58 protein-coding genes and 4 pseudogenes (2 of these 62 running past the window's edge) are annotated in these 56,362 nt (G+C 55.3%); 43 read left to right on the top strand and 19 right to left on the bottom strand.

Translation table 11 applies throughout. The annotated features are described in order from the left end of the window. From G7090_RS13960 to G7090_RS13865, 21 genes and pseudogenes are all read left to right on the top strand, one after another. A protein-coding gene (locus tag G7090_RS13960) for a phage portal protein (protein ID WP_166182810.1) crosses the window boundary here: on the top strand, window positions 1-1,020 show its 3' portion. Its footprint begins 255 nt before the window's first position; only the last 1,020 of its 1,275 coding nucleotides appear in the window; its start codon lies off the left edge, out of view; the stop codon is at window positions 1,018-1,020. Window positions 1,021-1,037: 17 nt separating this feature from the next. Beyond that, window positions 1,038-1,715 carry an HK97 family phage prohead protease gene (locus G7090_RS13955; RefSeq protein ID WP_166182809.1) on the top strand — a complete coding sequence of 226 codons (678 nt, stop codon included), beginning with the start codon at window positions 1,038-1,040 and terminating at the stop codon, window positions 1,713-1,715. A 2-nt stretch (window positions 1,716-1,717) separates the two neighbouring features. After that, entirely contained in the window at window positions 1,718-2,875 is a 1,158-nt protein-coding gene (locus G7090_RS13950) for a phage major capsid protein (RefSeq protein WP_057059277.1), read from the top strand. A gap of 34 nt (window positions 2,876-2,909) precedes the next feature. Continuing rightward, window positions 2,910-3,236, top strand: a complete 327-nt coding sequence (locus tag G7090_RS13945; protein ID WP_156654771.1) for a head-tail connector protein — start codon at window positions 2,910-2,912, stop codon at window positions 3,234-3,236. Next, window positions 3,236-3,574: a phage head closure protein gene (locus G7090_RS13940; protein WP_150320643.1), complete on the top strand. Its 339-nt coding sequence runs from the start codon at window positions 3,236-3,238 to the stop codon at window positions 3,572-3,574. Before G7090_RS13945 ends, G7090_RS13940 begins: the two co-directional genes overlap by 1 nt. Then, window positions 3,571-4,020, top strand: a complete 450-nt coding sequence (locus tag G7090_RS13935) for an HK97-gp10 family putative phage morphogenesis protein (protein ID WP_166182808.1) — start codon at window positions 3,571-3,573, stop codon at window positions 4,018-4,020. The genes G7090_RS13940 and G7090_RS13935 overlap by 4 nt, the downstream gene beginning before the upstream one ends. Continuing rightward, window positions 4,017-4,364, top strand: a complete 348-nt coding sequence (locus G7090_RS13930) for a DUF3168 domain-containing protein (RefSeq protein WP_117309020.1) — start codon at window positions 4,017-4,019, stop codon at window positions 4,362-4,364. The genes G7090_RS13935 and G7090_RS13930 overlap by 4 nt, the downstream gene beginning before the upstream one ends. A 59-nt stretch (window positions 4,365-4,423) precedes the next feature. Further along, window positions 4,424-4,843, top strand: a pseudogene (locus tag G7090_RS13925) (phage tail tube protein); the annotation flags it as partial. 32 nt (window positions 4,844-4,875) lie between these two features. Further along, a complete protein-coding gene (locus G7090_RS13920; protein WP_166182806.1) occupies window positions 4,876-5,259 on the top strand; it encodes a phage tail assembly chaperone in 384 nt (127 codons plus the stop codon). 8 nt (window positions 5,260-5,267) lie between these two features. Next, entirely contained in the window at window positions 5,268-5,546 is a 279-nt protein-coding gene (locus G7090_RS13915; protein ID WP_166182805.1) for a DUF4035 domain-containing protein, read from the top strand. A gap of 51 nt (window positions 5,547-5,597) precedes the next feature. Continuing rightward, window positions 5,598-5,897, top strand: coding sequence for a hypothetical protein (locus G7090_RS13910; RefSeq protein ID WP_166182804.1), 300 nt, complete (start codon window positions 5,598-5,600; stop codon window positions 5,895-5,897). 53 nt (window positions 5,898-5,950) lie between these two features. Next, window positions 5,951-7,078 (top strand): annotated as a pseudogene (locus tag G7090_RS23955) (tape measure protein); the annotation flags it as partial. 84 nt (window positions 7,079-7,162) lie between these two features. Then, window positions 7,163-9,418, top strand: a complete 2,256-nt coding sequence (locus G7090_RS13905; RefSeq protein ID WP_371811840.1) for a phage tail tape measure protein — start codon at window positions 7,163-7,165, stop codon at window positions 9,416-9,418. Then, on the top strand, window positions 9,418-9,885 hold the full coding sequence (locus G7090_RS13900; protein ID WP_166182802.1) for a hypothetical protein: 468 nt from the start codon (window positions 9,418-9,420) through the stop codon (window positions 9,883-9,885). The genes G7090_RS13905 and G7090_RS13900 overlap by 1 nt, the downstream gene beginning before the upstream one ends. Next, window positions 9,882-10,370 (top strand): DUF1833 family protein, encoded by a 489-nt coding sequence (locus G7090_RS13895; RefSeq protein ID WP_166182801.1) that lies wholly within the window; start codon window positions 9,882-9,884, stop codon window positions 10,368-10,370. The genes G7090_RS13900 and G7090_RS13895 overlap by 4 nt, the downstream gene beginning before the upstream one ends. A gap of 9 nt (window positions 10,371-10,379) precedes the next feature. Further along, on the top strand, window positions 10,380-10,760 hold the full coding sequence (locus G7090_RS13890) for a CHAP domain-containing protein (protein ID WP_166182800.1): 381 nt from the start codon (window positions 10,380-10,382) through the stop codon (window positions 10,758-10,760). Next, window positions 10,757-13,852, top strand: a complete 3,096-nt coding sequence (locus tag G7090_RS13885; protein WP_166182799.1) for a host specificity factor TipJ family phage tail protein — start codon at window positions 10,757-10,759, stop codon at window positions 13,850-13,852. The genes G7090_RS13890 and G7090_RS13885 overlap by 4 nt, the downstream gene beginning before the upstream one ends. A gap of 62 nt (window positions 13,853-13,914) precedes the next feature. Then, a complete protein-coding gene (locus G7090_RS13880) occupies window positions 13,915-16,029 on the top strand; it encodes a tail fiber domain-containing protein (RefSeq protein WP_166182798.1) in 2,115 nt (704 codons plus the stop codon). Then, window positions 16,026-16,310: a hypothetical protein gene (locus G7090_RS13875; RefSeq protein ID WP_166182797.1), complete on the top strand. Its 285-nt coding sequence runs from the start codon at window positions 16,026-16,028 to the stop codon at window positions 16,308-16,310. Before G7090_RS13880 ends, G7090_RS13875 begins: the two co-directional genes overlap by 4 nt. Before the next feature lie 102 nt (window positions 16,311-16,412). Further along, complete coding sequence (locus tag G7090_RS13870) at window positions 16,413-16,652, top strand: hypothetical protein (protein WP_166182796.1); 240 nt, start codon at window positions 16,413-16,415, stop codon at window positions 16,650-16,652. Beyond that, complete coding sequence (locus G7090_RS13865) at window positions 16,652-16,966, top strand: hypothetical protein (protein ID WP_166182795.1); 315 nt, start codon at window positions 16,652-16,654, stop codon at window positions 16,964-16,966. The genes G7090_RS13870 and G7090_RS13865 overlap by 1 nt, the downstream gene beginning before the upstream one ends. Window positions 16,967-17,892: 926 nt before the next feature. Here G7090_RS13865 and G7090_RS13860 read toward each other — a convergent pair. The 5 genes and pseudogenes from G7090_RS13860 to G7090_RS13845 form a co-directional block, all read right to left on the bottom strand. Continuing rightward, window positions 17,893-18,711 (bottom strand): DUF3037 domain-containing protein, encoded by an 819-nt coding sequence (locus tag G7090_RS13860; protein WP_166182794.1) that lies wholly within the window; start codon window positions 18,709-18,711, stop codon window positions 17,893-17,895. After that, complete coding sequence (locus tag G7090_RS13855) at window positions 18,708-19,448, bottom strand: HipA family kinase (protein WP_166182793.1); 741 nt, start codon at window positions 19,446-19,448, stop codon at window positions 18,708-18,710. The genes G7090_RS13860 and G7090_RS13855 overlap by 4 nt, the downstream gene beginning before the upstream one ends. A 100-nt stretch (window positions 19,449-19,548) precedes the next feature. Then, window positions 19,549-19,788 (bottom strand): DinI family protein, encoded by a 240-nt coding sequence (locus G7090_RS13850; RefSeq protein ID WP_166182792.1) that lies wholly within the window; start codon window positions 19,786-19,788, stop codon window positions 19,549-19,551. A 261-nt stretch (window positions 19,789-20,049) separates the two neighbouring features. After that, a pseudogene (locus tag G7090_RS23790) lies at window positions 20,050-20,145 on the bottom strand (hypothetical protein); the annotation flags it as partial. Then, window positions 20,142-20,708 carry a hydrolase gene (locus G7090_RS13845; RefSeq protein WP_166182791.1) on the bottom strand — a complete coding sequence of 189 codons (567 nt, stop codon included), beginning with the start codon at window positions 20,706-20,708 and terminating at the stop codon, window positions 20,142-20,144. The pseudogene G7090_RS23790 and the gene G7090_RS13845, both read right to left, overlap by 4 nt. A 240-nt stretch (window positions 20,709-20,948) precedes the next feature. Here G7090_RS13845 and aspS point away from each other — a divergent pair, with 240 nt between their 5' ends. The 6 genes from aspS to ruvB all read left to right on the top strand — a co-directional run bounded on the left by aspS (window position 20,949) and on the right by ruvB (window position 26,203). Further along, window positions 20,949-22,721 carry an aspartate--tRNA ligase gene (gene aspS / locus G7090_RS13840; protein ID WP_166182790.1) on the top strand — a complete coding sequence of 591 codons (1,773 nt, stop codon included), beginning with the start codon at window positions 20,949-20,951 and terminating at the stop codon, window positions 22,719-22,721. A gap of 1 nt (window position 22,722) precedes the next feature. After that, window positions 22,723-23,166 (top strand): dihydroneopterin triphosphate diphosphatase, encoded by a 444-nt coding sequence (nudB, locus tag G7090_RS13835; protein ID WP_106993331.1) that lies wholly within the window; start codon window positions 22,723-22,725, stop codon window positions 23,164-23,166. 27 nt (window positions 23,167-23,193) lie between these two features. Then, window positions 23,194-23,934 (top strand): YebC/PmpR family DNA-binding transcriptional regulator, encoded by a 741-nt coding sequence (locus G7090_RS13830; RefSeq protein ID WP_106993330.1) that lies wholly within the window; start codon window positions 23,194-23,196, stop codon window positions 23,932-23,934. A gap of 34 nt (window positions 23,935-23,968) precedes the next feature. Then, window positions 23,969-24,490, top strand: coding sequence for a crossover junction endodeoxyribonuclease RuvC (gene ruvC, locus G7090_RS13825; protein ID WP_106993329.1), 522 nt, complete (start codon window positions 23,969-23,971; stop codon window positions 24,488-24,490). A gap of 82 nt (window positions 24,491-24,572) precedes the next feature. Then, window positions 24,573-25,184 (top strand): Holliday junction branch migration protein RuvA, encoded by a 612-nt coding sequence (gene ruvA, locus G7090_RS13820; RefSeq protein WP_106993328.1) that lies wholly within the window; start codon window positions 24,573-24,575, stop codon window positions 25,182-25,184. Window positions 25,185-25,192: 8 nt separating this feature from the next. Beyond that, window positions 25,193-26,203, top strand: coding sequence for a Holliday junction branch migration DNA helicase RuvB (gene ruvB / locus G7090_RS13815; RefSeq protein WP_166182789.1), 1,011 nt, complete (start codon window positions 25,193-25,195; stop codon window positions 26,201-26,203). A gap of 41 nt (window positions 26,204-26,244) precedes the next feature. Here the strand turns inward: ruvB and znuB are convergent, their stop codons facing one another. Continuing rightward, complete coding sequence (gene znuB, locus G7090_RS13810; protein WP_106993326.1) at window positions 26,245-27,030, bottom strand: zinc ABC transporter permease subunit ZnuB; 786 nt, start codon at window positions 27,028-27,030, stop codon at window positions 26,245-26,247. Continuing rightward, window positions 27,027-27,782, bottom strand: a complete 756-nt coding sequence (znuC, locus tag G7090_RS13805; RefSeq protein ID WP_166182788.1) for a zinc ABC transporter ATP-binding protein ZnuC — start codon at window positions 27,780-27,782, stop codon at window positions 27,027-27,029. The genes znuB and znuC overlap by 4 nt, the downstream gene beginning before the upstream one ends. A gap of 78 nt (window positions 27,783-27,860) precedes the next feature. On the opposite strand from znuC, the gene znuA reads away from it, so the two are divergent. The 3 genes from znuA to lpxM all read left to right on the top strand — a co-directional run bounded on the left by znuA (window position 27,861) and on the right by lpxM (window position 31,231). After that, a complete protein-coding gene (gene znuA, locus G7090_RS13800; RefSeq protein WP_166182787.1) occupies window positions 27,861-28,805 on the top strand; it encodes a zinc ABC transporter substrate-binding protein ZnuA in 945 nt (314 codons plus the stop codon). Window positions 28,806-28,820: 15 nt separating this feature from the next. Further along, a complete protein-coding gene (gene mepM / locus G7090_RS13795; protein ID WP_166182786.1) occupies window positions 28,821-30,143 on the top strand; it encodes a murein DD-endopeptidase MepM in 1,323 nt (440 codons plus the stop codon). Between the two features lie 116 nt (window positions 30,144-30,259). Continuing rightward, entirely contained in the window at window positions 30,260-31,231 is a 972-nt protein-coding gene (lpxM, locus tag G7090_RS13790; protein WP_166182785.1) for a lauroyl-Kdo(2)-lipid IV(A) myristoyltransferase, read from the top strand. 92 nt (window positions 31,232-31,323) lie between these two features. On the opposite strand, the gene pyk is transcribed toward lpxM, so the two are convergent. Then, on the bottom strand, window positions 31,324-32,766 hold the full coding sequence (gene pyk, locus G7090_RS13785; protein WP_106993322.1) for a pyruvate kinase: 1,443 nt from the start codon (window positions 32,764-32,766) through the stop codon (window positions 31,324-31,326). 123 nt (window positions 32,767-32,889) lie between these two features. Continuing rightward, window positions 32,890-33,795 (bottom strand): MurR/RpiR family transcriptional regulator, encoded by a 906-nt coding sequence (locus G7090_RS13780; protein WP_106993321.1) that lies wholly within the window; start codon window positions 33,793-33,795, stop codon window positions 32,890-32,892. A 322-nt stretch (window positions 33,796-34,117) separates the two neighbouring features. Between G7090_RS13780 and zwf the strand changes: the two genes are divergently transcribed. The 3 genes from zwf (at window position 34,118) to G7090_RS13765 (ending at window position 38,319) form a co-directional block, all read left to right on the top strand. Beyond that, the gene (gene zwf / locus G7090_RS13775; protein WP_106993320.1) at window positions 34,118-35,593 is read left to right on the top strand and encodes a glucose-6-phosphate dehydrogenase; all 1,476 of its coding nucleotides are present in this window, start codon (window positions 34,118-34,120) and stop codon (window positions 35,591-35,593) included. 233 nt (window positions 35,594-35,826) lie between these two features. Further along, complete coding sequence (gene edd / locus G7090_RS13770; protein WP_166182784.1) at window positions 35,827-37,638, top strand: phosphogluconate dehydratase; 1,812 nt, start codon at window positions 35,827-35,829, stop codon at window positions 37,636-37,638. Window positions 37,639-37,677: 39 nt separating this feature from the next. Continuing rightward, on the top strand, window positions 37,678-38,319 hold the full coding sequence (locus tag G7090_RS13765) for a bifunctional 4-hydroxy-2-oxoglutarate aldolase/2-dehydro-3-deoxy-phosphogluconate aldolase (protein ID WP_106993318.1): 642 nt from the start codon (window positions 37,678-37,680) through the stop codon (window positions 38,317-38,319). A 78-nt stretch (window positions 38,320-38,397) separates the two neighbouring features. On the opposite strand, the gene purT is transcribed toward G7090_RS13765, so the two are convergent. Further along, window positions 38,398-39,576, bottom strand: a complete 1,179-nt coding sequence (gene purT, locus G7090_RS13760; protein ID WP_106993317.1) for a formate-dependent phosphoribosylglycinamide formyltransferase — start codon at window positions 39,574-39,576, stop codon at window positions 38,398-38,400. Window positions 39,577-39,724: 148 nt separating this feature from the next. Between purT and yebF the strand changes: the two genes are divergently transcribed. The 3 genes from yebF (at window position 39,725) to ptrB (ending at window position 42,988) form a co-directional block, all read left to right on the top strand. Then, window positions 39,725-40,078 (top strand): protein YebF, encoded by a 354-nt coding sequence (yebF, locus tag G7090_RS13755; protein ID WP_166185346.1) that lies wholly within the window; start codon window positions 39,725-39,727, stop codon window positions 40,076-40,078. An 87-nt stretch (window positions 40,079-40,165) separates the two neighbouring features. Continuing rightward, window positions 40,166-40,816, top strand: coding sequence for a tellurite resistance TerB family protein (locus G7090_RS13750; RefSeq protein WP_166182783.1), 651 nt, complete (start codon window positions 40,166-40,168; stop codon window positions 40,814-40,816). A 90-nt stretch (window positions 40,817-40,906) separates the two neighbouring features. Next, window positions 40,907-42,988, top strand: a complete 2,082-nt coding sequence (gene ptrB, locus G7090_RS13745) for an oligopeptidase B (protein ID WP_166182782.1) — start codon at window positions 40,907-40,909, stop codon at window positions 42,986-42,988. Here ptrB and exoX read toward each other — a convergent pair. The 3 genes from exoX to G7090_RS13730 form a co-directional block, all read right to left on the bottom strand. Beyond that, the gene (exoX, locus tag G7090_RS13740; RefSeq protein ID WP_106993313.1) at window positions 42,970-43,632 is read right to left on the bottom strand and encodes an exodeoxyribonuclease X; all 663 of its coding nucleotides are present in this window, start codon (window positions 43,630-43,632) and stop codon (window positions 42,970-42,972) included. The two genes, ptrB and exoX, sit on opposite strands and share 19 nt — an antisense overlap. A gap of 24 nt (window positions 43,633-43,656) precedes the next feature. Continuing rightward, entirely contained in the window at window positions 43,657-44,313 is a 657-nt protein-coding gene (locus tag G7090_RS13735) for a carbon-nitrogen hydrolase family protein (protein WP_166182781.1), read from the bottom strand. A gap of 107 nt (window positions 44,314-44,420) precedes the next feature. Beyond that, entirely contained in the window at window positions 44,421-44,651 is a 231-nt protein-coding gene (locus G7090_RS13730; RefSeq protein ID WP_032611906.1) for a DNA polymerase III subunit theta, read from the bottom strand. Window positions 44,652-44,787: 136 nt separating this feature from the next. On the opposite strand from G7090_RS13730, the gene yobA reads away from it, so the two are divergent. The 3 genes and pseudogenes from yobA to G7090_RS13715 all read left to right on the top strand — a co-directional run bounded on the left by yobA (window position 44,788) and on the right by G7090_RS13715 (window position 46,377). Further along, window positions 44,788-45,162, top strand: a complete 375-nt coding sequence (yobA, locus tag G7090_RS13725) for a CopC domain-containing protein YobA (protein ID WP_166182780.1) — start codon at window positions 44,788-44,790, stop codon at window positions 45,160-45,162. After that, a pseudogene (gene copD, locus G7090_RS13720) lies at window positions 45,163-46,024 on the top strand (copper homeostasis membrane protein CopD). It abuts the gene before it with no gap. A 14-nt stretch (window positions 46,025-46,038) separates the two neighbouring features. Beyond that, on the top strand, window positions 46,039-46,377 hold the full coding sequence (locus tag G7090_RS13715) for a YebY family protein (protein WP_166182779.1): 339 nt from the start codon (window positions 46,039-46,041) through the stop codon (window positions 46,375-46,377). 399 nt (window positions 46,378-46,776) lie between these two features. Here G7090_RS13715 and G7090_RS13710 read toward each other — a convergent pair whose 3' ends face one another. Further along, window positions 46,777-47,724 carry a VirK/YbjX family protein gene (locus G7090_RS13710; RefSeq protein ID WP_166182778.1) on the bottom strand — a complete coding sequence of 316 codons (948 nt, stop codon included), beginning with the start codon at window positions 47,722-47,724 and terminating at the stop codon, window positions 46,777-46,779. 177 nt (window positions 47,725-47,901) lie between these two features. On the opposite strand from G7090_RS13710, the gene pphA reads away from it, so the two are divergent. Continuing rightward, window positions 47,902-48,546 (top strand): protein-serine/threonine phosphatase, encoded by a 645-nt coding sequence (pphA, locus tag G7090_RS13705; RefSeq protein ID WP_166182777.1) that lies wholly within the window; start codon window positions 47,902-47,904, stop codon window positions 48,544-48,546. Here pphA and G7090_RS13700 read toward each other — a convergent pair whose 3' ends face one another. The 5 genes from G7090_RS13700 to yebS form a co-directional block, all read right to left on the bottom strand. Continuing rightward, window positions 48,547-48,738: a YebW family protein gene (locus G7090_RS13700; protein WP_106993306.1), complete on the bottom strand. Its 192-nt coding sequence runs from the start codon at window positions 48,736-48,738 to the stop codon at window positions 48,547-48,549. It abuts the gene before it with no gap. Window positions 48,739-48,842: 104 nt separating this feature from the next. Continuing rightward, window positions 48,843-49,082: a YebV family protein gene (locus tag G7090_RS13695; protein WP_106993305.1), complete on the bottom strand. Its 240-nt coding sequence runs from the start codon at window positions 49,080-49,082 to the stop codon at window positions 48,843-48,845. 104 nt (window positions 49,083-49,186) lie between these two features. Next, window positions 49,187-50,629 carry a 16S rRNA (cytosine(1407)-C(5))-methyltransferase RsmF gene (gene rsmF / locus G7090_RS13690; protein ID WP_166182776.1) on the bottom strand — a complete coding sequence of 481 codons (1,443 nt, stop codon included), beginning with the start codon at window positions 50,627-50,629 and terminating at the stop codon, window positions 49,187-49,189. A 75-nt stretch (window positions 50,630-50,704) separates the two neighbouring features. Beyond that, window positions 50,705-53,338, bottom strand: a complete 2,634-nt coding sequence (locus G7090_RS13685; protein WP_106993303.1) for a PqiB family protein — start codon at window positions 53,336-53,338, stop codon at window positions 50,705-50,707. Continuing rightward, window positions 53,307-54,590 carry a membrane integrity lipid transport subunit YebS gene (yebS, locus tag G7090_RS13680; RefSeq protein WP_166182775.1) on the bottom strand — a complete coding sequence of 428 codons (1,284 nt, stop codon included), beginning with the start codon at window positions 54,588-54,590 and terminating at the stop codon, window positions 53,307-53,309. Before yebS ends, G7090_RS13685 begins: the two co-directional genes overlap by 32 nt. Window positions 54,591-54,721: 131 nt before the next feature. Between yebS and G7090_RS13675 the strand changes: the two genes are divergently transcribed. The 3 genes from G7090_RS13675 to prc all read left to right on the top strand — a co-directional run. Further along, a complete protein-coding gene (locus tag G7090_RS13675) occupies window positions 54,722-55,219 on the top strand; it encodes a GAF domain-containing protein (RefSeq protein WP_106993301.1) in 498 nt (165 codons plus the stop codon). Between the two features lie 97 nt (window positions 55,220-55,316). Continuing rightward, window positions 55,317-56,003 (top strand): RNA chaperone ProQ, encoded by a 687-nt coding sequence (gene proQ, locus G7090_RS13670; RefSeq protein WP_106993300.1) that lies wholly within the window; start codon window positions 55,317-55,319, stop codon window positions 56,001-56,003. A 19-nt stretch (window positions 56,004-56,022) separates the two neighbouring features. Further along, window positions 56,023-56,362, top strand: the 5' end (the start) of a protein-coding gene (gene prc, locus G7090_RS13665; protein WP_106993299.1) for a carboxy terminal-processing peptidase. 1,709 nt of this gene lie beyond the right edge of the window; the window shows 340 of its 2,049 coding nt (coding positions 1-340); the start codon lies at window positions 56,023-56,025; its stop codon lies off the right edge, out of view.

The following is a 56,362-nucleotide window of genomic DNA, read 5'->3' as shown; positions in this document are numbered from 1 at the left end:
CAGAGCGACAACCGAAAAAAAGTCGGCTTGAACAACCCGCTGGCTCGCCTGTTGCGCTATTCGCCCAATCAGTACATGACCGCCCAGGAGTTCAGGGAGGCCATGACAATGCAGCTTTGTTTCTACGGGAACGCCTATGCGCTGGTTGATCGTAACAGCGCTGGCGACGTGATCAGCCTGATACCGCTTCAGTCCGCCAATATGGATGTGAAGATGGTCGGTAAAAACGTGGTTTATCGCTATCAGCGCGATAGCGAGTACGCCAACTTTTCACAGAAAGACATTTTTCACCTTAAAGGCTTCGGATTTACGGGGCTGGTCGGCCTCTCACCTATCGCGTTTGCCTGTAAATCGGCAGGCGTGGCGGTGGCGATGGAAGATCAGCAGCGAGATTTCTTTGCGAACGGTGCCAAATCACCCCAAATCCTCTCTACTGGCGAAAAGGTGCTAACTGAGCAGCAGCGTTCGCAGGTTGAAGAGAACTTCAAAGAGATCGCTGGCGGCCCGGTAAAAAAACGCCTCTGGATTCTGGAAGCGGGCTTTTCTACTTCGGCAATTGGCGTGACACCTCAGGATGCCGAAATGATGGCGTCCCGAAAATTCCAGGTTAGCGAACTGGCCCGATTTTTTGGCGTACCGCCTCACCTTGTTGGCGACGTTGAGAAGTCAACGAGCTGGGGATCGGGCATCGAGCAGCAGAATCTCGGCTTCCTGCAGTACACCCTGCAGCCCTATATCTCGCGCTGGGAAAACAGCATTCAGAGATGGCTGATCCCGGCGAAGGACGTTGGCCGCATTCATGCTGAGCACAATCTTGATGGTCTGTTGAGAGGTGATTCTGCCTCCCGCGCTGCATTCATGAAGGCGATGGGAGAGGCAGGGCTTCGCACGATCAACGAGATGCGGCGAACGGATAACCTCCCGCCGCTGCCTGGCGGCGATGTGGCAATGCGGCAGTCGCAATACGTGCCGATCACCGATTTAGGAACCAACAAAGAGCCCCGCAATGACGGGGCTTAATTTTTATGGGGGCCACGATGCCTGAGATCGTAAAAACGCTGTCTTTCGACGAGACAGAAATCAAGTTCACCGGTGACGGGAAGCAGGGCATTTTCGAAGGATACGCATCTGTTTTCAATAACACCGACTCTGACGGCGACATCATCCTGCCCGGCGCTTTCAAAAACGCGCTCACCAACCAGACCCGAAAAGTGGCGATGTTCTTCAACCACAAAACATGGGAATTGCCGGTTGGAAAGTGGGACAGCCTCGCCGAGGACGATAAAGGCCTCTATGTGCGCGGCCAACTGACGCCAGGGCACAGTGGCGCTACTGACCTTAAGGCGGCAATGCAGCACGGTACGGTTGAGGGGATGTCGGTTGGGTTTTCGGTTGCTAAAGATGATTACACCATCATTCCCACTGGTCGCATTTTTAAGAATATCCAGGCCCTGCGTGAAATCAGCGTCTGCACCTTCCCGGCCAACGAACAGGCTGGCATTGCAGCCATGAAAAGTGTCGATGGCATTGAAACGATCCGTGACGTGGAGAACTGGCTGAGGGATTCAGTCGGTCTCACCAAATCACAGGCAGTTGGGTTAATAGCCCGGTTTAAGTCAGCGATTCGGAGCGAGTCCGAGGGCGACGGAAACGAAGCACAAATCAACGCTCTGCTTGAGAGCATCAAATCCTTCCCTTCTAATTTAGGAAAATAATTATGTCTGAACTCGCTCAAATTCAAAAAGCCATCGAAGAGTCCCAGCTGAAAATGACTCAGCTTTTCGATGCCCAGAAAGCAGAAATCGAAAGCACCGGCGTGGTGTCCAAACAGCTGCAGTCCGATCTGGCGAAAGTACAGGAAGAGCTGAGCAAATCCGGTACCCGCCTTTTCGATCTGGAACAGAAACTGGCTTCCGGTGCCGAAAACCCAGGTGAGAAGAAATCCTTCTCTGAGCGTGCAGCTGAAGAGCTGCAGAAGTCCTGGAACGGCAGCAAAGGCAGCTTCGATGCGAAGACCTTCAATAAATCCCTGGGCAGTACTGCGGCATCTGCTGGCAGCCTGATCCAGCCGATGCAGGTTCCGGGCATTATCATGCCGGGTCTGCGCCGCCTGACCATTCGTGACCTGCTGGCACAGGGTCGTATTTCCAGTAACTCACTGGAGTACGTGCGCGAAGAGGTGTTTACCAATAGCGCCGATGTGGTCGCTGAAAAGGCGCTTAAGCCTGAATCGGATATCACCTTCAGCAAGCAGACCGCCAACGTCAAAACCATCGCCCACTGGGTGCAGGCTTCGCGCCAGGTTATGGACGACGCCCCGATGCTGCAGTCCTACGTCAATGACCGCCTGATGTACGGTCTGGCGCTGAAGGAAGAAGGTCAGTTGCTGAACGGCGACGGCAGCGGGGATAACCTGGAAGGTCTGAACAAAGTGGCCACCGCCTACGACACATCGCTGAATGTCACCGGTGATACCCGCGCGGACATCATCGCTCACGCTATTTATCAGGTGACCGAGTCCGAGTTCAGCGCCTCCGGCATTGTCCTTAACCCGCGCGACTGGCACAACATCGCGCTGCTGAAAGACAACGAAGGTCGTTATCTCTTCGGTGGCCCACAGGCATTCACCAGCAATATCATGTGGGGCCTGCCGGTCGTTCCGACTAAGGCGCAGGCAGCCGGCACCTTCACCGTCGGCGGTTTCGACATGGCGTCTCAGGTCTGGGATCGCATGGATGCCACCGTGGAAGTCAGCCGTGAAGACCGCGACAACTTCGTGAAAAACATGCTGACCATCCTGTGTGAAGAACGCCTGGCGCTGGCTCACTATCGCCCGACAGCAATCATCAAGGGTACTTTCTCTTCTGGCTCATGATGGGGGAGGGCGGGGTAACCCGCCCTTTTAACGTATGGCGATAGATGTTCTGCAGGTTATCGGCCTCAACCTGTTTAAGCAGCAGATAGAGTTTGAAGAAGATGACCGGGACGAGCTGATCACGCTTTACGCCCAGGCAGCCTTTGACTACTGCTATCGATGGTGTGACGAGCCAGCATGGAAGGCGCCAGGTGATATTCCGGCAGCGGTTAAGGGAGCTGTGCTTCTGGTATTTGCTGACATGTTCGAACACCGGACCGCACAAAGCGAGGTTCAGCTTTACGAAAATGCTGCTGCTGAGCGAATGATGTTTATTCATCGCAACTGGCGCGGCAAAGCGGAACCTGAGGAGGGCTCCTGATGGAACCTGGACGATTCAGGCACAGGGTTAAAATCCTGAACTTCACAACCTCCCGGGATTCATCTGGGCAGCCAGTGGAGTCATGGAGTGGTGGCGATCCGGTTCCGGCAGAGGTGAAAGGGATCAGCGGCAGAGAGCAAATGTCAGGTGGCGCGGAGATGGCACAGGCAACGATTCGCATCTGGATGCGGTTCAGGCCTGAGGTACATGCTTCCTCCCGCGTAGAGGTGCTCAGCGGCCCATACAAAGGCCAATTACTGAATATTATCGGTCCACCTGTCGCCAACCCGAACGGTACTCGCCTGGAAATTCTGTGTAAAACAGGAGCTGAAAAGTGATCGGAACGAGCCTTGATTTTTCCGGACTGGCCGACATCGCAAAAGACCTTGAGGCGCTCAGTCGCGCTGAAAATAACAAGGTTCTGCGCGATGCCACGCGCGCCGGGGCCGAAGTACTCAAAGAAGAGGTGATCGCCCGCGCACCGGTACGTACCGGTAAGTTGAAAAAAAATGTGGTAGTGGTGACACAGAAAAGTCGACGCCGCGGCGAAATCTCTTCTGGCGTGCATATCCGTGGCGTTAACCCTCGCACCGGCAACAGCGATAACACCATGAAGGCGAATAACCCGAAAAACGCCTTTTACTGGCGCTTTGTAGAGCTGGGTACCGCGAACATGCCTGCGCATCCGTTTGTGAGACCCGCTTACGATACTCGCGAGGAAGAGGCCGCCAGCGTCGCCATTGCCAGGATGAATCAGGCTATTGATGAGGTATTGAGCAAGTGAATGAAGATAATATCTACGCCTTGCTTTCTCCCCTGGCAGAAGGTCGGGTATATCCCTATGTTGCGCCATTAGGTAGTGACGGGAAACCGTCGGTCTCTCCACCCTGGATTATCTTTTCCATCGTCGATGATGTTTCCGCTGACGTGCTGTGTGGCCAGGCAGAGAGCAGGGTTTCCGTTCAGGTCGATGTGTATTCCACTTCGATCGCTGAATCACGCTCTCTGAGAGATTTGGCGCTCGCTTCGCTTAAGCCGTTAAACCCTACAGAGGTGGTAAAAATCCCCGGATACGAACCAGATTATCGGCTCTACCGCGCCACCCTGGATTTTAAAGTTACCCCCTGATAAATCATTCACCAAACGAACCCGCTTAATGGCGGGTTTTCTTTTTCCAGGAGACAGCTATGTCTGCACTTTACGAAAAATCGCAGCTGACGAAGATCCTTATTTCCTCTGCGCCAGCCACCAAAGAAACGATGGACTCCGCAACCTTCCTCGATCTGAGTTGCACCATCAAAGAAATTCAGTTCACAGGCGGTCAGAAGCAGGATATTGACGTAACAACTCTTTGCTCTACCGAGCAGGAGAACATTAACGGTCTGCCTTCGCCGTCAGAAATCTCTCTTTCCGGTAACTTCTATAAGAATCCGGCGCAGGACGCCTTGCGCGATGCGTATGACAACGATACGACCTACGCTTTCCAGGTCATTTTCCCGTCCGGCAGGGGCTTTAAGTTCCTGGCTGAAATCCGCCAGCACACATGGTCTTCCGGTACCAACGGCGTAGTTGCGGCAACATTCTCCCTGCGCCTGAAGGGTAAGCCTGAAAACATCGAATCTGGTTCCTGAGGGGTTGCATGAAAAATATTAAAAACCTCGCCCTGGCAAAGATGTCGGGCTTTCGTCATAAGACGGTCGCCGTTCCTGAGTGGGAAGGCGTCAAAGTGGTTCTCCGTGAGCCGTCTGGTGAAGCCTGGCTGCGCTGGCAGGAAGTGGTGAAAGCGGGTGCTGATGATGAAAATGTGTCGGTATCTGAAAAGGCGCACCGTAACCTTTGCGCTGACGTGGTTCTCTTCATTGACGTCCTGTGCGACACCGATAAGCAACCGGTCTTCAGCGTCGACGAAGAAGAGCAGGTCCGCGAAATTTACGGCCCCGTGCATTCGCGCCTGCTTAAACAGGCCCTTGACCTGATCAGCAACGCGGAAGAAGCGCGGGAAAAGTCTCAACCCCTGGCGTAAAGTTCCTGATGTCGCTTGCGCTCCGCATGGGGCGCACGCTCTCAGAGCTTAGGCAGAGCATGACAGCAAGCGAGCTTCTGATGTGGATTGAGTTCGACAGGCAAAGCCCTGTTGGAGATGTTCGTGGTGATATTCAGGCCGCACAGATAGTCTCTGCCGTTTACGGTTCTCAGGGGGTAAAGGTGCCTCTGGAAGATGCAATCCTGCGCTGGGATGGTGGCGAGCAATCAGCACCTGAAGACCCCTTTGCTGGTCTTGAAGAGGCGCTTACTGCCGCGACTCAGTGACAAATCAACCATAAAAGAATAGGATCGGTTTTTTTATAATTGGTAAAGCAAATGAAAAAATTAGTTCTATTTATATTATGTTTTTGTCTTATCCCTATATCAAACGCGACTCAAACATTAGCGCCATTAGAATCAAGCGAACTGCAGAGTTATACTTCTACGGTTTGTGCTGAACATGCTAACCCTGAGCTTTGTAGTAAAGCGTTTTATAAATTCATGGGTTACATAAAAACAAACGATGACTACTTCTATTTCTGTAAGAAACAAAAAGAGATGGGCATGTCGATTAATAAAGAATCCTGCAATAAGTCGCAAGCCCTGAGAGAATTTTTAGATAACCCGGAAAGTTAATATCACAACAAAAAGCCTGCTTAGCGGGCTTTTTTTTCGCCTGGAGAAAATTGATGGCAACATTACGTGAGTTGATAATCAAAATTTCCGCTAACTCGCAATCATTCCAGACGGAAATATCCCGCGCATCGCGCATGGGTCAGGACTATTACCGCACCATGCAAAATGGCGGGCGACAGTCCGCAGCCGCAGCGCGCGAAAGCGAAAGAGCATTATCCGACCTTACTGATGGATTTGCATCAGCAGGAAGGGCCGCCGCCGCAGCTACGGCAGCTTTTGCAACTGGTAAACTTGTTCAGATTGCCGATGAGTGGAATTCTGTAAACGCGCGCCTTAAGCAGGCATCATCTTCTGCTGAGGATTTTGCAGTCACTCAGCGCCAGTTAATGGAAATTAGCCAGCGAACCGGCACGGCATTTTCCGATAACGCAAACCTTTTTTCACGCGCAGCAGCTTCAATGCGCGAATACGGGTATAGCTCTGATGAAGTTCTGAAAATTACCGAGGCTGTTTCAACTGGCCTTAAACTTTCAGGAGCAAACACCCAGGAAGCAAGTTCTGTTATCACACAATTCAGCCAGGCGCTGGCGCAAGGCGTTCTTCGAGGAGAGGAGTTTAACGCCGTTAACGAAGCAGGCGATCGCGTGATACGCGCACTTGCCGCAGGAATGGGAGTGGCTCGCAAAGACCTGAAGAGCATGGCTGATCAGGGGCAACTAACTATTGATAAGGTTGTTCCTGCACTTATGAGCCAGCTGGGCTCATTGCAGGGTGAATTTGCCAACATGCCGCAAACAGTTTCAGGTTCACTGCAAAAAGTTACCAACTCATTCATGGCCTGGGTTGGCGGTGTCAACCAGGCCACTGGTGCGACAGATGCGCTGTCTGGCGGATTAGATAGCGTCGCGCAAACGCTAGACTCTTTTACCTCCTCAGCGGTAAGTAGTGCTTTGAGTGATGTTGCTGACAATATGTCCACGATCACAACTGCTGCCGGTGCGCTTGTTGGAATTGGGCTGGCAAGATATCTCAGCGGAGTCGTAACGAGTGCTACGAGTGCAACAGGCGCACTGGTTTCTGCTGCCAAATCAGAAGTTGCTCTTGCAGTTGCACAGGATAAAGCTGCTCAGTCTGCTGTTGCCGCCTCAAGAGCTGAAGTTTATCGGGCTCAACAAGCTGTTCAGCGTTCCCGCAGTGCAGACATTCTGGCTGCTCAACAAGAGAAAGTTGCTGCAGCAGAAGCAAAAGTCACTGCAACTCAGACCATGCTGACCACCGCACTTGCAAGTGGAACTGCCACAGAAAAAGTCAGAGCCAGAACAGCTCTTGAACGTGCGCAGGCGGGTCTGGTGGCAGCTAAAAACGCTGATGCTCAGGCTGTTGCTGAAAGGCGCTTGGCTGCAGCCGAGGCAGCCAGAGATCGGAACCTTGCTAATCGAGTTTCCACGCAAAGCAATCTCAACAGTGTTACATCTGTGGGTACCCGCCTTTTAAGCGGTGCTATTGGACTCATTGGCGGCGTGCCTGGCTTGGTGATGCTTGGAGCTGGTGCCTGGTATGCGATGTATCAAAATCAGGAGCAAGCCCGTCGATCTGCACAGGAATATGCCAGTCAAATTGATGAAATCAGAGAAAAGACTTCTCGCATGTCTTTGTCTGAAACAGACGACAACAGAGGAAGAACTGTTGGTGCCTTGGTAGAGCAAAATCGCCTAGTTGGTGAGCAAGCCAAAAAGGTTGGTGAGCTGAAAATTCAAATCGACGGTTTGAATGCATCTCGCGGAAAGCCCGGCATAACCAGCGAAAACGATGCAAATATCCTGAGAGCCGTAGCGATAGTTACGGATCAGCTTGCCGTTGAAGAGGGAAAATTAAATGACATGCGAGATAAGTCTCGCGGCATTCAGCAGACTCTCGAAGAAATAGAGCGGCGCCGTAACGATTTAATACGCGAACAAGCCTGGCGTCAGAATGCAGTTTATCAGTCGCTGATCATGATGAATGGTCAGCATACTGAATTTAATAAAATTCTCGGTTTAGGCAACCAACTTCTCATGGCCCGTCAGGGGCTGGCTAACGTTCCGCTAAGACTGCCTCAGGCCGATCTCGATAAAAAGCAAACCGATGCACTTGAAAAGAGCCGTAGGGATTTGGAGTTATCACGCCTTAAGGGTGAAGAAAAGGAGCGCTTACGGCTCAGTTATGCCGCCGACGATCTGGGATTAACCAGTGACCCACAATTCCAGACAGGCCGTCAGGAGTTGATTAATAACGGTCTGCTGGAATGGCGAAATAATGAGGCCAACAAACCCCAGAAAAAGACGCCAAAATCTGATGAGCAAAAGACATCGGAGAAACTTGAGGAGTCTTACAAGCGCCTCATCAGCCAGCAGCAGGAACAGCTCGCGCTTGCTGGCCAGAGTACGGAGCTCGCTAAAACCAAATATCAGGTAACCCAGGGTGAACTGGGGGCTTTGTCTGAAACTCAGAAGACAGAGCTTCTGCGCAACTCCGCCGCGCTTGATCATCTTAATGCTGTTGAACGCCTTAAATCCCTGAATCAAGAACTGCTGAAGCCCGAGGAGGCGCTTCTAAAGACCACTCGCGAGCGCATTAAATTGTTACGCGAAGCAGCACCTGCGACAGAACAATATCGCGAAACGATGGAGCGCATATCGAAAGCTTCGGTTCAGGACGCCCCGAAATTTGGCGGTATCGATTCATCCGTCGGCGGTGCCAGCGGCGAACTTGTTCGAGTCGCTGATGCGCAAAAAGAACTGGAAAAGTGGTACGAAACACAGCTTGAAATGCAGAAGGAGTTGCTCGATCAGAAGGAGATTAACGAGCAAACCTATGCGGATCGTGTTGCTGAAATCAACAAGACGAATGCTTCGCAATTAGAGGATATCCAGGCGGGATATACATCTGCCAGTCTGGCCATGTTCTCTGATCTTGCAGGGCAGTCGGCGCAGCTGCTGCAGGGTATCGGACAGGAAGGTAGTCTTGCCTATAAGACACTGTTTATTGCCAGTAAGGCGGCAGCAATGGCGCAGGCAGTGATCAACACTGAACTTGCAGCAACCAAGGCTATGGCGGAAGGCGGGCTCATTATGGGGATCCCTGCGGCCACAGCAATCCGCGCCGTTGGTTATGCGTCAGTGGCGTTGATAGCAGGTCAGTCACTCGCTGGCATGGCTCATGATGGGATTGACCGGGTGCCGGAAACTGGAACCTGGTTGCTGCAAAAGGGAGAGCGCGTGGTAACCGCCAGCACCTCAGCCAAGCTCGATGCGACCCTGGAGAGGGTGCAGCAGTCCCGGCAGGCCTATGCCGGCGGCACCTTCCATATCCAAAATTCATTCACCGGCAAACCAGATGACGCAACACTGATGGCTATCGACCAGCGAAACCGGCAATTAGCAGCTTCGATCCGTAAAGAAATGGCCGCCCAGGTTATCAAACCAGACGGGGACTTTGGTCGGGCGCTGAAGTCCATTTACCCGAACCGGAGACGAGGATAATGGCAGATATTGTCTACCCACATGATTACCTGCCAATGCCGCTGCAGGATGGATATGGCTTCAAACCTGTCAGCCCCCTACAGCGAACTGAAACAACATCCGGCCGCGCCCGACAGCGCCGCAAGTACACATCAACACCAACCATCGCAACCGTGAACTGGATTTTCACTAAGCACAACCAGGCTCAGCTATTTGAGGCCTGGTTTCGGGATGCGCTTACGGATGGTGCTGCATGGTTTTTGATGAGGCTGCAAACACCGCTCGGCTGCCAGCAGTCCTATAAATGTAGGTTCACTGATATATACGAGGGACCGACGCTTGTTTCTCCAAAATACTGGAGATACAGCGCGCAGCTTGAATTGTGGGAGCGACCAATACTGCCGCCTGGTTGGGGTTTATTTCCTGAGCTGGTGGCGGGGTCGGATATTATCGATCTGGCACTGAATAAGGAGTGGCCCGAAGCATGACCAGTGCGGTTCTCAACCGGCTTTACGCATCCGGCGGTGATGAAGTCATTCTGGATACGCTGCAGATCACCGTTGGTGGTCAGAGTTACTGGCTAACCCGCGGCTGGGAAGACATTACAGTCACGCTTGAAACGGGTGACAAAGCGACGTTTACCGGCTCAGCAATCGACGTGGCGCTGCCGGCGCGCAATTCCGACGGCACGCAGGATCTAAAATTCGCGATCAGCAATATCGACGGCGTGGTATCGACCGCAATTCGCAACGCACTGGACAATCTTTCCACTGCCTCATTAACTTTCCGCCGGTACGTCTCCACCGATCTGTCAGCACCCGCAGCTCCCCCGTTCACCCTCGCGATTAAAGAGGGTTCCTGGACAGCAACGGAGGTGCAGATCACCGCCGGCTATATGAACATCCTCGATACGTCGTGGCCACGTTATCGATACACACTGACAGACTTCCCGGGTCTTCGTTACCTCCAGTAGGAAATCATCATGTTTAATCCTGACAAGTACCGTTCTGTCGAGTGGCAGAAGGGCGGACGCGCTTACCCCTCACTCGACTGCTTTGGCATAGTTAACGAAATTCGGCGTGATCTGGCACTGGCTCCATGGCCTGAGTTCGCCGGGATTACAAAAGATGATAACGGTCTCGACCGGGAGGCGCGCGGGCTGATGGCTGATCTGCAGCGTTGCGCGCCTGCGCCTGGCGCGGGCATTGCCTGCTATTCCGGCTCAGTGGTGACACATGTCGCCATCGTGGTGGAGATCGACGGCGTGCTCCATGCCGCCGAGTGTAATCCCCGCACTAACGTGACTTTCCTGCCGCTGGCGCGGTTCGCGCGTCGGTTTATTCGCGTGGAGTATTATCAGTGACGATCCGTATCTATCCGTCCCGGCTGCCCGGCGAACCGCTGGAAACCCACCATCATGAACCCCTGACACTCAACTCCTGGTTTGCACAGAACGTTGAGGGATGGACGCCTGATCGGCAGCACCCGGTTGCGGTTGAAATCGACGGCGTCCCGGTGCCGCCGACAGAGTGGGCTCTGTATGCCATTCGCCCCGACAGCGATGTAAGGATGTATCCGGTGCCCTACGGTACCGGTGCGGAAATCGCGCTATGGGCAGCTGTTGCTGTTGCGGTTGCCTCGGCGGCGTACTCGATTTACATGATGAGCACCATGCAGACGGGGGCAGCCAGTCAGCCCGGCAGCGGTGACCAGCTTGAGCTCAACCCGGCGAAAGCCAACATGGCAAAACTCGGCGACCCGGTACGGGAAATCTTCGGACGGTACCGCGTCTGGCCGGACTATGTTACGCAGCCGGTTAGCCGATTCGTTGGTGAGACCAGCTTCGTTACCAGCATGTTTGTCGCTGTTGGCGTCGGAAATGTATCATTGCCTAAATCCGATATGAGAATAGGCAATACGCCGTTCTCTGCATTCGGAGATGATGTCAGTTACACCATCTACCCACCCGGCGCGGACGTTTCTTCCGACAGCAGGACAGAGAACTGGTACAACTCCGGCGAAGTTGGCAATACCACATCAGGTACCGCTGGCCTGGATCTGGGCTCGAGCGGACCACAAACTGTCGGTATTAGCGCGGACGCGGTACTGGTCAGTGGCAACACCGTTACGCTCATATCAACGGGTAGCAGCGATGAAGATTCGGACGTACCGGAATCATGGGCTGCAGGCACAATTATTACTATTGAGGCTCCTGCCTCATGGAGCGTCTCGAACTCGGGCGGTTACAACGTCATTTACGGTGAAATGGACGAGCTGTCCCCGGTGGTGGGCATGCCAGTTAATCTTGGCTTCAACAATACTGATTATGATCTCGTGATAGCAAGTTACACCCCAGGGGTTGCTGCTGTTCCAGGCGTTGGCGGATCGGCGGCAAGTGTTCTGGCCAGCGCGGCCCCTTCGGTTTACGATTACTCCACAGCGCCGGTGACGTTCAATATTACGTGGCAAGGAACAACGTGGCCGGTGTCGCTGCTGACAAATTATGTGACCATGAGCGGGCTGGTTTCAACAATAACGTCTCAGCTGACAGGCTCCGGGTTGATCGCGCGCGACAACTCGGGTCGAATCGAAATTACTGAATCTTCCAGTCCCTTCTCAGGCGATACAATTACCCACAGCACCCTGCCGCAATCTGCGTTTGGGGATGCGCCTGTCAGCACGCCGGGCGTTAAATCATCTGGCGGCACGCCTGAAATTCGCGCCCATATTACACTGGCCTACAGCAGTGCGACCGGCAAGCCTTTTACAGGGATCCCGGCGGGCACGCAGCGAATCTCGATTGGTTATGCCGACAATAAATACCGTATTACTGACGTGGACAGCCAGACCATTACTGTCGAGCGCGTGTTAATTTCGCAGGTACAGCAGGGAACTCCACCTTCGACAGTTGAGGTGGTGACCGTTGACAGTACATGGCCCGGATTTACTGACCGAACCTTGCTGGATGCCAGCATTACCGGTGTCAATGATGATTACGACTGGGTGGGCCCGTTTCTGGTTTGCCCTGATGGTGAAACTACCAACCGGTTTGAGGTGAATCTCAATTTTCAGAACGGGCTGGTTAAGTACAGCGATAAAGGGAACAAGAAGAACAAGACCGTTGAGATCATTATCCAGTATCGGGACGCGTCGACTGCTGGTGAATGGACTGAACAGGTGCTGAGCTGGAAGAGGAAAACCGAGAATCAGATAGGGTTCACCCGGGCATTCGCCGTTCCTGCAGGGCAGTATGAAGTCCGAATGAGGAGAAAGGATCCTGTAGCCGGCGGCAGCACGCGTGATCAGGTCTTCTGGCAGGCGCTTCGCTCCCGACTATCATCCCGCCCACGTCGCTATGAAGGAGTCACGACGATGGCGTTGACGGTTCGGACCGGCAACCGCCTGGCTGCGCAGTCTGATCGGCGAATAAACGTCACACCTACCCGGCTTTATGATGGTCATGCCTCGCGCACGATTAGCGGTGCGCTATACCACGTGCTGGAATCCCTCGGCTTTAAGCCTGAACAGATTGACCATACAGCGATCGATGCGCTGGAGCAGAACTACTGGACGCCCCGCGGTGAGACGTTCGACTGGGCAACCGATGACAGTAAATCAGCATTGGAAGTGCTGAAGATCATCGCCGGGGCGGGGATGGGCTACTTTTTGCTGTCAGATGGCCTGGTGTCCGCCGGGCGTGAAGGGGTGAAAAACTGGACAGGTATGATCACCCCTCAGGAGACCACTGAAGAACTTCAGACCGCATTTAAGGCACCGAGTCAGGATGATTATGACGGGGTCGATGTCACCTACATCAATGGCACGACGTGGGCAGAAGAAACCGTTCAGTGCCGGCTGCCCGGGAACCCGACCCCCGCTAAGGTTGAGGATTACAAGCTGGAGGGGGTGGTGGATAAGGACCGGGCGTACCGAATCGGTATGCGTCGTCTGCTGGGTTATCTCCTGCAGCGCCTGCAGCATACGACCAGCACTGAGATGGATGCGCTTTGCTACCAGTTTATGGACCGCATCATCCTGACTGATGACATCCCCGGTAGCCAGACGCTGAGCTGCCTGATCACAGACATGAGCTGGGACAGGAATGTAATCACGTTGACGCTCAGTGAGCCGCCTGACTGGAGCTTTGCCAACCCCAGAGTGGTGATCCGCCACCAGGGGGGGCAGGCATCAGCACTTCTGGTACCGACCCGGATTGACGATTACACGCTGAGCATTCCATACAGCGCTGCGCTGGCGCCAGATGAATGGGAAATGGGCAGTCCGTATATTGAGCCGCCGCGTCTGATGTTCTGCTCATCTTCGCGCGTGGGATATGACGCACTGGTGGGGGAGATAACTCCCGGTAGCGACGGAACCAGCAGCGTAACAGCCATTCAGTACCATCCCGGAAAATATCAGTACGACGACGCGAAATATCCCGGCGACGTTGCTTAACACATCCATTCCCCAAATACTTTGAACCCGCTTCGGCGGGTTTTTTTATGCCCGGAGCGAGCATGACTAAATACGCAACGATGAATCCGCTGGGATCGACCAGCCCGTATGATTTATTCGATAACGCGCAGAACTTCGATATTGCTTTCAACAGCATTACCGCTGCAATGTGGCTGGACCGCTTTGGTAAGTCACGTCATACATGGTATGGGCTGGAGGCCATGGCGAAGGCAGCCATTGCCGCTTTCGGCTATATCACCATGGATTCTTTCCAGACCGGGGCCACACTGACGCTGCCTAACCAGGTTCTGCGCGATACCAGCACCGGTGAATACTATCGCTGGGATGGCACATTCCCGAAAGTAATTCCTGCCGGGTCGACGCCCGCTGCCAGTGGAGGTATTAGCATTGGGGCGTGGCTGAGCGTAGGCGATGCGGTGCTGAGAGGGCAAATATCCGACCCTGATGGCGCTGAAAAATATCCAGAATTGCAGATGGCACGCTGGCGTGATCAGGGGGATATTCGCGGCTGGGGGGCGAAGAGTGGAGGTGTCATTGATAGCGCCGCCGAGATAGCGGCAGCCATATCGTGGGCAGTTTCTACGGGTAACGACCTGACAGCATCTGGTGTTTTCCGCTGTTCTTCGGGGATTACCTTGCCTACGGGCCGCTACAGCCTTAACTTCACCGGCGCGAAGATTATCTTTGACGCCGGGGTTTCTGTGGCGGTAACAGTCGGTACAGCAGGCTCAGACCCATATCGCGGAACGATAAGGGGGCTTCAGATTGAAAAAACCAATTATGAAGGCTCTGATATTGGGGTATTACTGCTTAACTGTGTCGAAGCCGGAATTGAAAACCCTGTAGTAACCAACTTCTCAAAAGCCATTGCCTGCATCCCTGGCGCATCCAGCCGGGTATCCTATAGCACTATCCTTAACCCGACCCTGACGAATCACGAATATGGCTTCTATGCTAAACCCCCGGCCAGTTCCTATGTGAATGAAAATACCGTCATCGGTGGGCGTTTTGCTTCAAACGTAAACGGCCGACTGGTTGACCAGATTTATCTGGACAACTCTACTGGCCAGGGCGTCCAGCACAACCGTTTCATTGGCGTATCCATCGAAGGCTTTAACGGAGCTGGCGCATGCGGACGAACAGCGATTAACGTGGTCAACGATGCCAACCAGAATATCTTCTCGTTCTGCCGAACCGAGAAGTACGGCACTGGCTGGAGCAGTGGTTATTCTGTCACGTTCGGGGCAAACACAAGTGGTAACTTCCTGGAAGACCCACGTATTGATGTCACTATCTCTGACGCGTCCGGGCTGAACCAGTGGGATACTCGCCTGGGTGGGATAAAACGTGTTGGCCATTCGACTGCCGTATCAGCTAGTCCGATGCTGAAACTCATTCGCCAGCAGCCGTTAAATAACCCGGACACGAAGTTTGCTATTGATGTAGAGGATACTTACTCGGCATCAGGTGATGCGGGGTTCATTAAATACACATCCAAGCGAGGGTCCGGTAATGTCATTGAGATAACCACTTTCTATGGTGACGTGCTAAAGGTTAAGGGCGATGGCGAATTCGTAACCGCAATTAAGACTCCTTATGTTGAGACAACCTCAACCACCGATCCTAACTATTTCAACAGCAAGATTGTTACTGTCGGAGCGAAGACGCTGACGCCAGCAACAGCAGCAACCGGGCTGCTGGTATACAGCAATACGTCATCCAATACGGGAGGTGTCGGAGCAGAATTCATTACCAGTAATGTAGCCGGCCGACAGCATATCTCTTTCTCAAACCCGAATGGAGTGGTGGGCTCTATCTCCACTAACGCGAACTCCACCGCGTACAATACCTCTTCCGATGGCAGCCTCAAGTATGGAATTGAAGATGCTGCGGATCCCGGTGACATTATTGATGCCATTAAGGTTCGTCAGTTTTACTGGAAATCTGATGATAGCTATCAGGCTTATGGCGTCATTGCACAGGAGCTTTATGAAGCATTCCCGGACGCAGTAACAACCGGTGGTGACGATCCAGACGCTAAATGGTCGGTGGATTATTCGAAGCCTGTGCCGCTTCTGATTAAAGAGATGCAGCAAATGCGCAAAAGAGAGCAGTTGATGAATCAAAGGATTAAAGCCCTGGAGGAAAAATTATGAAAATTGAACTGACGGCAGAGCAATTGGCGACTATTGATGAAGCACTGCAACAACTGCCATATAACATTGCAAAGCCTCTAATCGACCACATCAACTTACAGAAAATTGCAGGGTCAGGGTGGCCTGTTAGAACTGGTTATGTAAACACACCATTTAAAATTACATCTGACCCATGCCTTATGACACCGGTAGTAGAGTATGTGCCTCCTATCGTTACTACAGGTCGTTATTCTTTTGAGGGTAATCCGTCAGATAAATACAGCACTACGCAGCTTTGTTAACCACCCTTTAACTCCTGGCGTCGGTATTGATAGACGTCGCCGCATTGATCTGCACTCACTTTAAAACTACTGTATATAAAAACAGTAAAAGGAGTGCAGATCATGCCCCGCAAATCAGACATTCACAGCGCATTTGTCGCTGTCATACAGCAAAACCCTAAAGGCTACCAATGGTTACGCACGGATGACTTCATTCGTGAGTTGCGCGCGAGAAACTGGCATTTCAGCCGAGCCGATGTCAACGAGTGGATAGAGCGCTATCAGCCGGACTTCACGGATAAGACAACTGACGGAACCGACAATCACTACTGGATCCTGCGCAACATGGGGATGATTCACTGATGGGCTTCGTATCTCCGGCAACCGGTTATGTCGAGCAGCGCCTGTCCCCGGCCAGCATCTGCACCACGAACGAAAGCCGCATCCTGGAAACGTCAACCGGGTTTGCAGTTATCGAGCCGGTCACCAGGCTGGTGCAAGGTCAGGTGCTGCTGATCCTCAGCGGCGGGCAGACTCAATTTGCACGGTTTATGGGGAAAGCGTTAATTACTGAGGATGGCGAAGTAATCGACGGCGAAGCTGCGGAAGAAGTCGAGGTCATGGGAAGGGTGACGTTCTTCATCAACAGCACGGACGCTGATGAAAGCCCTGTGTAAATGCAGCCTATAAAAAAGCCCGCACGGGAGCGGGCACAAATCCCTTAGTTTTGTTATCAACCCCGCGCTCATGACGCAGGTCGTTAACGTATCGGCAGCATGAGCCATAACTTTAGGTAGGGGGTATTAGCGCTTCGTTTAAAATCATCTACCTTTAATGAAGGTGAATCCCCCTGTGCGGTGGGGCAATCCAGTTGCTGTTCGTGTAAATATGCTTGCGGCTCGTATAACTGGTAACGAGTCACCGGGAGGCACCCGGCACCTTAAGCTGTTTGTTTGTGCTGATTTCATTTGCCTGCCTAATCAGCAGGCTTTTTTTTACAGCCCTGATGGAGGCTCAGATGGCAAGTTTTGCGTTTTTAGCCGTTTGGATTGTGGTGATCTTGTCAGGTCTTATCAATCTTTTGAGAACGTTATTAAATATCTGGTGCGGTCCGGAGCAATATTAAATCGTCCCGGATGACGCGTGGCCCTACCATAAACTGCTAGCGCTGCTGGCTCATTGCACTTGGTCATATTTGTTAGTCAGTGCTTTTAAGCCTGGCTACGAAAACATTAAGAAATGTTAATCATTGCACCTTTAGTTATAAAGAAACTGCGTATGATGTCAGTTCAGCAAACGGCGTGAGGCGTGGTACCCGTTATGAAATTCATCTGTCCTGCATGTAAAAGCAACCGGTTCTTTTTCACTTCCTTCAATCCCGTGTTAAACCTGCCACACGGTGCGGTATGTTCCGTATGTGGTACACGGCTGACTACGCGCTCCATCTCTCCAACTCCACGCAAAAGGCGCTGGCCTAAACGGGTGGTATAGATGCGCGAGGTCGTGAACACGGTGTCGTACTTCACCGGGCATGCACAGGCCGAGGACTGCTCCCCAGTAATTTGAGGGAGGAAAGAGAAACCCGGCGCGGTGGCCGGGTCGACTAGATGGATGCTTTCGCAAACTCGATGATAGATTTTTCATCGTTGTGACTAAAGTGAGCGAGGTTATTGCGATCAAATGTTCGCCTAATCTCATCCATTGCCTTTACTTCTGACGTGTTGGGATTTTTATGACCGTCAATAGTAAAAAGAACGTTAGCTAGATTTAGTAACTGCTCATCAGCCGCTCTCTTAACTTTTGATACCCATGAGTCACAGTGCTCCATCATCTTACCGGGCTCCTGTTGTACAAACGCCAAGGGTTTGATAGCACAAAGTACTTCATCCTCTTGCTTAGCAACAAACGGCATTGAAAATCTAATCAAGTCTCCGCCAAATGTTTCCTTGCGGAAAATATTCTGCAGTTCTGCATAAGAATTCAAACGCCCTTTTAGCTCTCTGGTAAGGATCTCTTCTCTACGTTCTTTGTTGTAATCTGTATGGTTAACAAATTTTGCATACAAGCGCTGTAACTCTTGCTCGGGGCTTTCAGCAAGAACGACACGTGTTGAACTGAAGTGGAAAATTGACTCCCGTCTCGCAGTCAAATAGCTGAAAAAATTTGCTACGTCATCGGCTGTTTTAACGTGTTTCGTCTGCTCTTGAGCAAAGGCCAGCTCCCTAGCAACAGCATCTTTGGCCAATGGGAAGATGGTGTCGTCTTTGAAGAAAGATGTAACCCTGGCATCATTGCTTTGAGTTAGTCGAAAGAGAAGTATGTGTTTTTGTGGCGCACAGACGACTACGCCTATGTTTGCAAACTCTTCAGTTTCAGCAAACGGCGCATATCTTACAATGCTGTATAGACATGGCGTAGTCATGTGATTTTACTCCAAAATAAATCCGTATCGTTACGGTTCAATAGCTTTTCAATCCGACCAAAACACTCTTCACGCTCATCTTGAGTCTCAGGCAGCCATTCATCAGGGATGCATTCCACACATAAAGGTAGGATTCCTTTAGTACGGGTAAGTTCATCTTCAGACTGGGGTCTGTCTACAATGTCGAACAACCACTTGCGATGACGCGGTGCATACACATGATAGTCAAAGGCATCATCGGTATCATTTTGGTCAAAGGCAAGATTGTGATCAATCAGGTAAAATCTATTGTTACGGTAATCGAAAATAATATTAACGTTACCACCTTGAGGTGATAGGGTTCGATCTGAGTTATTTATCCATCTATCAAAGAGATAGATTTTCTTCTGTTCCTGCTCGGCAACATTAGTATGAGCCTGGGTAAAAGTTATAGGTGCCACGCCTGGGATAAATTTTGTTGCGAATGCGTACCCCTCATTTAAGGCATTTCGCCATTGAGGCACATACTGGGTTAATGCTCTGTCTACGTATGCCATGCCAAAATCAGGTAATGAAAGCCCCAATTCCAGGCCAATGTGAGCTGAAACCCATTCTGCAATAAGCTGCACCCGAGGAACGCTAGGCATGCCCTTTACAACATAAAGCTCGCCATCGTCACATTTACAGAGGAACGGCTCAGTTGCACAGTCAGGTATCCGTCTAATAATTTCAGTAACGCGCAATGGTTCGATGGACATGGAATTGACGAATATCCTTTTCTTTTGGCATTTTGATGACGGATATTAGTCGAAAACCTCTATCGTGATAACCTGGAGTTTTATCAGGGTTTTCGAGGTTTTATTCTTCAACAAGCCACATATCCGCCTCTTCAAACATTTCTTCAAGCATACGATTCAGCTTTTCCCGATCACTTTTGCTGGCATCGCTGTTTAAGCCGTTCGCCTGCATCGGCTTAACCTTCACCTCTGCAGCGGGAAAGATCCGGTGCACCCGCTTTGTTAGCTCATTTAGAATTATTTCTCTGGCACCTGTTAATCCTTCTACATTCCGTTTGTCGTACACCAACTCAACGAACATAACTCCTCCAAAACAACAATAATTTACTAAACAATTTATACTGTTTATCCATACAGTGTCAACGGTGGGGAGCGCGGCTTTTTGAGGGGGGTTTTTGGGGCAGGGATGGGGCATAAATGCCAGTTTTGGGGCATGGTTGGGACATTTTAGCTCATACGAACTTTACCGAATTTCATATGATAGCTGTTTATAATGCATTGATTAAGCTAAAGAAAACACATGCTCTTGGGCGTTCTTTAGTGATTTGAAAAATTACCGCGTCACGCAGTTAAAGTGGCGAGCGTACTCCTCAAGACCGGTAATGCCCAGTCGCACCCATTTCGGGTGCGACCATTGGGGTAACCCCAGATAGATCATAGTGCGTTGATAATCTCTTCAGTGCTGCGCACCCGGGAAATGCGCGGGAAAATATGTGTCATACTGGCCTGGTGCTGCTCGGTGGTGGCCGTGCTGCAGGCATCTTCGGCGATCACCAGATTAAAACCCAGCTCCCAGGCGTTGCGCGCGGTGGACTCTACGCCAATGTTGGTGGCGATCCCGCACAGAATTATAGTGTCGATCCCGCGACGGCGCAGCTGTAACTCCAGATCGGTGCCGTAGAAGGCGCCCCACTGGCGTTTGGTCACTTCAATATCGCTGTCCTGCTTGCCGAGTGACAGCGGATAGTCCCACCAGTTGTCCGGCAGGGCGTGAGCCGCGCCCTGGGCATCGACAGGCTGCTTCAGCGCCTCGGCAAAGTCAGCGGACCAGCCTACGCGGACCATCACTACCGGGGAACCGTTGGCGCGGCATTTTTCTGCCAGACGGGCGCTGCGGCTGACCACCTCCTGTGCCGTATGCGGGCCACCGGCAAAGGGCAGGATCCCTTCCTGTAAATCAATGACTACCAGGGCGGTTTTAGCGGCGTCGAATGTCAACATGGTTTTTCCTGTTAAATAGTTAGCGTGGTGAATACCTTACGCTGCTATGGCGTGTTCCGGGCCTGATATTTTTGTTAATTTTTGTGAGAATATGCAAGATGCGAGCAGCAATCGCGCGTCTGGCGCGCTTCTCTCTTATCGTCTGGCGGAATTTCCAGTATAATAGCCGCCTTTTTTCATCCAGTTTGAAATACAAAAAGCTGCGACCTTGTAGCCTGCGGCTAAGTTAAGGGATATCTCATGCGTACAGAATATTGCGGGCAGCTGCGTCAGTCCCACGTCGGACAGCAGGTGACCCTGTGTGGTTGGGTTAACCGTCGTCGTGATCTTGGCAGCCTTATCTTTATCGATATGCGCGACCGCGAAGGCATCGTGCAGGTATTTTTCGATCCAGATCGTGCCGACGCGTTAAAGCTGGCCTCTGAGCTGCGTAATGAGTTCTGCATCCAGGTGACCGGCACCGTGCGTGCGCGTGACGACAAGAACATCAATAGCGACATGGCGACCGGCGAAATTGAAGTGCTGGCGACCGATCTGACCATTATCAACCGTTCAGAATCACTGCCGCTGGATTTCAACCACGTCAATACCGAAGAAGCGCGTCTGAAATTCCGCTACCTCGACCTGCGTCGCCCTGAAATGGCCGATCGCCTGAAAACCCGTGCTAAAATCACCAGCCTGGTGCGCCGCTTTATGGACGATCACGGTTTCCTCGATATCGAAACCCCGATGCTGACCAAAGCGACCCCGGAAGGCGCGCGTGACTACCTCGTGCCATCCCGTGTACATAAAGGCAAATTCTACGCGCTGCCACAGTCTCCTCAGCTGTTCAAACAGCTGCTGATGATGTCCGGCTTCGACCGTTACTATCAGATCGTTAAATGCTTCCGCGACGAAGATCTGCGTGCTGACCGTCAGCCTGAATTTACCCAGATCGACGTCGAGACCTCCTTCATGACCGCCGAGCAGGTGCGTGAAGTGATGGAAGCGCTGGTACGCAGCCTGTGGCTGGACGTGAAGGGTGTGGATCTGGGCGACTTCCCGATCATGACCTTCGCCGAAGCCGAGCGTCGCTACGGTTCCGACAAACCAGACCTGCGTAACCCGATGGAGCTGGTGGACGTTGCCGACCTGGTGAAAGAGGTTGAGTTCGCGGTCTTCTCCGGCCCGGCTAACGATGCGAAAGGCCGCGTGGCTGCCCTGCGTGTACCGGGTGGCGCGAGCTTAAGCCGTAAGCAGATTGACGACTACGGCAACTTCATCAAGATTTATGGCGCGAAAGGCCTGGCTTACATCAAAGTCACCGAGCGCGCGAAAGGCATCGAAGGCATCACCAGCCCGGTGGCCAAATTCCTCAATGCTGAGATCGTTGAATCCATTCTGGCGCGTACTGAAGCCCAGGACGGTGACATGATCTTCTTCGGCGCGGACAACAAGAAAGTGGTGGCCGACTCCATGGGCGCGCTGCGTCTGAAGCTGGGTAAAGATCTGAACCTGACCGACGAAGCCAAATGGGCGCCGCTGTGGGTTATCGACTTCCCAATGTTTGAAGACGACGGCGAAGGCGGCCTGACCGCAATGCACCACCCGTTCACCTCGGCAAAAGAGATGAGCGCGGCAGAGCTGAAAGCGGCACCGGAAGATGCGGTGGCGAACGCCTACGACATGGTTATCAACGGCTACGAAGTGGGCGGCGGTTCCGTGCGTATTCACAGCATGGAAATGCAGCAGACGGTGTTCGGTATTCTGGGTATCAATGAACAGGAACAGCGCGAGAAGTTCGGCTTCCTGCTGGATGCCCTGAAGTACGGTACCCCACCGCATGCAGGTCTGGCCTTTGGTCTGGATCGCCTGACCATGCTGCTGACCGGCACCGACAACATCCGTGACGTTATCGCCTTCCCGAAAACCACCGCCGCTGCCTGTCTGATGACCGAAGCGCCAAGCTTTGCTAACCCAACCTCCCTGAGCGAGCTGGGTATCGAAGTGGTGAAAAAGGAAGAGAAAAACTGATATGACATATAAGCTTCCCGTTTCTGTCTTAGTTGTCATTTATGCCCAGGACACGAAGCGGGTGCTGATGTTGCAGCGGCGCGACGATCCCGCGTTCTGGCAGTCGGTTACCGGCAGCCTGGAAGAGGGTGAAACCGCGCTGCAGGCCGCCGCGCGCGAAGTAAAGGAAGAGGTCACCATTGATGTTGCTCGCGAGCAACTGACCCTGAAGGACTGTCAGCGCACGGTGGATTTTGAAATTTTTAGCCATTTACGTCATCGCTACGCGCCGGGGACTGAACGCAATACGGAATCCTGGTTCTGCCTTGCGCTTCCTCACGAGCGGGAGATCGTGTTCACCGAACACCTGACCTACCGCTGGGTTAACGCGGCCGAGGCCGCAACCTTAACCAAGTCGTGGAGCAACCGGCAGGCGATTGAAGAATTTGTAATTAACGCCGCCTGAGAGGGCGCGCTTTTTGGAGAACTTTTTATGGCAGGTCATAGTAAGTGGGCCAACACCAAACACCGCAAAGCGGCACAGGATGCCAAACGCGGTAAGATCTTTACCAAAATCATTCGTGAGCTGGTGACGGCTGCCCGTCTGGGCGGCGGCGATGCGGCCTCCAACCCACGTCTGCGTGCGGCGATCGATAAAGCGCTGAGCAACAACATGACGCGTGACACCCTGAACCGTGCTATCGCCCGTGGCGTAGGCGGCGACGATGACGCGAACATGGAAACCATCATTTATGAAGGTTACGGCCCAGGCGGCACCGCGGTGATGATCGAGTGCCTGTCCGACAACCGTAACCGTACCGTTGCCGAAGTGCGTCACGCCTTCACCAAAACCGGTGGCAACCTGGGTACCGACGGTTCCGTAGCCTACCTGTTCAGCAAAAAAGGCGTGATCTCCTTCGAGAAAGGCGACGAAGACGCGATCATGGAAGCGGCGCTGGAAGCGGGTGCTGAAGACGTGGTGACCTATGACGACGGCGCGATTGATGTCTATACCGCATGGGAAGAGATGGGCGCGGTGCGTGATGCTCTGGAAGCAGCAGGCCTGAAAGCCGACGCGGCTGAAGTCACCATGATCCCGTCCACCAAAGCGGACATGGATGCGGAAACCGCACCGAAACTGCTGCGTCTGATCGACATGCTCGAAGATTGCGACGATGTGCAGGAAGTTTACCACAACGGTGAAATCTCCGACGAGGTTGCGGCGACGCTGTAATGGCTGAGCTCAAACCGACAACCGGAGAGGCGTGATGGCAATTATCCTCGGCATTGACCCGGGCTCACGCATCACCGGTTATGGCGTTATTCGCCAGGTCGGGCGTCAGTTGACCTACCTGGGCAGCGGCTGTATCCGTACCAAAGTAGAGGATCTGCCGTCACGCCTGAAGCTTATCTACGCAGGCGTGACGGAGATCATCACCCAGTTCCAGCCGGACTTTTTCGCCATCGAACAGGTGTTTATGGCGAAGAATGCCGACTCGGCGCTGAAGCTCGGTCAGGCCCGCGGCGTGGCGATTGTCGCGGCGATGAATCAGGATCTGCCGGTATTCGAATACGCCGCGCGACAGGTTAAGCAAACCGTGGTGGGAAATGGCGGGGCAGATAAAAGCCAGGTGCAGCACATGGTGCGTACCTTGCTGAAGTTGCCGGCCAATCCGCAGGCGGATGCCGCCGATGCGCTGGCCATCGCGATAACCCACTGCCACGTTACCCAGAACGCGATGCAAATAAGCGAATCGCGGCTCAATCTGGCGCGGGGTCGATTACGCTAAATGAAAAATCAGGCTGGATGTTTATCCAGCCTTTTTTTATGATGGCAGCGGTAAATTTTAGTTCTTAACGCAGGAGCGTCACGTGATAGGCAGACTCAGAGGCATCATCCTCGAAAAACAACCCCCGATAGTGCTGCTTGAGACCGGAGGCGTGGGCTATGAAGTGCATATGCCGATGACCTGTTTCTACGAACTGCCGGAAGTGGGACAAGAAGCGATCATTTTTACCCACTTTATCGTTCGTGAAGATGCTCAGCTGCTGTTTGGCTTTAATAACAAACAGGAACGAACGCTGTTTAAAGAGCTGATTAAGACCAACGGCGTCGGTCCAAAACTGGCGCTGGCGATCCTCTCCGGGATGTCGGCGCAGCAGTTCGTGAATGCCGTTGAGCGTGAAGAGCTGGCGGCGTTGGTGAAACTCCCTGGCATCGGCAAGAAAACGGCCGAGCGCCTGATTGTCGAGATGAAAGACCGCTTTAAAGGCCTGCACGGCGATCTGTTTACGCCAGCAGCCGATCTGGTCCTGACTTCCCCTGCCGGTCCGACTGACGATGATGCGGAGCAGGAAGCGGTTGCCGCGCTGGTGGCGCTGGGCTATAAACCTCAGGAAGCGAGCCGGATGGTCAGCAAAATTGCGAAACCGGACGCCACCAGTGAAACCCTGATTCGTGAAGCGCTGCGCGCCGCATTGTGAGGTAAAGGATGATTGAAGCAGACCGTCTGGTCTCGGCAGGCAACGTTCAGGCAGAAGATCTGGTGGACCGTGCGATCCGCCCGAAGCTGCTGGATGAGTATATTGGCCAGCCGCAGGTGCGCTCGCAGATGGAGATCTTTATCCAGGCAGCAAAACTTCGCGGTGACGCCCTCGATCACCTGCTGATTTTCGGCCCACCAGGGCTGGGGAAAACCACCCTCGCCAATATTGTCGCCAATGAGATGGGCGTCAATCTGCGCACCACTTCTGGCCCGGTGCTGGAAAAGGCCGGCGATCTGGCGGCGATGCTGACCAACCTCGAACCCCACGATGTGCTGTTTATCGATGAGATCCACCGTCTTTCACCGGTGGTGGAAGAGGTGCTCTATCCGGCGATGGAAGACTACCAGCTGGATATCATGATTGGCGAAGGCCCGGCCGCGCGCTCGATTAAGATCGATCTGCCGCCGTTTACCCTGATTGGCGCGACCACCCGCGCGGGCTCGTTAACCTCGCCGCTGCGCGATCGTTTTGGCATCGTCCAGCGTCTGGAGTTTTATCAGGTGCCCGATCTCCAGCACATCGTCAGCCGTAGCGCGCGCTATATGGGGCTGGAGATGAGCGAGGAGGGGGCCTTTGAAGTGGCGAAGCGTTCTCGCGGTACGCCGCGTATCGCCAACCGTCTCCTGCGCAGGGTGCGCGATTTTGCCGAAGTGAAGCACGACGGCACTATTTCGCTGGATATCGCCGCCCAGGCGCTGGATATGTTAAATGTGGATGCCGAAGGCTTTGACTATATGGACCGCAAGCTGCTGCTGGCGGTGCTGGACAAGTTCTTTGGCGGGCCGGTGGGGCTGGATAACCTGGCGGCAGCCATTGGTGAAGAGCGGGAAACTATTGAAGATGTGCTGGAGCCGTACCTGATCCAGCAGGGCTTTTTGCAGCGTACGCCACGCGGGCGCATGGCGACGGTGCGGACCTGGGATCACTTCGGTATTACGCCGCCGGAGATGCCGTAAATTTATAGGCCCGGTAAGCGTAGCGCCACCGGGCAACGCCATCAGCTGGCAGGCTTCTTCATCATGCTGAGGATAAACAGCGCAGCCGCACACAGCACCACCGACGGTCCGGCAGGGGTGTCGTAAAACGCCGAGAAGGTTAACCCTCCGGTTACCGCAATCATTCCCACGCCTACGGCCACGCCGGCCATCTGCTCCGGCGTGCGGGCAAAACGGCGCGCGGTGGCGGCAGGAATAATCAGCAGCGACGTAATAATTAACGCCCCGACAAACTTCATCGCCACGCCAATGGTCAGCGCGGTCACCAGCATCAGCAGCAGCTTGACGCGCTGCAGCTTCACGCCATCCACAAAGGCTAAATCCGGGCTGATAGTCATCGCCAGCAGGTTTCGCCACTGCCACAGCAGGATAGTCAGCACGATCACCACCCCGATGGCGATGGCGATCAGATCGTCCGGCGTTACCGCCAGCAGGTCGCCAAACAGATAGGCCATCAGATCTACGCGGATGTTGGACATCAGGCTGACCACCACCAGACCCAGGGAGAGGGCACTGTGCGCCATGATCCCGAGCAGCGTATCCACCGCCAGGTGCGGGCGCTTTTCCAGCCACACCAGACCGGCGGCCAGCAGCAGCGTCACCACAATCACCGCATAGAATGGATTGACATCCAGCAGTAAGCCAAATGCTACCCCCAGCAGGGAGGCGTGGGCGAGGGTATCGCCAAAGTAGGACATCCGGCGCCAGACGACAAACGAGCCCAGTGGACCCGCCGCGCAGGCGAGCATCATCCCGGCCAGCCAGCCGGGCAATAAGAGTTCAATCATGAGTTACCGTTTCCCCGGCGCAGGACAATGCGGCCCTGCAAATCATGGCGGTGGTTGTGATGGTGGCGATAAATGCCCAGCTGTTCGGCGCCGCGAGGGCCAAACATCGAGATAAACTCAGGGTGCATGGAGACCACTTCCGGTGTGCCAGAGCAGCAGATGTGATGGTTGAGACAGAGCACTTCGTCCGTTTTCGCCATCACCAGATGCAGGTCGTGCGACACCATCAGCACGGCGCAGTCCAGCTCTTTACGCAGCTGATCGATCAGGTCATACAGCGCCACCTGACCGTTGACGTCCACACCCTGGGTCGGCTCATCGAGCACCAGTAGCTGCGGCCTGTTCAGCAGGGCGCGGGCCAGCAGCACGCGCTGAGTCTCGCCGCCGGAGAGCTTTTGCAGAGGCGCTTCGATCAGATGCCCGGCCTGCACGCGCTTGAGCGCCGGAAGAATGTCCTCTTTACGCGTGTCGGGACGCAGACGCAGGAAACGGCTGACCGTTAACGGGAGAGTGGCGTCCAGATGCAGCTTCTGCGGCACATAGCCGATGCGCAGCTGCCGGTCACGCTTGATAAGGCCGCCGTCGGGTGCTACCAGGCCCAGCACCACGCGCACCAGCGTTGATTTACCCGCGCCGTTTGGACCGAGTAGCGTCAGAATTTTGCCGGGCTTCAAATCCAGCGAAACGTCAGAGAGGACGCGGCGCTGACCGAATGAAACCGAAATGTTTTCGAGAGATACCAGATTCGTCATATCAATTTTATGCTTGCAGAAGTCATCGAATGTTATAATATCACATTCCACCCACTCATTACGATGAATAGTCGCATTATGTTACAGAAAAATACGCTTCTTTTCGCAGCATTATCCGCTGCCCTTTGGGGTTCAACAGCACAAGATGTTAACGCCGCCGTTGTCGCTTCGCTAAAGCCGCTCGGTTTTATCGCATCCGCTATCGCCGACGGAGTGACAGAAACCCAGGTATTACTGCCAGATGGCGCCTCAGAACATGACTATTCCCTGCGTCCTTCAGATGTAAAACGCTTACAAAACGCAGACTTAGTGGTCTGGATTGGTCCGGAGATGGAAGCCTTCATGCAGAAATCCGCCAATCAGTTGCCGGCAGCCAAACAGGTTAGCATCGCTAATCTTCCTGGTGTGAAACCGCTTCTCATGAAAGGGTCTGATGATGACGATCATGACCACGATCACGGGGCGGCCGAAGGCGAAAAAGGTGACGAGCATCACCATCACGGTGACTACAATATGCACCTCTGGCTTTCCCCTGAGATAGCGCGCCTTTCGGCGGTTGCAATCCACGAAAAATTAGTGGAACTTATGCCGCAAAGTCGAGCCAAACTTGACGCCAACCTGAAGGATTTTGAGGCACAACTTGCCGCAACCGACAAGCAGGTGGGTACCGAGCTCGCACCACTGAAAGGTAAAGGATATTTCGTTTTTCATGATGCCTATGGCTACTACGAAAAACACTACGGTCTCACGCCGCTTGGCCATTTCACCGTCAATCCAGAGATTCAACCCGGTGCGCAGCGTTTACATGAAATCAGAACACAGTTGGTTGAGCAGAAAGCGTCCTGCGTTTTTGCTGAGCCACAGTTCAGGCCAGCGGTCGTTGAAGCCGTGGCAAGGGGTACGTCCGTGCGTATGGGCACCCTTGACCCACTGGGAACCTCTATCCAGTTGAGCAAAGCGAGTTATTCGCAGTTTCTCAGCCAACTGGCGAACCAGTATGCGAGCTGCCTGAAAGGAGATTAACGAGGAAGTGAATACGTGCAACAGATAGCCCGCTCTGTCGCCCTGGCATTTAATAATCTGCCCCGGCCCCACCGCGTCATGCTGGGGTCGCTTACTGTTCTCACCTTAGCGGTCGCCGTCTGGCGGCCCTATGTTTATCACCCGAATTCCACGCCAGTTATCAAGACCATCGAACTGGAAAGAAACGAAATTCGCTCACTGTTACCCGAAGCCAGTGAACCTATCGACCAGGCCCCGCAGGAAGAAGAAGCTATTCCGCAGGATGAACTGGATGACAAAATCGCCCCTGAAAGTGGCGTCCATGAATATGTGGTTTCAACTGGCGATACCTTAAGCAGCGTGCTTAACCAGTACGGTATCGATATGGGTGAAATCAGCCGGCTTGCTGCCGCGGATAAAGATCTGCGTAACCTGAAAATTGGTCAGCAGCTCTCATGGACCCTGACCGACAGCGGCGATTTACAGCGCCTGACCTGGGAAGTCTCCCGTCGTGAAACCCGCACCTATGATCGTGCTGATAACGGTTTCAAGATGAGCAGTGAAATGCAGCAGGGCGACTGGGTTAATAGCGCCCTTAAAGGCACCTTAGGCGGCGGTAGCTTCGTTGCCAGTGCGCGTGATGCAGGGCTGACCAGCGGTGAAATCAGTTCGGTGATCAAAGCCATGCAGTGGCAGATGGACTTCCGTAAGCTGAAAAAAGGCGACGCCTGGTCGGTGCTGATGTCCCGCGAAATGCTGGACGGCAAGCGTGAGCAGAGCCAGCTGCTTGGGGTTCGTCTACGCTCTGACGGTAAAGATTACTATGCGATCCGTGCCGAAGACGGCAAATTCTACGATCGCAACGGTACCGGGCTGGCGAAAGGTTTCTTACGCTTCCCGACCTCGAAACAATTCCGTGTCTCGTCGAACTTCAACCCGCGCCGTCTGAACCCGGTCACCGGTCGCGTGGCCCCGCACCGTGGTGTGGATTTCGCCATGCCGCAGGGGACACCGGTTCTGGCGGTGGGTGATGGCGAAGTGGTCATGGCAAAACGCAGCGGTGCTGCAGGCTATTACGTTGCCGTGCGTCACGGGCGGACCTACACCACCCGCTATATGCACCTGCGTAAGATGCTGGTGAAGCCGGGCCAGAAGGTAAAACGTGGCGATCGCATTGCGCTGTCGGGCAACACCGGTCGTTCTACCGGCCCGCATCTGCACTATGAAGTATGGATCAACCAGCAGGCGGTCAACCCGTTAACGGCGAAGCTGCCGCGTACCGAGGGGCTGACCGGCAAAGACCGCAGCGACTATCTGGCGCAGGTCAAAGAGGTTATTCCGCAGCTCAGTATTGATTAATACTGCAGCGATAAAAGCCGGGGCGTTACTGCACCGGCTTTTTCTTTTGTGCCTTACGCATGGCCTCGCTAAACTAACGCATTACTCTTTTAAGTGTCACCCGCCCTGGAAAAAGCATGGAAACCCAAAAAAACAACAGCGAGTACATTCCTGAATTTGAGAAATCCTTCCGTCATCCGCGCTTCTGGGGCGCCTGGCTGGGTGTATATGCCTTTGCGGGTATTGCGATGCTTCCCGCCTCCGTGCGCGACCCGCTGCTCGGTAAAGTGGGCCGTCTGGCGGGCAAGCTGGGTAAAAGCGCCCGCCGTCGCGCACAGATAAATCTCTTCTACTGCTTCCCGGAGAAGAGCGAGGCGGAGCGTGAAGCCATCATCGATGAGATGTTTACCACCGCGCCGCAGGCGATGGCGATGATGGGCGAGCTGGCGATACGCGGGCCGGAAAAGGTCGCCAGTCGCGTTGACTGGAAAGGGCTGGAGATCATCGAGGAGATGCGTCGCAATGACGAAAAGGTGATCTTCCTGGTGCCACACGGCTGGGGCGTGGATATTCCGGCGATGCTGATGGCGTCGCAGGGGCAGAAAATGGCGGCTATGTTCCACAACCAGGGGAACAAGGTCTTCGATTATGTCTGGAACACGGTGCGTCGCCGCTTTGGCGGCCGCCTGCATGCGCGTAACGACGGCATCAAACCCTTTATCAAGTCCGTACGCCAGGGCTACTGGGGCTACTACCTCCCGGATCAGGATCACGGGCCGGAGCATAGCGAGTTTGTCGATTTCTTCGCCACCTATAAGGCGACGCTGCCCGCCATTGGCCGGTTGATGAAGGTATGCCAGGCGCGGGTGATCCCGTTATTCCCGATTTACGATGGCAAAACGCATCGTCTGACGATTGAAGTACGCCCGCCGATGGACGATCTGCTTACCGCCGACGACAACACCATTGCGCGCCGGATGAACCAGGAGGTGGAGATTCTGGTGGGGCCGCATGCGGAGCAATACACCTGGATCCTGAAACTACTGAAGACGCGCAAGCCGGGCGAGAAAGAGCCGTACAAGCGCAAAGAGCTCTATCCGAAGAAATAAAAATACCCCTCACCCTGACCCTCTCCCCAATGGGGAGAGGGAAAAGTCACGTAGGCCGGGTAAGCGCAGCGCCACCCGGCAAAACAGCCGACTTATTCGACGGTCATCACGCGGGTGGTGTTGGTTGAGCCGATGGTGCTCATCACATCGCCCTGGGTCACGATAACGATATCCCCGGAGACCAGATAGCCTTTGTCGCGCAGCAGGTTCACGGCGTCGTTCGCCGCGGCCACGCCGTCGCTGTTGCTGTCGAAGAACACCGGCGTCACGCCGCGATACAGCGCGGTCAGGTTCAGGGTGCGCTCATGACGAGACATAGCGAAGATCGGCAGACCGGAGCTGATACGCGAGGTCATCAGCGCGGTGCGGCCAGACTCGGTCATGGTGATGATCGCGGTCACGCCCTTCAGGTGGTTAGCGGCATACATCGCCGACATCGCAATGGCTTCTTCCACGTTGTCGAACTGAATGTCAAGACGGTGCTTGGAGACGTTGATGCTTGGGATCTTCTCAGCACCCAGGCAGACGCGCGCCATCGCGGCCACGGTTTCCGCCGGATACTGGCCGGCAGCGGTTTCGGCTGACAGCATTACCGCATCGGTACCGTCGAGCACGGCGTTGGCCACGTCCATCACTTCCGCACGGGTCGGCATTGGGTTAGTGATCATCGACTCCATCATCTGGGTTGCAGTGATCACGGAGCGGTTAAGCTGACGGGCACGGCGGATCAGCGCCTTCTGGATCCCCACCAGTTCCGGGTCGCCAATCTCAACGCCCAGGTCACCACGGGCCACCATCACCACGTCAGAGGCGAGGATGATGTCATCCATTGCATCCTGGCTGCAGACCGCTTCAGCACGTTCCACTTTGGCGACGATTTTGGCATCGCAACCTGCGTCACGCGCCAGACGACGAGCGTAGTTCAGATCTTCGCCGCAGCGCGGGAAGGAGACGGCCAGGTAGTCCACGCCAATCTCAGCCGCGGTGAGAATATCGGCTTTGTCTTTTTCGGTCAGGGCTTCGGCAGAGAGACCGCCGCCCAGTTTGTTAATGCCTTTATTGTTGGAGAGCGGGCCGCCAACGGTCACTTCGGTGAACACCTTCATGCCCTGAACTTCCAGCACTTTCAGCTGAACGCGACCGTCGTCGAGCAGCAGGATATCGCCTGGCACCACGTCAGCAGGCAGGCCTTTATAGTCGATCCCCACTTTCTCTTTATCGCCTTCGCCTTTGCTCAGGTTGGCGTCGAGCAGGAACTTGTCACCGATATTGAGGAAAACTTTGCCTTCTTTGAAGGTCGATACGCGGATTTTGGGACCCTGCAGGTCACCGAGAATAGCTACATGACGTCCCAGTTTTGCCGCGATCTCACGGACCTTATCTGCACGTAATTTATGATCTTCCGGTGTGCCGTGAGAAAAGTTCATACGTACCACGTTGGCGCCTGCTGCGATGATTTTCTCGAGATTATTATCGCGGTCAGTAGCCGGGCCTAAGGTGGTAACGATCTTGGTTCTGCGAAGCCTTCTGGACATGTAATACTCCGTTGTCTGAAACAACCTGGTGTTGCGTGAACGATGATTCGGCACGTTGTCCGCCGTAATACCCACTGGCAACTTACCGAATGCCGAAAAAAGTAACAACTTTATCAGTGACGATCAGGGAACTTCACCCTTGATGAACAACTCTTTATCAAAACGCGATTCCTTAAGCGCTTCTTTGACACGCTTCAAGTTATCTCTGAATTTCGCCCCGCGGCGCAGGGTAAAGCCGGTGGCCAGCACGTCAATGACGGTCAGCTGCGCCAGACGCGACACCATCGGCATATAGATATCGGTGTCTTCCGGCACGTCGAGGGTGATCGCCAGCGTCGCTTCACGTGCCAGCGGCGTACCGGTGGTGGTGAGGGCAATCACCATGGCATCGTTTTCACGCGCCAGCTGGGCCAGTTCGACCAGACTCTTGGTGCGACCAGTATGCGATATCAGCACCACCACGTCATCTTCGTTACAATTCATACAGCTCATGCGTTGCAGCACGATGTCGTCGGAATAGATAACCGGGACATTAAAGCGAAAAAATTTATTCATTGCATCGTGAGCGACGGCGGCTGACGACCCGAGACCAAAGAAGGCGATCTTCTTGGCCTGAGTCAGCAGGTCGACGGCCCGATTAACCGATCCCATATCCAGCGACTGGCGGACCTGGTCCAGGGTAGCCATCGCCGATTCAAAGATTTTGCCGGTGTAGGCCTCCACGCTGTCGTCTTCATCGACATTGCGGTTTACATAGGGCGTGCCGTTAGCCAGACTTTGCGCCAGATGCAGTTTAAAATCGGGATAGCCACGCGTTTCCATGCTGCGACAGAAGCGGTTAACGGTCGGTTCGCTGACCCCCGACTCCTGGGCCAGAGTGGCGATGCTGGAATGAATGGCCTGAGCCGGGGCGGCGAGAATTACTTCAGCCACTTTTCGCTCGGATTTGCTAAGGTGTTCCAGTTGAAACTGGATTTTTTCCAGCATGTTCATTATTAACACGGCGCTCATCGGTGGAAACGATTTCATTAAGGGGTGAAATCGCGATTCGAATTAGCAAGAATATACCCCGGTGATGTGCTGAAAAGGGCAAACTCCGACAAAAATGTTGTTGTTTTTTTTCATTACTTGATCGCTGTCGGATTTTAGCAACGGCCTGGCAGAACAAAGTTTCACCCATTTGACCTTTATAACCCTGCGCGGGGCTATTGCCTGGCGAAATATCGCCGTATCGCACGCGAGGATAAGTGCAAATGGTTTCGGGAATGACATAAAAGCAGTAGAGTGCATGTAATAAAATTACAACGATATTCTGGCAAAAGCACCAGGGTATCCAACTGAGGAGAATGACATGGCGGTAACGCAAACAGCCCAGGCATGTGACCTGGTCATTTTCGGCGCGAAAGGCGATCTTGCACGCCGTAAATTGCTGCCTTCCCTGTATCAACTGGAAAAAGCGGGTCAAATCCACCCGGAGACGCGCATCCTGGGCGTGGGCCGTGCCGACTGGGATAAAGACGCGTATACCAAAGTGGTGCGCGAAGCGCTGGAAACTTTCATGAAGGAGAAGATCGATGAAAGTTTGTGGGATACGCTGAGTGGACGTCTCGATTTCTGCAACCTCGACGTGAACGACACCTCGGCCTTTTCTGAACTGGGCGCGATGCTCGATCAGAAAAATCGCGTCACCATCAACTATTTCGCTATGCCGCCAAGCACCTTTGGCGCCATCTGCAAAGGGCTCGGCGAAGCCAAACTGAACGCCAAGCCTGCACGTGTGGTAATGGAAAAACCGCTGGGTACCTCGCTGGCGACCTCCCGTGAGATTAACGACCAGGTCGGGGAATACTTCGAAGAGTGCCAGGTTTACCGTATCGACCACTACCTCGGTAAAGAGACGGTGCTGAACCTGCTGGCGCTGCGTTTCGCCAACTCCCTGTTTGTGAACAACTGGGATAACCGCACCATCGATCACGTGGAGATCACCGTGGCGGAAGAGGTGGGGATTGAAGGTCGCTGGGGTTACTTTGACCAGGCCGGTCAGATGCGCGACATGATCCAGAACCACCTGCTGCAAATCCTCTGCATGATCGCCATGGCACCGCCGTCAGATCTCTCCGCAGACAGCATTCGCGATGAGAAGGTCAAAGTGCTGAAGTCCCTGCGCCGCATCGATCGCTCCAACGTGCGTGAAAAAACGGTTCGCGGCCAGTACACCGCCGGTTTTGCCCAGGGTAAAAAAGTGCCTGGTTATCTGGAAGAAGAGGGTGCGAATAAAACCAGCAGTACCGAAACCTTCGTCGCCATCCGCGTGGATATCGATAACTGGCGCTGGGCGGGCGTGCCGTTCTACCTGCGTACCGGTAAGCGTCTGCCGGCCAAATGCTCTGAAGTGGTGGTCTACTTTAAGAACCCGGAACTGAACCTGTTCAAAGAGTCCTGGCAAGAGCTGCCGCAGAATAAACTGACCATTCGTCTGCAGCCGGACGAGGGCGTGGATATTCAGGTGCTGAACAAGGTGCCTGGCCTGGATCACAAGCACAACCTGCAGACCACCAAGCTGGATCTGAGCTACTCCGAAACCTTCAACCAGAACCATCTGGCTGATGCTTACGAACGTCTGCTGCTGGAAACCATGCGTGGCATCCAGGCGCTGTTTGTACGCCGTGACGAAGTGGAGGAGGCGTGGAAGTGGGTTGACTCCATCACCGAAGCCTGGGCTGCGGATCAGGATGCACCGAAACCGTATCAGGCGGGTACCTGGGGACCGGTTGCCTCTGTGGCAATGATCACTCGTGATGGCCGTTCCTGGAACGAGTTTGAGTAACCTGGCCGTTAATCCTTAGGGGTTATTTTACCGGTAACATGATCTGGCTCAGGCCAGTGCGCAATATTTAATCATTTAAGCTCCGGGTGGATTTCCACCCGGAGCTTTTTTTATTACACTGGCTGAAGCGATTTTGCCCCAGAGCTCCGGCAATCAAGCGTTTCAGCGATGTTATAGCCTGCTAAACACTTTGTTAATTCCAGAGCGCGGACAGATAAATGACAGGAGCTTCTATGAATTCGATTTTGTTACGGGTAACACAGCGCATTGTTGAGCGCTCGCAGAAGACCCGCTCAGCCTACCTCGCTCGCATTCAGCAGGCGAAGAGCGATACGGTCCATCGTTCGCAGCTGGCCTGCGGTAACCTGGCGCACGGCTTTGCCGCCTGCCAGCCAGAAGATAAAGCCTCGCTGAAAAGCATGCTGCGTAACAATATCGGCATCATCACCTCCTATAACGACATGCTCTCGGCGCACCAGCCGTACGAGACCTACCCGGGCATCATTCGTAAAGCGCTGCACCAGGCAAACGCCGTAGGGCAGGTGGCCGGTGGTGTGCCTGCGATGTGCGATGGCGTGACCCAGGGCCAGGACGGGATGGAACTCTCGCTGCTGAGCCGGGAAGTGATCGCCATGTCTGCCGCGGTGGGCCTGTCACATAACATGTTTGATGGCGCACTGTACCTCGGCGTGTGCGATAAGATCGTCCCGGGCCTGGCGATGGCAGCGCTGTCGTTTGGTCACCTGCCTGCGCTGTTCGTGCCGTCAGGCCCGATGGCCAGCGGCCTGGCCAATAAAGAAAAAGTGCGTATTCGCCAGCTGTATGCTGAAGGCAAAGTGGATCGTATGGCGCTGCTGGAGTCAGAAGCCGCGTCCTACCACGCGCCGGGCACCTGTACCTTCTACGGCACCGCCAACACCAACCAGATGGTGGTGGAATTTATGGGGATGCAGCTGCCGGGCTCGTCGTTTGTTCACCCGGATGCGCCCCTGCGCAAAGCGTTGACCGCCGCTGCGGCACGTCAGGTGACCCGCCTGACCGGGAACGGCAACGAGTGGATGCCGCTCGGTAAAATGGTCGACGAGAAAGTGGTGGTCAACGGTATCGTGGCCCTGCTGGCGACCGGCGGCTCCACCAACCACACCATGCACATGGTGGCGATGGCCCGTGCGGCTGGCATTCTGATCAACTGGGACGATTTCTCTGACCTGTCTGAAGTGGTGCCGCTGATGACCCGTCTCTACCCGAACGGCCCGGCGGACATTAACCACTTCCAGGCGGCGGGCGGCGTACCGGTGCTGATGCGTGAGCTGATGAAAGGCGGCCTGCTGCACGAAGACGTCAATACGGTGGCCGGTTTCGGCCTGCAGCGTTACACCCTCGAGCCATGGCTGAACGACGGCGAGCTGGACTGGCGTGAAGGGGCTCAGGCCTCGCTGGATGACAGCGTGATCGCCACCTTCGACAAACCCTTCTCTCACCACGGCGGCACCAAAGTGCTGAACGGCAACCTGGGACGGGCAGTCATGAAGACCTCTGCGGTGCCGGTGGAGAACCAGGTTATTGAAGCGCCGGCGGTGGTGTTCGAGAGTCAGCATGACGTGCTGCCCGCGTTTGAAGCCGGACTGCTGGACAAAGATTGCGTGGTTGTGGTCCGTCATCAGGGGCCAAAAGCGAACGGCATGCCAGAATTACATAAACTAATGCCGCCACTTGGTGTATTATTGGACCGCTGTTTCAAAATTGCGTTAGTAACCGATGGACGCCTCTCCGGCGCATCAGGTAAAGTGCCTTCTGCCATCCATGTCACCCCGGAAGCTTACGACGGTGGATTGCTGGCAAAAGTGTACGATGGCGATATCATCCGCGTTAACGGTCAGACCGGCGAGTTGACCTTACTGGTGGATGAGGCGGTCCTTGCCGCACGTAAGCCACATATTCCTGACCTGAGCGCTTCGCGCGTGGGCACGGGGCGCGAAATGTTCAGTGCGCTGCGCGAGAACCTCTCGGGCGCAGAGCAGGGCGCGACCTGTATTACGTTTTAAGACGACAAGAATTATCGATCTGGCGAGAGAAAAACTCTGATGAAAAACTGGAAGACAAGTGCAGAAGCAATCCTGAAAACTGGCCCGGTAGTGCCGGTGATCGTGGTTAACAAGCTGGAACACGCTGTGCCGATGGCGAAAGCGCTGGTTGCTGGTGGCGTTCGCGTCCTGGAAGTGACCCTGCGTACCGCCTGTGCAATGGATGCGATTCGCGCCATCGCCAAAGAAGTGCCGGAAGCCATCATTGGTGCAGGCACCGTGCTGAACCCACAGCAGCTGGCGGAAGTTACCGAAGCCGGTGCGCAGTTCGCCATCAGCCCGGGTCTGACCGAGCCGCTGTTGAAAGCGGCAACCGAAGGCTCCATTCCACTGATCCCGGGCATCAGCACCGTATCTGAACTGATGCTGGGTCTGGACTACGGTCTGAAAGAGTTCAAATTCTTCCCGGCGGAAGCCAACGGCGGCACCAAAGCGCTGCAGGCTATCGCAGGTCCGTTCGCCAATGTGCGTTTCTGCCCGACTGGCGGCATCTCTCCGGCGAACTACCGTGACTACCTGGCGCTGAAAAGCGTGCTGTGCATCGGTGGCTCCTGGCTGGTTCCGGCGGATGCGCTGGAAGCGGGCGACTGGGATCGCATCACTAAGCTGGCGCGCGAAGCGGTAGAAGGCGCGCAGCAGTAAGATGTTGTTTTGCCGGGTGGCGGCTCCGCCTTACCCGGCCTACGCCGATAATAAAACGGGCCATCAGGCCCGTTTTTTTTATCCTGCGACCTGCACGCTGGCGGCGGCCTGTTTCGCCCGCTCTACCGCCTCTTCCACGCTGTCACCCGTCGCCAGCGCCACGCCTAAGCGACGCGAACCTTCAATTTCTGGCTTACCAAATAGACGCAGCTGCAGGCCCGCGCCTACTGCTGCATCGACGTTATCAAAGGTGACGTTCTGGCTGGTCAGCTGGGGCAGGATCACCGCCGATGCCGCGGGACCATACTGACGCACGCCGCCGACCGGCAGGCCGAGGAAGGCGCGGACGTGCAGGGCAAACTCGGAGAGATCCTGCGAGATCAGGGTCACCATGCCGGTATCGTGCGGACGCGGGGAGACTTCGCTGAAGATCACCTCGTCGCCACAGACGAACAGCTCGACGCCAAACAGCCCATGGCCGCCCAGGGCCAGCACCACTTTGCGGGAGATCTCCTCGGCGCGTGCACGGGCCAGCGGGCTCATCTGCTGCGGCTGCCAGGATTCACGGTAGTCGCCATCTTCCTGACGATGGCCAATAGGATCGCAGAAGTGCACCCCATCAACGGCGCTGACGGTCAGGAGGGTGATCTCAAAATCAAACTGCACCACGCCCTCAACAATCACCCGTCCGGCACCGGCGCGGCCCCCCTGTTGGGCGTAATCCCAGGCCTGATCCAGCTGGTCGGCGCTGCGCACAAAGCTCTGTCCTTTGCCGGAGGAGCTCATCACCGGCTTAATGATGCACGGGTAGCCAATGTCGTTCACCGCCTGCAGAAAATCGCTCTTGCTGTCGGCAAAACGGTAGCGGGAAGTAGGCAGGGCCAGCTCTTCCGCCGCCAGGCGGCGAATGCCTTCCCGGTTCATGGTCAGCTTCGCGGCGCGGGCACAGGGCACCACGCGCTGGCCTTCGGCTTCCAGCGCCAGCAGGGTATCGGTGGCGATGGCTTCGATTTCCGGCACCACGAAGTGCGGTTTCTCTGCGGCAATCACGGCGCGCAGGGCTTCGCCATCCAGCATATTAATCACATGCGAGCGATGGGCGACGTGCATGGCCGGGGCATCGGCATAGCGGTCGACGGCGATTACTTCAATGCCTAAACGCTGGCACTCAATGGCCACCTCTTTGCCCAGTTCACCGGAGCCGAGCAACATTACGCGCGTCGCTGCCGGACGCAGCGCAGTACCTAAACGAGTCATAATCATCCCCCTGAAAAAGTTGCGCGCAGTATAAACGAAAACGTTTGCGTCTGTCTTGCTTCGCGGAAATCCATCGGGATGACAGGCGGTTATTTGCATCGCGGCCGTTTTGGACCATGCTTTTGGGGAGCCAATACAGGAGAACATGATGAACAAAACAGGGGTAGTGATGGTGCTGGCGCTGCTGGGTGCCAGCCTGACGGCGCAGGCCGCCGATGAGAAAATCGTGAAGTTTCCGACCTGCGAAGGTCAGAATGCCGAGGGCATGGCCGCCAGCGTGAAGCGGGATTATCTGCAAAACCGCATCGTGCGCTGGGCTGACGATCAAAAGAGGCTGGGGATGGCCGACCCGGTGGCGTGGATCAACCCTAAGGAGGTGAAGGGTGAAAAAGACCGCTGGACCGTGCCGCTGACGGTACGCGGGAAAAACACCGATATTCATTATCAGGTGAAGGTCGACTGCAAAGCGGGCAGCGCGCAGTATCTCGCGTCGAAGAGGTGAATTTTCGCTTCTTTTGTCAGCGTAGACATTTCCTGACATCCCCTCGCTTAGGCTGTGAAATTCATCCACCGTTAAGTGAGGGAAATCATGTCAAGCTGGTTGAATCAATTACAGTCTATGCTGGGGCAGAAAACGGGGTCCTCCTCGGGCGAAGGGCTGAGCAAAATGCTGTCGCCAGGGGCGCTTGGTGGCCTTGCCGGGCTGCTGGTGGCGAATAAATCCTCGCGTAAATTGCTGGCGAAATACGGCACCGGTGCCCTGTTGGCAGGCGGTGGCGCGATTGCGGGCTCCGTGCTGTGGAACAAGTACAAGGACAGAGTGCGTAGCGCCCATCAGGGCGAACCGCAGTTTGGTCAGCAGGCCTCGGCGCTGGATGTGCGCAGCGAAAGGCTGATCCTGGCCCTGGTCTTTGCGGCGAAGAGTGACGGCCACATTGACGATCAGGAGCGTGCCGCCATTGAGCAGCAGCTGCGGGAAGCGGGCGTGGAGGAGCAGGGCAGGGCGCTGGTGGCGCAGGCCATTGAGCAGCCCCTTGATCCACAGCGTCTGGCGCAGGGGATCAAAAATGAAGAGGAAGCGCTGGAGCTCTATTTCCTGAGCTGCGCGGCGATCGATATCGATCACTTTATGGAGCGCAGTTATCTCAATGCGCTGGGGGATGCGCTGAAAATTCCGGCTGACGTCCGCGAGGGGATCGAGCAGGATATTCGCCAGCAAAAACAGGCGCTCCCCGGCTAACTTTTTACCCCCGGGTATCCCGTTTCGCTTGCATCGTGCGCATGTTTTGCCAACCTTATAGGGTGTAAATCGTAAAAGAATCATACTGACATGCCACCTAAAGCCCAACGCATACCGCACGCTCTCACCGCGCACGGTGACACGCGTATCGACAACTATTACTGGTTGCGCGACGATACCCGCTCACAGCCGGAGGTACTGGACTACCTCCACGATGAAAATGACTATGGCCGCAGGGTCATGTCGACGCAGCAGGCGCTGCAGGACCGTCTGCTCAACGAAATGGTCGAGCGCGTCCCGCAGCGTGATGTCTCAGCGCCCTGGAGTCGCAATGGCTATCGATACCGGCACATCTATGAGCCCGGGAACGAATACGCCATCTATCAGCGCCAGTCGGTGCTCTGCGCCGAGTGGGAAGAGTGGGAAACGCTGCTGGATGCTAACCAGCGGGCCTCGCACAGCGAGTTTTATACCCTGGGCGGCATGGCGGTTTCGCCGGATAACGCCATTATGGCGCTGGCCGAAGACTACCTCTCCCGACGGCAGTACGGACTCCGGTTCCGCAACCTGGAGTCCGGGAACTGGTATCCCGAGATGCTCGATAACGTCTCCCCCGATTTTATCTGGGCCAACGACTCGGAGACGGTCTACTACATTAAAAAGCATGCCACCACGCTGCACCCCTTTCAGGTCTGGCGACATACGGTAGGCACTGCGTCCACCAGCGACGAGCTGGTCTATGAGGAGAAAGACGAAACCTTTTACGTCAGCCTGCATAAAACCACCTCGAAACACTACGTGATTATCTTCCTCGCCAGCGCCACGACGACCGAGGTGTTGCTGCTGGATGCCGAGCTGCCGGACGCTCAGCCCCTGTGCTTTATGCCGCGGCGCAAGGATCACGAGTACAGCCTCGACCACTTCCAGCACACCTTCTATTTGCGCTCCAACCGGGAGGGCAAAAATTTTGGCCTCTACAAAACCAAAGTGCGCGATGAACGCAAATGGGAAGTGCTGATCCCACCCCGGGATCAGGTGATGCTTGAAGGCTTTACCCTGTTTACCGACTGGCTGGTGGTGGAAGAGCGCCAGCGCGGGCTGACCAGCCTGCGGCAGATCAATCGTAAAACCCGGGAGGTGATCGGGATCGCCTTCGACGATCCCGCCTACGTCACCTGGATCGGCTACAACCCCGAGCCGGAAACATCGCGTCTGCGCTACGGCTACTCCTCCATGACCACGCCGGACACCCTGTTCGAGCTGGATATGGACACCGGGCAACGCAAGGTGCTAAAGCAGGCCGAGGTCAAAGGCTTTAACGCTGAGCTCTACCGCAGCGAGCACGTCTGGATTGTGGCCCGGGACGGCACCGAAGTCCCGGTCTCGCTGGTCTACCATAAGCACCATTTCCGCAAGGGCAAAAACCCGATCCTCCTCTACGGCTACGGCTCGTATGGCTCCAGCATCGATGCCGATTTCAGCAGCAGCCGCTTAAGCCTGCTCGACCGGGGCTTTGTCTTCGCTATCGCCCATATCCGCGGCGGCGGCGAGCTGGGGCAGAAGTGGTATGAAGACGGCAAGTTCCTGAAAAAGAAAAACACCTTCAACGACTATCTCGATGTCTGCGATGGGCTGCTCGAGCTGGGTTATGGCGACAGGAAACAGTGCTTCGCGATGGGGGGCAGCGCAGGCGGCATGCTGATGGGCACCGTGATTAACGAACGTCCGGGGCTGTTTAAAGGCGTGGTGGCGCAGGTGCCGTTTGTCGATGTGCTGACCACCATGCTGGATGAATCCATCCCGCTGACCATCGGGGAGTACGAGGAGTGGGGCAACCCGCAGGATGCAACCTACTACCGCTACATGAAAGGCTACAGCCCCTACGATAACGTCGAGGCGAAAGCCTATCCGCATATGCTGGTTACCACCGGCTTGCATGACTCCCAGGTACAATACTGGGAGCCCGCAAAGTGGGTGGCGAAACTGCGTGAAATGAAAACCGACGATAATTTACTGCTGCTCTGCACCGATATGGATGCCGGACACGGCGGGAAATCCGGGCGCTTTAAATCCTATGAAGGGGTGGCGCTGGAATATGCGTTTATTGTCGGCCTGGCGCAGGAGACATTGACCAGCCGGTCCGGCGAGGCGGATCAGGATCCGCCCAAATAGTGCTTTAACGTCAGACGCAGCTCGGGGCTCATTCTGTCGAGGTTGTTATACAGCCAGCGCAGATAGCCCGGATCTTTGTCTGCCACTTCTGCCACCGGTTTCCCGCGGTATTTACCGAAGGTGAAGGTGGTCAGCAGCGCCGGTCGTCCGGTGATGTCGGCCATCTCATCCGGGGTCCAGCCGGTGGTATTCATGATATCAATCAGCAACGCGGCGGTAATATAGCAGTCGTACAGGGCGCGGTGATGATGTAACCCTTCCGGCGTTCTGACGCTGAGTTTGCGCGACTTATAGAGCGCCATGTTGCTGTATTTGATGCCCGGCCATACGCGCCGGGCCAGCTTCATGGTACAGATCCATTCTCCCGGCATCTCGGGCAGAACGCGGCGATCGAAGCTGGCGTTATGGGCCACATACCACTGGCTACCGTGGTAATGCGGGATCACCTCTTCAATCCAGGGTTTGTCGGCCACCATCGCCTCGGTGATGCGGTGAATAGCCATCGCCTGCGGGCTAATAGGGCGATCCGGACGCACCAGATGGCTGCATGGATTGACGATCTGCCCGTTCACAACATCGACAGACGCCACTTCCACAATCCCTCCCTGCAGATCGCAGGTTTCGGTGTCGATGACACGTAGCATGGCTCTCTCCTGGCCGTAAAAGGTTTAGCGTAATGGAATGATCTCGCCTTGCCAACTCTGCTCCACATACCGACCCGTTAATAACACCTCTCCGGAATCGGCGCGAAGGATTAACTGTCCGCGGGCATCCCACAGGGCGCTACCGCCGTCGTGATTCGCCACCAGAACCGCAATCCCATAGCGGTGGGCAAAACGCTGCCACTGCGCAAATGAGGCGGGCCTCTCCGCTTCACTCACCGCCATACCGCGGGTAAACAGCGTGGCGTTGGGGGTGATATTGGGCGGCTCGGCGTGGGCATCGACAAGGGAGAGGCCGCTGTGTCGGCTCTCCAGACAGGCACCTGCACCATGCGGGTAGAAAATGGCCTGCGGCTGATCCGGGCTCAGCCACGCCAGCCCACGCTGACGCTGGCCGTTATCCTCCACCGTGATCCCGGCAATCACCGAGACGTTACACGCCTGGGCAGCTTCATGCAGCGGCGCGATCTGCTGGTGAGCGGGTGGGGCAGGGAGTTGGCTGTCTGGTAAGACCGGGCCGGTTAACGAGAGTTCCGGAAAGAGCAGCAAATTGCACTGCTGGTGTGCGGCGGCGATGATAAAACGTAGATGGTGTGATACGTGGTCGTCCACGCAATGATGGGTCGGCTGGTACTGAGCAGCCGCAATAGTCCAGTGAGACATCGTGATTTCCTTATGCACGGAGTCGCAGAGATTCATAAAGCCCCTGAATGAATCAGGGCTTTGTATCCTGGCATAATCTGTGTAAGGAACTGTAACCCGGCGTAAGGTTATTTAACTTTCGGCTCCCACGGCAGGCGCGAAAGGGTGACAGAGGTCAATCGATGCGCAATCAGACGCTGGCGAAACCAGTCGCGCAGATGCGCCGGTTGTTCCCGCTCTACCACCTCAGCGATAACCGGCATATTGTAGCGCTCTTTAAATGCCACGCCCGCAGCGGCTAAATCCACATTCACTTTGTCCATCTCCTCCTGGGGGAGGGTGGCGAGATTAATCTTCATAACCGTCTCCTTCATTTGCGGGCCAACGTTACCCAAACGGCGGCCTATTGACAAGCCCGGGCAGGATGATCCTCGACTGGAACATTATACAGAGTTATCCTCTGACAATCAGGCATAACAAAAAGGAATGTATGTGATGGCGATGCGCCTTTCCCGTGCTGTCTGCACGCTGACTCTGTTGTTGACGACGCTGACAACCCCGGTTGTCTTTGCACATGCCCATTTAAAGCATCAGTACCCCGCGGCCGATGCTGCCGTGGACGCGGCTCCGCAGGCACTGACGCTTAACTTCTCCGAGGGGATCGAACCGCGGTTTAGCGGCGTTCCGGTCAAGGATGATAAACAGCAGCCCGTTGAAACCGGAGCGGTAAAACGCAACGAAAAAGATCCGACCCAGTTGATCGTGCCGATGGCGTCATCCCTGACGGCAGGGACTTACCAGGTGGACTGGCACGTGGTCTCCGTGGATGGTCACAAAACCCAGGGTAGCTACCGTTTTAGCGTGAAGTAAATGCTGGCGTTCTGCTACGTTACGCTGCGCTTTGTCCATTTTTCCGCCCTGATGCTGCTGTTCGGCAACGCCCTGTACAGCGCCTGGCTGGCGCCTCTCTCCCTGCGGCGTTTACTGACGCGGCGCTTTCGCCGTCGGCAAAAAGCGATTGCGCTTATCGGTCTGCTCTCAGCCCTGATCATGCTGGCGCTGCAGGGTGGAATGATGGGCAATGGCTGGCAGGATGTTATCAGCCCGGGCACCTGGCAAGCGGTGCTGACCACGCAGTTTGGTCGGGTCTGGCTATGGCAGATGATGCTGGCCTTCGTAACCGTCTGGATTGCCTGGCTGGAACCCCGCAAAGCCGCGCCCCTGCTGCTGCTGTTTACCGCCGCGCAGTTTATCCTGCTGGCGGGAACCGGGCATGCGGCGATGCATGAGGGCATTCTGGGCAGGGTGCAGCGCAGCAATCATGCCCTGCATCTGCTGTGTGCCGCTGGCTGGCTGGGGGGCTTTGTTTTGCCTGCGTCTGTCGCGCGGGCGCTGGCGGGAGGCCGCTATCCTCACCATGATGCGCTTCTCGCGCTACGGTCATCTGGCCGTCGCCGGGGTCTTACTCACCGGGGCGATCAATACCCTGCTGATCCAGGGCTGGGCACTACCGTGGCACTCAGAATGGGGACGACTGCTGTTGTTGAAATGTGCGCTGGTGGCAATGATGGTGGTAATTGCCCTGGTGAATCGGTATGTTCTGGTGCCGCGATTTCGTTCCGGCGACGGACGTGAGCAACGTTATTTTATCAGGATGACGCAGACTGAGGTTGTGCTGGGGGCGCTGGTTCTGGCGGCAGTCAGCCTGTTCGCGACCTGGGAACCCTTCTGACGAGGTGGAACACAATGAAAAAAACCGTACTTTCTCTTTTATTGCTGGCCTGTTCCGGCACGGCGCTGGCGGCACCGCAGGTGATCACCGTTAGCCGGTTTGAAGTGGGTAAAGACAAATGGGCGTTTAACCGGGAAGAGGTGATGTTGACCTGCCGTCCGGGTCATGCCCTGTATGCCATCAACCCGAGTACCCTGGTACAGTATCCGCTGAATGACGTAGCGCAGCAGCAGGTCGACAGCGGTACAAGCAAAGGCCAGCCGATCGCGATTATTCAGGTTGATGACCCGGCCAACCCAGGAAAGAAAAAGAGTCTGGCGCCGTTCATTGAGCGCGCCAATACGCTCTGCTAGCTTTCCGTTTCCAATAAAAAAACCGCAGGCTTCTCTTCGGAAGCATTGCGGTTTTTGTGTTTAAGGACAGGCTAACGCTTTTTTTCAGGCCACTTTTGCTGCGGACTGGAAAACCTGGCGTCGTCATCTATTCTTAAAGTGCAAGGCGACTTAGCCTGCATTAATGCCAACTTTTAGCGCACGGCTCTCTCCCAAGAGCCATTTCCCTGGACCGAATACAGGAATCGTATTCGGTCTCTTTTTATCTGTTGAAAGTAAACGCATTTTCCTGTTGCGGACTTTAACAGTTGGGCAACATCCTCTGTTATTCCTTAAACCATACCACACTACGCCCGGCGGAAGTCCAGCGCTTTTTAGCGCTTGTGTTAAATTTTTGCCTGTTACCGATGAAAGCAGGTATTAGCAGCAAAACCGGGAGTGGATAGCCTGTTCAATCTCATCCAGCAGCTGAAAACGACGGCGATATTCAGCGCGTTTCTTACTGGCGATGCTCTCCAGCGATTTGCGCTCCATACCGGATGGCAGCGCCCAGCGAAAGGCATTGTCCTGCTTAGCGCCCAGTGAGGCCCAGAACTCATCGTAGCTGGCATGCAGGTGACGGCCTTTACTCAGCCGGTACCGCAGGGCACGAAAGACATGGCCCTCGTCGCTGACGCCGTAAAGGGCGCTGATACCTGACTGCTTCGCCAGATTGAAAACGGCTTCCAGCAGGATACGTTTAGGAAACAGGCCATAACAGGCGCGGGTAGCGTTTTTGATCGTCTCCCGGCCGACATCCCGGCGCGGCCCCTGCAGGCCACCAATCACCAGCGCGCTGCGCCCGTTTTCCGCGATCACGCCGAAGGTCAGGCTCGCCAGCAGGGTATTATCCCCGGCGCGTAACCAGAGTGTGGTTTCACCCTCACGCTCGGCCTTCACCGCTGAGGTGGCATAGATCGTATAGCTGGCCTCCTCTTTGGTGGCGAACTGGAGCAGCGGAAGCGGCGTCGGGCTGGTAAAGAGGTGAGCCAGGCCGCTATCCGGCAGGGCATCAATCCAGGCGTAGTGGTGCAGGATCGCCCCGGCGCGCTCACCGGCTGACAGCCCGCGAGTGAGATACTGGCGCTGGGTTTTCACCGGCAGCGTCGGCTGCGCCTTCAGCAGGGTTGAAAAATCATCCCGACGGGCGATCGTCTCCAGCATACGGGTGGTCGAAGACCAGAACAGCAGGGTGCGCAGGAAGAATTTCAGCCGGTAATCGCGTTTCTGCCATAGCGGCCCGGGCGTAAGATCGCCTTTCGCCAGCGCGAGAATAACGGAAGAACGGTGCGCGTATGGCACCTCAGCAGGCAGGATAGTATTTGACACGATGAAGGCCTCTTTATAATTCTGCGATTATCTTAAAGGTCATCGGATAATGATTTAACCGTTGCTAAGCCTTTATTTCCGCTTCGTTTAATATCGATTGAGGTTATTAAACCGCACGCCTTCTTGCCTCCTCAGTGGTCCATTCCGCAAGGACTATACTGATCCTGAGGAGGCGCTATGTATCTAAAACTTGATGGTCACAACTGGCGACACGTCTGGGTGGTAAGCGATCTTCACGGCTGTTATCAACTGCTTATGGAGGAAATAAAGCAGCGACATCTTAATCCGTATGAGGATTTACTTATTTGCGTCGGCGATCTGATCGATCGCGGGCCGGACAGCGTGAAATGCCTGCAGTTATTAAATGAAAACTGGTTTTATGCGGTGCGCGGCAATCATGAGCAGATGGCGCTGGATGCCCTGCATAATAAGAGCTTTGGACTCTGGTTAATGAATGGTGGCGTCTGGTTTGCCGAATTAAAGGGCGAGCAGCGGCAGCAGGCTGTGGATCTGTTCAGGCGTTGCGAAACGCTGCCGTGGATTATCGAAATCACCTGCGCTAACGGCGTGAACGTGATTGCCCATGCCGATTACCCGTCATCGCAGTATCACTGGGATAAACCGGTCGCGAAGCAACCCATTTTGTGGAACCGGGACCGCCTGCGGGACTTAATGAACGGCCATGAGGAGGGAATTGCCGGAGCCGATCACTTCTGGTTTGGCCATACGCCGCTAAGTAAGCGGTTTGATTGCCAGAACCTGCACTATATCGACACCGGAGCGGTGTTTGGCGGGTCGTTGACCCTGGCGCAGCTGCAGTGATTAGAGGTCGGAATACTCTTGTGCCGGACGCCAGAAGCCATCGATAAAATCCTCTACCGGATAGCACCCGCCGTGGCGGATCCGCTGATCGTCCATCGAAGCCTCACACTGGATTTCGGTACGGTAAACGTCCACGACCAGGTCTTCGCAACCCGCGTCCAGATAACAGATAAACAGCACCAGTGCGTACATCATGCCCCTCAGCATTCACTATCGTCTTAATATTGTAGGGGATGATTCAGGGAAGGGGGAAAAAGACAGACAAATAACCCGCCTGCGGGCGGGTTCTCTCTGAATCATGCAAGGCGCATGATCCAGGCATCGGACTGGTGATCGTAATGCTCGCGGTATAGCACGGAGTGTTCGCCATCGAGGAGAGCCGGGACGCTGGTGTCTGCATCCCAGGCGTCGAGTTGCATGCACAGATCGGGATCGGACTTGCAGGGGATGGTTAACGTTCGCTCGCCCTGCGTATCGCCGTTTAACTCGGCATCATCGATTTCGAATGCGCCAATGCGCACATTGGTTTTCGTCATAATGCTCTCCATAAACTCACTGTGGTCTGGTACGACCAGTATAGTCGCCCACTTTTCAGCCTGGTCAATGAAGAGCAAAAGCGCCAGTAAAAAAGTGCCTTTTTTTAGCTCGCGTCGCCGTTACCGGTAAACAGACGACCGTCGCGAACCAGTTCGCGTGGGTAACTGTTTTTCAGACGCGAGCCCACTTTTTTCGCCAGCCCGATGGGAAAACCCTGATACGTCACTACCGCATCATCCCCGGCAGGGCTCTCCTGCGGCCAGACATCACGGCCGCGATACCACTCTTCGGCTTCCTGCTGGGTTAAGGCAAAGGTATTGTCCTTGCCAGCCAGGGCGATCACCGCTTCATGCTGCCAGCGGTAACCTTTGTTGTGGGTTTCTGCCAGCCGAATGCCGAGGCGGGAGAAGCGCACTTTACCGATCAGCGGCTCAATCCCGGTCGGGAATAACCACACCTCTTTGTCGCGTTGCCACAGGCGCAGATTATCCCCCCACTGCAGACCCGCCAGATTTGCCGCAGCGGCGATCTGCCCGGCTTCACGGGTTTTGAGCGGCGTGAACGGGAAGTTGCTGACCTTAAATTTCGGTACCGGCAGCGGCGCGATAGCGGCGGTTTTACGCAACCGTGCCACGAAGAAGCCTTCGCAGTCGTAGATATGCGGGAAGACGTGCAGGAAGCCTTCCGGGGTAACGCACTCACCGGCGCTGGCGAACAGGTCATTTAGCGGCAGGAACTCTACGGCGTCGGGATACTGTTCCTGTAACCACAGGCAGACCGCTTCGTTCTCGTCGCGGTTAAGGGTACAGGTGGAGTAGACCAGAGTGCCGCCTGGGCGCAGGGCATGGAAAGCGCTGTCGATCAGCTCACGCTGGGTGGCGGCGATCTCCAGATTGCTGGCGACGGACCAGTTCTTCAGCGCGTCAGGATCTTTGCGTACCACCCCTTCGCCGGAGCAGGGGGCGTCCAGCAGGATCGCATCAAAAGCTTCCGGCAGGGCGGCACCGAACACGCGGCCATCAAAATGGGTCAGAGCCACGTTGCTGATCCCGCAGCGGCTGATGTTGGCATGCAGCACCTTAACGCGGCTGGCGGAGAACTCATTGGCGAGGATCGCCCCCTGATTATTCATCCGCGCAGCGATTTGGGTCGTTTTGGAGCCAGGGGCTGCCGCCACGTCCATCACCCGGGCGGGTGCGTTGTCGTCGGCAAACAGCGCGGCTACCGGCAGCATGGAGCTGGCTTCCTGAATGTAAAACAGCCCGCTCAGGTGCTCGGCGGTGCTGCCCAGCGGCAGGGCTTCTTCGTCGTCACGGTCGATCCAGAATCCCTCTTCGCACCACGGAACCGGGGTGAGTTGCCAGCCGTACGGGGCAACAAGCGTGAGGAAATCCGCCACGCTGATTTTCAGGGTATTGACGCGCAGGCTGCGGCGCAGCGGCCGCTGACAGGCAGCGATAAACGCATCAAGAGCGAGAGGGTCAGGCAGAGCCTGGCGCATTTGCGCCAGAAATTCATCTGGCAGATAGACGGGACGTTGAGACACGAGCGCACCACAGGGAGTAAAAGAGGCGCGCAGTGTACCATAAAGGCTCCGGTGGGTTGCACCGGAGCGCAGGCATTAACGTGGCAGGGCGGTTCCCCAGCTGCGCCACTCTTTCGGCTCGCTCTCCTGCAGCAGGAAGTGCTTGCCGGGTTGAGATTTCGGCGCCAGCGGCGTACCCGGCGGCGTCGCGAAGGCGATCCCCCCACGGATAAACTGATTAAAGGTCCCGGTTTTCACCACGCCGCCGGTCAGACCGAAATCGAGCGAGTAGCCGGAGGCCAGCCAGAAGACCGAGTTGTTACGTACCAGATGCTGATAACGATCGCTGATGCGCAGGGCTACCATCACTCGATCGGAGAGCGTCCCCAGCGTCAGGCCGGTAACCGTACCCACTTCCATTCCGCGGAACAGCACCGGCGTACCGATATCGAGCGATGCCGCATCAGGGACCTCCACCACGATGCTCAGGCCATCGAGATAGCGTGAATCGGTGATGGTCGCTTCCTGCAGCTCAAAATCACGGCGCGACTTGCCCTGTCCCGGCTCAACGTTGATATAGGGCTGGAGGATGGTATCCAGATGCTCAACACCCGCGGCAGAAATCTGCGGGGTGACCACTGAGAAACGCGTCCCGGCGCGGGCAAAGTTATCGACATATTCCGGGTACAGTACCGCCGTGGCCTGCACTTCATTGCGGGCGGTAATCAGTTTCAGGCTCTGGACCTGACCGATATCAATCCCCAGGTAGCGCACCGGCATCCCTTCGGCGAGCTTGCCCGCATCAAAGGCGTGTAGGGTGATCTGGCTGCCGACCGCGCGCGCAGCGGTTTCAGACGGATAGAGGATCCGCTTGTCACCCTTACGCTGGCTGGCGCTGGCGCCGCTCAGGTTATCAAAGCTGATGGCACCACGCAGGGCGCGGGAGAGCGGGGAGGCCTGCACCGTCAGCCCGCTGCCGTTAAGCTGCACTTTGGCCCCGCCTTCGGCCCAGAACACGCTGTTGCTGGTGAGCAGCTTGCGGTATTCCGGTTTGATATGCAGTTCGATGTCAAAGGCATTGGCACGCGGGCGGACCAGGATCACTTCACCCACTTCGAATTTGCGATACAGCACTACCGAGCCCGCCTGCACGTCCGGCAGGGTATCGGCCACCAGCGTGAGGGTGGTGGTCGGCAGATCGCTCAGGCTGTTTTCCAGGGCTTTGTCCAGGTTGGCATACAGCGGATAGCTGTCGCGCATGGCGCCTTTCTCACCCGGCAGGATACGGATCCCGCCGCTGATCCACTCGCTGGCGCTGGCCGCCAGGAACTCGACGCCGTCGAGCCCGACTTTGACATCCACCCGGCTGTTGACCACAAATTTACTGTCGCCATGCACCAGTTCGCGATACTCCGGGTCAATTGCCACCTCAAAGGTGACCCCTTTGCTGGTTAACGACCGCTCAAGCACCTGTCCAATCTGCACGCCGTGCAGGATCAGCGGCTGACCGGCGTCGATACCGTAGCTTTCCGGGGCGCTGAGCGTCACGGTCAGGACGCCGGGTTTTTGTAACAGCGCCTTATCGGCTGGGGCGATGACAAACTGGTTAACCGGTTCGCCGCCCCCGGGGATCAGCTCAAAGGTACTGCCGGTGAGCAGGCTGCTGACGCTGGGGTTGCTGAGAGACAGTTTAGGGCTACGCATTTCGATGCGCGTTTTTTCCCGCAGCAGATCCACCACGCTCGGGTCAACGGTCATTTCACCGGTCACCAGACCGCCCGGGTTCAGCGTCATTTTGGTGAGCTGCCCCACCTGGAGCCCCTGATACATCAGCGGGGTAGAGTCAGCTTTCAGACCATCCGCAGAGGGCAGGGTCAGCTTGACGATCACGCCGCGCTGGCTGTGGGCCAAATCTTTGTATAAGCCGAAATCATCTTCCTGGGTGGCAGGCTCGGATCCCTCCGGGGAATCGAAGGCGATGGCACCATTCACCAGCGCCGCGAGGCTTTCCAGCTTCACTTTGGCTCCGCTCAGGCTGAGGTCGGCATCAACCCCGGAGACATTCCAGAAACGGCTGCCTTTTTTTACCAGCGAGGTGAAGCGGCGTTCGATCAGCACGTCGATGGTCACCCCCTGCTTATTAGGGGTGATGGCGTAGTCATAGACGCGCCCGACGGGGATCTTGCGGAAATAGACCAGCGACCCGCTGTTCAGGGAGCCCAGATCCGGCGCGTGCAGATGAATCATCAGATCGCCGTTGTTGAGCCGGTATTTCGGCTGCGTATCCAGGGCGGTAAAGTGATCCTGTGGCTCACCTTTGCCCGGCATCATGCCGATATAGTTACCGCCGACCAGCGCATCCAGCCCGGAGACCCCTGCCAGCGAAGCTTTCGGCGTCACCAGCCAGAACTGCGTCTCTTCCCGTAGGGCATCCTTCATATCGGACTTGATGCTGGCACGAACCTCAATTTTATTCAGGTTCTTGTCCAGGGAGATATCCTGAACGGTGCCCACCTCAACCCCCTGGAAACGCACGGGCGTACGGCCCGCAACGATGCCATCGGCGCTCTGGAAATCAATGGTAATGGTATTGCCGCGATCTTCATAACTGGTCCAGATTAACCAGCCGGCGATCATCAGAGCGATAACCGGCAGTAACCAGAAAGGCGAAATACGACGTTTTGTTTTAACTCGCGCTTCAGTCGGCGAAGCTGGCGTTTCCTGACTCATGTGCATCCCAAAGTAAGCGGCTATCCAGCCATTCCACTGCAAGAATAGTCAATATCACCGCAGTGCCAAAATAGAGCGCTGCGGGTCCCATAGTAAAAGCAAGGAGCTGATCGCGATTGATCAGCGACATCATCAACGAAATAACAAACAGATCCAGCATTGACCAGCGGCCAATCCAGGTAACGAAACGCAACAGCAGTATGCGGGTTCTCAGCCCCTGTTCACATTTGAAATGAATACTGATGAGCAAAGTCAGCATCACGATGACTTTGGTAAAGGGCACCAGAATACTGGCGATGAACACCACGGCCGCGACGGCGATGTTGCTCTGCGCCAGCGAGACGATGCCCGACATAATGGTATCTTCCTGGCGCGCCCCGTTAACGTAAATCACCGAGATGGGCAGCAGGTTAGCCGGTAACAGCAACACCAGCGAGGCGATCAGCGCCGCCCAGCATTTTTGCAGGCTGTTGTGGCGGCGCAGGCGCAGCGGAATATGGCAGCGCGGGCAGCGGCCACGCCCGTCGGGCAGCCCGGTATAGTGACAGCCCAGACAGACCCGTAAATCGGTATTGTAGCGGGTGGCGGGGCGCTGGGGATAAAACCGCTCCCAGAGCTGCTCCACGTTCAGGTGAATCATGGTCAGGATGCTCAGGATCACCAGCGCGATAAAGGCAAACAGGCCGCTTCCCGGCTGCAACCAGGCATAATCCTGCACTTTGATCGAGGCGACGACGATCCCCACCAGATAGATATCGAGCATCACCCACTCTTTGAGCCTCTCGAGCATCAGCAGTACCGGGCGCAGGTTCATCCCCAGGATATTGCCCAACCACAGGTAGGCGATAGCGGCTACCAGCACCACCGGCGCGCCAACGGTACAAAACAGCACCATCGAAGCGGTCAGCGGATCGCCCTGTTGGGTCATCTGCCAGATCCCCTGCAGCAGGTTGGCGTCGATGCGCACCCCTAACAGGTGCAAACTAAGCAGCGGTTCGCTCCAGGCAAAGGGCATCAGCAGCATCATGGTGACGGCCATCGCGGCCAGCCGCGTCAGGGACCAGTCACGGCCATCGCGGATTTTTGCGTCGCAGCGCGGGCAGAAAGCACTTTGGTGTGATTTCATCTTTGGCAACGTAAAAAGCGTATCGCATTGGGGACAACGCTGATAATGTGCACGAGGCAGCGCATCGCCGACCGCATGCACAGTTATCTTCTTCGCCGGTGTTATTTTCGGTGTTTTAAGAGCCATCGGTCGCGCTAAAAAAGGATAGTTAATAGTTATCTTAACTCATGAATGGATTCATCTTGAGCATGAACGTAAATAAAGCTTATTTTAATAGGCTATGCTGTAATTTTGTAAGACAACCAAGTGATTGAATAATGAGCAAAACAGAATTCTACGCGGATTTGAACCGTGACTTTCAGGCATTGATGGCCGGTGAAACCAGTTTTTTAGCCACCCTGGCGAATACCAGCGCGTTACTGTTTGAACGTCTGTCTGATGTGAACTGGGCCGGTTTTTATCTGCTGGAAGGCGAGACGCTGGTGCTGGGTCCCTTCCAGGGCAAACTGGCCTGCGTACGCATTCCGGTTGGGCGCGGCGTGTGTGGTACCGCGGTCGCGCAGGACCAGGTGCAGCGTGTTGATGACGTCCACGCGTTCGACGGGCATATTGCCTGCGACAGCGCCAGCAATGCTGAAATCGTACTTCCTCTGAAAGTGAATAATCAGATTATTGGTGTACTGGATATCGATAGCACGGTCTTTAATCGCTTTACCCGCGAGGATGAGCAGGGGCTGCGCGAGCTGGTGGCGAACCTTGAGAACGTCCTCGCCGCGACCGATTATCATAAATTCTTTGCGAGCGTCGCAGGATAATCAACGGATAACGTAGCATTTAGCGATGGCGTCATTATAATGACGCCTGTTCATGCCTGCGGCTTGTCGGCAACGTCCGTTGTAATCAGGAAATTTCATGGAAAATCAACCTAAGTTGAATAGCAGTAAAGAAGTTATCGCGTTTTTGGCCGAACGTTTCCCACAATGTTTTAGTGCCGAAGGCGAAGCTCGTCCCCTGAAAATTGGTATTTTTCAGGATCTGGTAGAGCGTGTTGAAGGTGAGATGAACCTCAGCAAAACCCAACTCCGCTCCGCCTTACGTCTTTATACTTCGAGCTGGCGTTACCTCTACGGTATCAAAGCAGGCGCGACACGTGTCGATCTCGACGGCAACCCTTGCGGTGTGCTGGATGAGCAGCACGTAGAGCACGCCCGTAAGCAGCTCGAAGAAGCCAAAGCGCGCGTTCAGGCCCAGCGTGCTGAACAGCAGGCGAAAAAGCGCGAAGCTGCCGCGGCCAATGGTGAAGAAGAAGCGCCTCGCCGCGATCGCAAGCCACGTCCGGCACCGCGTCGCAAAGAGAACACCGAGCGTAAGCCACGTGCTGAGCAACCAGCGGCAAAAGCCCCGCGTGCGCCTCGTGAAGAGCCACGCCACACCCCAGTTTCTGACATTAACGCCCTGAGCGTGGGTCAGTCTCTGAAGGTGAAAGCGGGTAACAATGCTATGGATGCCACCGTACTGGAAATCACCAAAGATGGCGTTCGTGTACAGCTGACTTCTGGTCTGTCAATGATTGTACGCGCAGAACACTTGTTGTTCTAAAACGGAGGCCAGGCCCGGCATGAACACATTTTTTAAGCTCACCGCGCTGGCTGGCCTGTTTGCAATAACAGGCCACGCCTTCGCTGTGGACGAGATTACGCGTGTCGATCAAATTCCGGTATTAAAGGAAGAGACCCAGCACGCAACGGTCAGTGAGCGCGTCACATCGCGCTTCACCCGTTCGCACTATCGTCAGTTCGACCTCGACCAGGCTTTTTCGACAAAAATTTTCGACCGCTATCTGAACCTGCTGGACTACAGTCATAACGTCCTGCTGGCCAGCGATGTCGAACAGTTTGCCAAAAAGCAGTCTGAGGTGGGCGACGAGTTACGCAGCGGCAAGCTGGACCTGTTCTACG

It is taken from the genome of Leclercia sp. 29361, assembly GCF_011290365.1.
GTDB lineage: Bacteria > Pseudomonadota > Gammaproteobacteria > Enterobacterales > Enterobacteriaceae > Enterobacter > Enterobacter tamurae.
The sequence above is the reverse complement of the archived record's forward strand: the minus strand, read 5'-3'. Positions and strand labels throughout refer to the sequence as shown.

Bases quoted from the DNA above. Each gene is read 5' to 3' on its own strand.
- G7090_RS13955 (WP_166182809.1), top strand. From the start codon at position 1,038: ATGCCTGAGATCGTAAAAACGCTGTCTTTCGACGAGACAGAAATCAAG.
- G7090_RS13950 (WP_057059277.1), top strand. From the start codon at position 1,718: ATGTCTGAACTCGCTCAAATTCAAAAAGCCATCGAAGAGTCCCAGCTG.
- G7090_RS13945 (WP_156654771.1), top strand. From the start codon at position 2,910: ATGGCGATAGATGTTCTGCAGGTTATCGGCCTCAACCTGTTTAAGCAG.
- G7090_RS13940 (WP_150320643.1), top strand. From the start codon at position 3,236: ATGGAACCTGGACGATTCAGGCACAGGGTTAAAATCCTGAACTTCACA.
- G7090_RS13920 (WP_166182806.1), top strand. From the start codon at position 4,876: ATGAAAAATATTAAAAACCTCGCCCTGGCAAAGATGTCGGGCTTTCGT.
- G7090_RS13915 (WP_166182805.1), top strand. From the start codon at position 5,268: ATGTCGCTTGCGCTCCGCATGGGGCGCACGCTCTCAGAGCTTAGGCAG.
- G7090_RS13910 (WP_166182804.1), top strand. From the start codon at position 5,598: ATGAAAAAATTAGTTCTATTTATATTATGTTTTTGTCTTATCCCTATA.
- G7090_RS13905 (WP_371811840.1), top strand. From the start codon at position 7,163: ATGCTGACCACCGCACTTGCAAGTGGAACTGCCACAGAAAAAGTCAGA.
- G7090_RS13900 (WP_166182802.1), top strand. From the start codon at position 9,418: ATGGCAGATATTGTCTACCCACATGATTACCTGCCAATGCCGCTGCAG.
- G7090_RS13895 (WP_166182801.1), top strand. From the start codon at position 9,882: ATGACCAGTGCGGTTCTCAACCGGCTTTACGCATCCGGCGGTGATGAA.
- G7090_RS13890 (WP_166182800.1), top strand. From the start codon at position 10,380: ATGTTTAATCCTGACAAGTACCGTTCTGTCGAGTGGCAGAAGGGCGGA.
- G7090_RS13880 (WP_166182798.1), top strand. From the start codon at position 13,915: ATGACTAAATACGCAACGATGAATCCGCTGGGATCGACCAGCCCGTAT.
- G7090_RS13875 (WP_166182797.1), top strand. From the start codon at position 16,026: ATGAAAATTGAACTGACGGCAGAGCAATTGGCGACTATTGATGAAGCA.
- G7090_RS13870 (WP_166182796.1), top strand. From the start codon at position 16,413: ATGCCCCGCAAATCAGACATTCACAGCGCATTTGTCGCTGTCATACAG.
- G7090_RS13865 (WP_166182795.1), top strand. From the start codon at position 16,652: ATGGGCTTCGTATCTCCGGCAACCGGTTATGTCGAGCAGCGCCTGTCC.
- G7090_RS13860 (WP_166182794.1), bottom strand. From the start codon at position 18,711: ATGACTACGCCATGTCTATACAGCATTGTAAGATATGCGCCGTTTGCT.
- G7090_RS13855 (WP_166182793.1), bottom strand. From the start codon at position 19,448: ATGTCCATCGAACCATTGCGCGTTACTGAAATTATTAGACGGATACCT.
- G7090_RS13850 (WP_166182792.1), bottom strand. From the start codon at position 19,788: ATGTTCGTTGAGTTGGTGTACGACAAACGGAATGTAGAAGGATTAACA.
- G7090_RS13845 (WP_166182791.1), bottom strand. From the start codon at position 20,708: ATGTTGACATTCGACGCCGCTAAAACCGCCCTGGTAGTCATTGATTTA.
- aspS (WP_166182790.1), top strand. From the start codon at position 20,949: ATGCGTACAGAATATTGCGGGCAGCTGCGTCAGTCCCACGTCGGACAG.
- nudB (WP_106993331.1), top strand. From the start codon at position 22,723: ATGACATATAAGCTTCCCGTTTCTGTCTTAGTTGTCATTTATGCCCAG.
- G7090_RS13830 (WP_106993330.1), top strand. From the start codon at position 23,194: ATGGCAGGTCATAGTAAGTGGGCCAACACCAAACACCGCAAAGCGGCA.
- ruvC (WP_106993329.1), top strand. From the start codon at position 23,969: ATGGCAATTATCCTCGGCATTGACCCGGGCTCACGCATCACCGGTTAT.
- ruvB (WP_166182789.1), top strand. From the start codon at position 25,193: ATGATTGAAGCAGACCGTCTGGTCTCGGCAGGCAACGTTCAGGCAGAA.
- znuB (WP_106993326.1), bottom strand. From the start codon at position 27,030: ATGATTGAACTCTTATTGCCCGGCTGGCTGGCCGGGATGATGCTCGCC.
- znuC (WP_166182788.1), bottom strand. From the start codon at position 27,782: ATGACGAATCTGGTATCTCTCGAAAACATTTCGGTTTCATTCGGTCAG.
- znuA (WP_166182787.1), top strand. From the start codon at position 27,861: ATGTTACAGAAAAATACGCTTCTTTTCGCAGCATTATCCGCTGCCCTT.
- lpxM (WP_166182785.1), top strand. From the start codon at position 30,260: ATGGAAACCCAAAAAAACAACAGCGAGTACATTCCTGAATTTGAGAAA.
- pyk (WP_106993322.1), bottom strand. From the start codon at position 32,766: ATGTCCAGAAGGCTTCGCAGAACCAAGATCGTTACCACCTTAGGCCCG.
- G7090_RS13780 (WP_106993321.1), bottom strand. From the start codon at position 33,795: ATGAAATCGTTTCCACCGATGAGCGCCGTGTTAATAATGAACATGCTG.
- zwf (WP_106993320.1), top strand. From the start codon at position 34,118: ATGGCGGTAACGCAAACAGCCCAGGCATGTGACCTGGTCATTTTCGGC.
- edd (WP_166182784.1), top strand. From the start codon at position 35,827: ATGAATTCGATTTTGTTACGGGTAACACAGCGCATTGTTGAGCGCTCG.
- G7090_RS13765 (WP_106993318.1), top strand. From the start codon at position 37,678: ATGAAAAACTGGAAGACAAGTGCAGAAGCAATCCTGAAAACTGGCCCG.
- purT (WP_106993317.1), bottom strand. From the start codon at position 39,576: ATGACTCGTTTAGGTACTGCGCTGCGTCCGGCAGCGACGCGCGTAATG.
- yebF (WP_166185346.1), top strand. From the start codon at position 39,725: ATGAACAAAACAGGGGTAGTGATGGTGCTGGCGCTGCTGGGTGCCAGC.
- G7090_RS13750 (WP_166182783.1), top strand. From the start codon at position 40,166: ATGTCAAGCTGGTTGAATCAATTACAGTCTATGCTGGGGCAGAAAACG.
- ptrB (WP_166182782.1), top strand. From the start codon at position 40,907: ATGCCACCTAAAGCCCAACGCATACCGCACGCTCTCACCGCGCACGGT.
- exoX (WP_106993313.1), bottom strand. From the start codon at position 43,632: ATGCTACGTGTCATCGACACCGAAACCTGCGATCTGCAGGGAGGGATT.
- G7090_RS13735 (WP_166182781.1), bottom strand. From the start codon at position 44,313: ATGTCTCACTGGACTATTGCGGCTGCTCAGTACCAGCCGACCCATCAT.
- G7090_RS13730 (WP_032611906.1), bottom strand. From the start codon at position 44,651: ATGAAGATTAATCTCGCCACCCTCCCCCAGGAGGAGATGGACAAAGTG.
- yobA (WP_166182780.1), top strand. From the start codon at position 44,788: ATGGCGATGCGCCTTTCCCGTGCTGTCTGCACGCTGACTCTGTTGTTG.
- G7090_RS13715 (WP_166182779.1), top strand. From the start codon at position 46,039: ATGAAAAAAACCGTACTTTCTCTTTTATTGCTGGCCTGTTCCGGCACG.
- pphA (WP_166182777.1), top strand. From the start codon at position 47,902: ATGTATCTAAAACTTGATGGTCACAACTGGCGACACGTCTGGGTGGTA.
- G7090_RS13700 (WP_106993306.1), bottom strand. From the start codon at position 48,738: ATGTACGCACTGGTGCTGTTTATCTGTTATCTGGACGCGGGTTGCGAA.
- G7090_RS13695 (WP_106993305.1), bottom strand. From the start codon at position 49,082: ATGACGAAAACCAATGTGCGCATTGGCGCATTCGAAATCGATGATGCC.
- G7090_RS13685 (WP_106993303.1), bottom strand. From the start codon at position 53,338: ATGAGTCAGGAAACGCCAGCTTCGCCGACTGAAGCGCGAGTTAAAACA.
- yebS (WP_166182775.1), bottom strand. From the start codon at position 54,590: ATGGCTCTTAAAACACCGAAAATAACACCGGCGAAGAAGATAACTGTG.
- G7090_RS13675 (WP_106993301.1), top strand. From the start codon at position 54,722: ATGAGCAAAACAGAATTCTACGCGGATTTGAACCGTGACTTTCAGGCA.
- proQ (WP_106993300.1), top strand. From the start codon at position 55,317: ATGGAAAATCAACCTAAGTTGAATAGCAGTAAAGAAGTTATCGCGTTT.